33 protein-coding genes are annotated in these 44,187 nt (G+C 72.9%); 19 read left to right on the forward strand and 14 right to left on the reverse strand.

Features of this window, described 5'->3' with window-relative positions:
* Positions 1-154: 154 nt before the first annotated feature.
* The 3 genes from ACFZB9_RS24745 to ACFZB9_RS24755 form a co-directional block, all read right to left on the reverse strand.
* Positions 155-1,264, reverse strand: a complete 1,110-nt coding sequence (locus ACFZB9_RS24745; protein ID WP_391450516.1) for a hypothetical protein — start codon at positions 1,262-1,264, stop codon at positions 155-157.
* A 107-nt stretch (positions 1,265-1,371) separates the two neighbouring features.
* Positions 1,372-2,202: an alpha/beta fold hydrolase gene (locus ACFZB9_RS24750; RefSeq protein WP_391450518.1), complete on the reverse strand. Its 831-nt coding sequence runs from the start codon at positions 2,200-2,202 to the stop codon at positions 1,372-1,374.
* A 92-nt stretch (positions 2,203-2,294) separates the two neighbouring features.
* Positions 2,295-2,756, reverse strand: a complete 462-nt coding sequence (locus ACFZB9_RS24755) for a cupin domain-containing protein (protein ID WP_391450519.1) — start codon at positions 2,754-2,756, stop codon at positions 2,295-2,297.
* Positions 2,757-2,857: 101 nt separating this feature from the next.
* Between ACFZB9_RS24755 and ACFZB9_RS24760 the strand changes: the two genes are divergently transcribed.
* The 6 genes from ACFZB9_RS24760 (at position 2,858) to ACFZB9_RS24785 (ending at position 11,832) form a co-directional block, all read left to right on the forward strand.
* Entirely contained in the window at positions 2,858-3,637 is a 780-nt protein-coding gene (locus ACFZB9_RS24760; RefSeq protein WP_391450521.1) for a TetR/AcrR family transcriptional regulator, read from the forward strand.
* An 18-nt stretch (positions 3,638-3,655) separates the two neighbouring features.
* The gene (locus ACFZB9_RS24765; protein WP_391450523.1) at positions 3,656-4,363 is read left to right on the forward strand and encodes a hypothetical protein; all 708 of its coding nucleotides are present in this window, start codon (positions 3,656-3,658) and stop codon (positions 4,361-4,363) included.
* Between the two features lie 155 nt (positions 4,364-4,518).
* On the forward strand, positions 4,519-8,535 hold the full coding sequence (locus ACFZB9_RS24770) for an AAA domain-containing protein (RefSeq protein WP_391450524.1): 4,017 nt from the start codon (positions 4,519-4,521) through the stop codon (positions 8,533-8,535).
* A gap of 245 nt (positions 8,536-8,780) precedes the next feature.
* Positions 8,781-9,734, forward strand: coding sequence for a cupin-like domain-containing protein (locus tag ACFZB9_RS24775; protein WP_391450525.1), 954 nt, complete (start codon positions 8,781-8,783; stop codon positions 9,732-9,734).
* 137 nt (positions 9,735-9,871) lie between these two features.
* Positions 9,872-10,729 (forward strand): SDR family NAD(P)-dependent oxidoreductase, encoded by an 858-nt coding sequence (locus tag ACFZB9_RS24780; protein ID WP_391450527.1) that lies wholly within the window; start codon positions 9,872-9,874, stop codon positions 10,727-10,729.
* Positions 10,726-11,832, forward strand: coding sequence for an amidinotransferase (locus ACFZB9_RS24785; RefSeq protein WP_391450529.1), 1,107 nt, complete (start codon positions 10,726-10,728; stop codon positions 11,830-11,832). Before ACFZB9_RS24780 ends, ACFZB9_RS24785 begins: the two co-directional genes overlap by 4 nt.
* A gap of 43 nt (positions 11,833-11,875) precedes the next feature.
* Here ACFZB9_RS24785 and ACFZB9_RS24790 read toward each other — a convergent pair whose 3' ends face one another.
* Positions 11,876-13,957 carry a radical SAM protein gene (locus ACFZB9_RS24790; protein ID WP_391450530.1) on the reverse strand — a complete coding sequence of 694 codons (2,082 nt, stop codon included), beginning with the start codon at positions 13,955-13,957 and terminating at the stop codon, positions 11,876-11,878.
* A gap of 258 nt (positions 13,958-14,215) precedes the next feature.
* Here ACFZB9_RS24790 and ACFZB9_RS24795 point away from each other — a divergent pair, with 258 nt between their 5' ends.
* From ACFZB9_RS24795 to ACFZB9_RS24815, 5 genes are read left to right on the forward strand one after another with little or no spacing between them, the layout of a single operon-like run.
* Positions 14,216-15,358, forward strand: coding sequence for an amidohydrolase family protein (locus tag ACFZB9_RS24795; RefSeq protein WP_391450532.1), 1,143 nt, complete (start codon positions 14,216-14,218; stop codon positions 15,356-15,358).
* 28 nt (positions 15,359-15,386) lie between these two features.
* Positions 15,387-16,646, forward strand: coding sequence for a hypothetical protein (locus ACFZB9_RS24800; protein ID WP_391450534.1), 1,260 nt, complete (start codon positions 15,387-15,389; stop codon positions 16,644-16,646).
* Positions 16,647-16,669: 23 nt separating this feature from the next.
* Positions 16,670-17,527, forward strand: a complete 858-nt coding sequence (locus ACFZB9_RS24805) for a hypothetical protein (protein ID WP_391450535.1) — start codon at positions 16,670-16,672, stop codon at positions 17,525-17,527.
* Between the two features lie 35 nt (positions 17,528-17,562).
* The gene (locus ACFZB9_RS24810) at positions 17,563-18,534 is read left to right on the forward strand and encodes a TauD/TfdA dioxygenase family protein (protein ID WP_391450537.1); all 972 of its coding nucleotides are present in this window, start codon (positions 17,563-17,565) and stop codon (positions 18,532-18,534) included.
* Positions 18,535-18,553: 19 nt separating this feature from the next.
* Positions 18,554-19,393: a hypothetical protein gene (locus ACFZB9_RS24815; protein ID WP_391450539.1), complete on the forward strand. Its 840-nt coding sequence runs from the start codon at positions 18,554-18,556 to the stop codon at positions 19,391-19,393.
* Here the strand turns inward: ACFZB9_RS24815 and ACFZB9_RS24820 are convergent.
* Positions 19,366-19,983 (reverse strand): methyltransferase domain-containing protein, encoded by a 618-nt coding sequence (locus ACFZB9_RS24820; RefSeq protein ID WP_391450540.1) that lies wholly within the window; start codon positions 19,981-19,983, stop codon positions 19,366-19,368. The two genes, ACFZB9_RS24815 and ACFZB9_RS24820, sit on opposite strands and share 28 nt — an antisense overlap.
* On the opposite strand from ACFZB9_RS24820, the gene ACFZB9_RS24825 reads away from it, so the two are divergent.
* Both ACFZB9_RS24825 and ACFZB9_RS24830 read left to right on the forward strand, forming a co-directional pair.
* Positions 19,982-20,965 (forward strand): hypothetical protein, encoded by a 984-nt coding sequence (locus ACFZB9_RS24825; RefSeq protein WP_391450542.1) that lies wholly within the window; start codon positions 19,982-19,984, stop codon positions 20,963-20,965. The genes ACFZB9_RS24820 and ACFZB9_RS24825 overlap by 2 nt on opposite strands.
* 94 nt (positions 20,966-21,059) lie before the next feature.
* Positions 21,060-21,392, forward strand: coding sequence for a hypothetical protein (locus ACFZB9_RS24830; protein ID WP_391450543.1), 333 nt, complete (start codon positions 21,060-21,062; stop codon positions 21,390-21,392).
* Positions 21,393-21,432: 40 nt separating this feature from the next.
* Here ACFZB9_RS24830 and ACFZB9_RS24835 read toward each other — a convergent pair whose 3' ends face one another.
* Positions 21,433-22,140 (reverse strand): SDR family NAD(P)-dependent oxidoreductase, encoded by a 708-nt coding sequence (locus ACFZB9_RS24835; RefSeq protein WP_391450544.1) that lies wholly within the window; start codon positions 22,138-22,140, stop codon positions 21,433-21,435.
* A 101-nt stretch (positions 22,141-22,241) separates the two neighbouring features.
* Here ACFZB9_RS24835 and ACFZB9_RS24840 point away from each other — a divergent pair, with 101 nt between their 5' ends.
* Positions 22,242-23,090, forward strand: coding sequence for a helix-turn-helix transcriptional regulator (locus ACFZB9_RS24840; protein ID WP_391450546.1), 849 nt, complete (start codon positions 22,242-22,244; stop codon positions 23,088-23,090).
* On the opposite strand, the gene ACFZB9_RS24845 is transcribed toward ACFZB9_RS24840, so the two are convergent.
* The gene (locus ACFZB9_RS24845) at positions 23,074-24,252 is read right to left on the reverse strand and encodes an FAD-dependent oxidoreductase (protein ID WP_391450548.1); all 1,179 of its coding nucleotides are present in this window, start codon (positions 24,250-24,252) and stop codon (positions 23,074-23,076) included. The two genes, ACFZB9_RS24840 and ACFZB9_RS24845, sit on opposite strands and share 17 nt — an antisense overlap.
* Positions 24,253-24,439: 187 nt before the next feature.
* On the opposite strand from ACFZB9_RS24845, the gene ACFZB9_RS24850 reads away from it, so the two are divergent.
* Positions 24,440-25,204, forward strand: coding sequence for a TetR/AcrR family transcriptional regulator C-terminal domain-containing protein (locus tag ACFZB9_RS24850; RefSeq protein ID WP_391450550.1), 765 nt, complete (start codon positions 24,440-24,442; stop codon positions 25,202-25,204).
* A gap of 114 nt (positions 25,205-25,318) precedes the next feature.
* On the opposite strand, the gene ACFZB9_RS24855 is transcribed toward ACFZB9_RS24850, so the two are convergent.
* Complete coding sequence (locus tag ACFZB9_RS24855; RefSeq protein ID WP_391450552.1) at positions 25,319-26,704, reverse strand: uracil-xanthine permease family protein; 1,386 nt, start codon at positions 26,702-26,704, stop codon at positions 25,319-25,321.
* A 343-nt stretch (positions 26,705-27,047) separates the two neighbouring features.
* On the opposite strand from ACFZB9_RS24855, the gene ACFZB9_RS24860 reads away from it, so the two are divergent.
* Positions 27,048-28,259, forward strand: coding sequence for a metallophosphoesterase (locus ACFZB9_RS24860; protein WP_391450575.1), 1,212 nt, complete (start codon positions 27,048-27,050; stop codon positions 28,257-28,259).
* Positions 28,260-28,411: 152 nt separating this feature from the next.
* Positions 28,412-28,939, forward strand: coding sequence for a flavodoxin family protein (locus tag ACFZB9_RS24865; protein WP_391450554.1), 528 nt, complete (start codon positions 28,412-28,414; stop codon positions 28,937-28,939).
* Between the two features lie 73 nt (positions 28,940-29,012).
* On the opposite strand, the gene ACFZB9_RS24870 is transcribed toward ACFZB9_RS24865, so the two are convergent.
* The 3 genes from ACFZB9_RS24870 to ACFZB9_RS24880 form a co-directional block, all read right to left on the reverse strand.
* Complete coding sequence (locus tag ACFZB9_RS24870) at positions 29,013-31,154, reverse strand: transglycosylase domain-containing protein (protein WP_391450556.1); 2,142 nt, start codon at positions 31,152-31,154, stop codon at positions 29,013-29,015.
* Between the two features lie 123 nt (positions 31,155-31,277).
* The gene (locus tag ACFZB9_RS24875; RefSeq protein WP_391450558.1) at positions 31,278-32,492 is read right to left on the reverse strand and encodes a cytochrome P450; all 1,215 of its coding nucleotides are present in this window, start codon (positions 32,490-32,492) and stop codon (positions 31,278-31,280) included.
* Positions 32,493-32,703: 211 nt separating this feature from the next.
* A complete protein-coding gene (locus ACFZB9_RS24880; RefSeq protein WP_391450560.1) occupies positions 32,704-33,843 on the reverse strand; it encodes a serine hydrolase domain-containing protein in 1,140 nt (379 codons plus the stop codon).
* A gap of 497 nt (positions 33,844-34,340) precedes the next feature.
* Here ACFZB9_RS24880 and ACFZB9_RS24885 point away from each other — a divergent pair, with 497 nt between their 5' ends.
* Positions 34,341-35,120: a hypothetical protein gene (locus tag ACFZB9_RS24885; protein ID WP_391450562.1), complete on the forward strand. Its 780-nt coding sequence runs from the start codon at positions 34,341-34,343 to the stop codon at positions 35,118-35,120.
* Between the two features lie 40 nt (positions 35,121-35,160).
* Here the strand turns inward: ACFZB9_RS24885 and ACFZB9_RS24890 are convergent, their stop codons facing one another.
* Complete coding sequence (locus ACFZB9_RS24890; protein WP_391450563.1) at positions 35,161-35,586, reverse strand: hypothetical protein; 426 nt, start codon at positions 35,584-35,586, stop codon at positions 35,161-35,163.
* A 34-nt stretch (positions 35,587-35,620) separates the two neighbouring features.
* Between ACFZB9_RS24890 and ACFZB9_RS24895 the strand changes: the two genes are divergently transcribed.
* On the forward strand, positions 35,621-35,980 hold the full coding sequence (locus ACFZB9_RS24895) for a hypothetical protein (RefSeq protein ID WP_391450565.1): 360 nt from the start codon (positions 35,621-35,623) through the stop codon (positions 35,978-35,980).
* A 141-nt stretch (positions 35,981-36,121) separates the two neighbouring features.
* Here the strand turns inward: ACFZB9_RS24895 and ACFZB9_RS24900 are convergent, their stop codons facing one another.
* Together ACFZB9_RS24900 and ACFZB9_RS24905 are read right to left on the reverse strand one after the other, a co-directional pair.
* On the reverse strand, positions 36,122-39,652 hold the full coding sequence (locus ACFZB9_RS24900) for a type I polyketide synthase (RefSeq protein ID WP_391450566.1): 3,531 nt from the start codon (positions 39,650-39,652) through the stop codon (positions 36,122-36,124).
* Between the two features lie 69 nt (positions 39,653-39,721).
* A partial coding sequence (locus ACFZB9_RS24905; RefSeq protein WP_391450568.1) for an SDR family NAD(P)-dependent oxidoreductase occupies positions 39,722-44,187 on the reverse strand: 4,466 nt, incomplete at its 5' end.

Here is a 44,187-nt window from a genome sequence, read left to right on the forward strand (position 1 = left end):
GCTGGGTTGCTCGCGGGGCTAATACCCCCGTGGTCGCTGGTAAAAATCCTGTCCCCGCTACGCTGGAGGTGGGCCCGGCACACTGTGCCGGGCCCACGTCGTTTCCTGGTCCGATCAGTCGGTCAATCGATCAGTCACTCAGTCGATCAGTCGCTCAGTGCAGGATGTCCAACTGGTTGGTCGCGTCGTCGACGAAGTACACCGCATCCCCGTCCAGGTCCACCGCGAGGCCGAACAGTGCACCGGCGCCGGGCGGGTTGCCGCTGGAGTCGAGTTGGCGAACCACCACCTGGTCACCGCCCGTGGTGGTCTCCACGAGGTTGCCGTCTCCGGAGTTCGCCGTGAGGATCGTGCCGCAGGGCGAGACGGCGAGCCCGAGCGGGCCGTTGAGGCTGCCACCGGAGCTGACGACCCGTCCGGTGCCCGCGTCGGTGTCACGCTTCACCGCGTCCGGGATCGCGGTGATCCGGTTGGCGAGGGTGTCGGCCACGAAGAGCGTGCCGTCCTGGCCGAGCCCGACGCCCGTGGGGCCGATGACCAGGGCGGAGGGGTCCGTCCGCTGACCGAAGCCCGAGCCGATGACCTTGGTCGCCACCCGTCGCGGCGGCTCGTCACCGTGGCGGCGCAGCGTGATCCGCAGCACGGTGCCCCGGTCCACCTCCGCGCCGCCGGCGGCGACCGTCCCGTTGAGCACGTTGGTCACGAACAGCTCGGTCCGGTCGCCGGAGCTGACCGCGGTCATGTCCCAAGGCCCGTTGATGCCGTCACCGGCGATCGTCTCGCGCACCGTGCCGTGACTGTCCAGCACCAGCAGGCAGCCGGCCTTCGCGGTGGCCGCGGTGCCGTCCGTGGTGGGCAGGCTGCCGACCACGACCCAGCCGTCCGGCAGGATCGACAGCGCCGTCGTGAGCCCGATGCCGCCGGGGCACGGCCCGGGAAGGTGCGCCGGGTCGATCTGCGCGAACAGGCTGACCGTGCCACCCGGGCTCACCTGGACCAGGGTGGTGCCGGTGCCCTGCTGGTTCTGCCCGTTGTTGAAGTTGCTGATCAGCACGCTGCCCCGGTGCAGATCACCGACGCTGCGGCGGACCACGGCCGTGCCGTAGGGGTTCTGGTCCCCGTTGGCGGGCACGGTGGAGGCCACCGTCGTGACCGTGTTCAACGGCCCGAGGAACGACCCGTCGGCGGCGGCCGAGGCCGAGGCCGAGACACCGAACAGCAGCGCGGCCACCGAGGTCAGGCCGGCCCGGAGCAGGACTCTCACCCGGGGACCCACCGCCCCATGAAGTAACTCAGAGTTATGTCTCATAGCGCCAAGTTAGGTCCGAGCCGGGCAACCTCGCGCGCCGAGTCCGCCAAAGGGAGGCCGGATCAGTTGCCCGCGGGCTTGACCTCGCCGGCGACGAAGTCGCCGATGGCCTCGAAGACCGCGCCCGGCTGCTCAACGTGGGGGAAGTGCCCGGCCTCGGCGATCGGACGGAAGGTCGCGCGGGGGAAGGAGTCGGCCAGCGCGCGCTCGTAGGCGAGGGGGGCGATGCCGTCCTGCTCGCCGGCGAGCACCAGGACCGGGACGGTGACGCGGTGCAGGCGGCCGCGCAGCTTCGGGTCGTGGCAGAACGGATCGCCGGCGTAGACGGCCAGGGTGCGCTGGTTGGCGGCGAAGGCGGCCTTCTGCTCGTCGCTGAGCGCGGCGGGGTCGAGGCGCAGGGCGGGGTTGTGGAAGGCGAGTTCGCCGGTGCGGACCGGGCCGATCTCGGCAGGGTTGGCAATGACCAGCGGGGGCTCGGGAGTGATGCCGGTGGAACCGAGCAGGACCAGGCAGGCGATCCGGTTGCGGGTGTCGCGCAGGCCCATCTCGGCGGCGATCCAGCCGCCGACCGAGTTGCCGGCCACCATCACCCCGTGCAGTCCGAGTTCGTCGAGCAGGTCGAGGTAGGAGCTGGCCAGGTCCGCGACCGTGTCGGCCTCCTCGGGCCGGGGCGTGCCGTCGAAGCCGGGGTGGGTGGGGACGACGACGTAGGCGTGCTGGGACATACCGGCGGCGAAGCCGGCCATCGAGCGCGGTCCGGCGCCGCCGTGCAGCATCAGCACGCCGGTGCCGTCCGTGTTCTCGCCGAACTCCTGGACCGTGACGCTCAGGCCGTGGCGCAGGGCGATGGTGCGGGTGGTGGGGCTGGAGGCGGTGGGGCTGGAGGCGGTCATGTGAATTGACTTCCTGCTCTTGGGAGATGGTTCTCGGTTGGCAGTTCTCGGGGCAGTACTTGGGGGCAGTTCTCGGGGCGGGGCCGGGGCGATCAGTCGGTGTCGGTGACCGGCGTGGTCGCGTAGCGGCCCATCACCTCGGTGATGTGAGGCGGGGTCATGGTGCCGCCACCGGTGATCATGTCGCGCAGGTCCCGGAAGTACTGGACGTACAGGTCCGGGGTGAAGGTGTTGATCATGACCAGCGGCTGGTCCCCCGGGTTGGCGAAGGTGTGCGGGGCGCCCGGGGGGACCATGACCAGCGTCCCGGCCGGCGCCTCGTGCAGTTCGTGGCCGACGGTGAACCGGGCGGTGCCGGAGACCACGTAGAAGCCCTCGTCGTGCTGGGCGTGGCGGTGCTGGGGCGGTCCGGCGGTGTACGGCGGGATGGTGATCTCGGCGACGCCCAGGCGGTGCGCGGTCGTACTGCCGTCCTCCAGGATGCGGATCCGGGCCTGCCCGAGGTCGATCACCTCGCCACCACTGGGCTTGGTGACGGAGACGTTTGCCGTCATGGCTACTCCTTCGTGAGAGCTGACTTTCATGACTGTAGTTCGCTGGCGCGAGTTCATGCAAGTGCCCTCTCATCATTGGGGTCAGCTTGTACAGTGAGAGCATGCAGGAGACGGAAGCGAGCACGCCCTCGGGCACGACCGGTCGCAGCACGAACGGTCGTGCCAACCAGAAGCTGCGCACCCGCGCGGCGATCGTCTCGGCCGCGGCAGAACTGATGCGCACCGGGCGCGAGGTGACCATGCCCGGGGTCGCCAGGGCCGCCCTGGTCTCCGAGGCCACCGCCTACCGCTACTTCCCCGACCTGGCCGGCCTGCTCCAGGAGGCCATGGCCGGTGAATGGCCGGCCCCGGAAGAGGCGCTCCGCGCGGTCGCCGACTCGACCGACCCCGTGCAGCGCGTCGCCGCCGCGACCGAGCACCTGATGCGCCTGGTCCTCGCCTGCCAGGGAGCCACCCGCGCCATGATCGCGGCCACCATCACCCGCCCCGCGGCAGCGGCCGGCCGCCCCGCGCTGCGCATCGGGCTCATCGACCACGCCCTCGAACCACTCGCCGCTTCACTCGGCGCCACCGACCCCGCAGCCCTGCGCCAGCTGAAGCGCGACCTGGCCGTCGTCCTGAGCGCCGAAGCCCTCTTCGTGCTGACCGACCTGCTCCGCCTCGACCCCGAGGCGGCCGTCGCCAGCGCCGTCCACACCGCCACCACTCTGACCCGCGCGGCCGTCACGCCCGTCACGCCCCTCGCAACCGTCACGGCCGTCACGGCCGTCACGCCAGGAGCGGAGTCGAGCCCATGCAGCGGGCCGCGACACATCGATGACACCGCGCTTCGCCGGATCACGGGCCACCGCACCGGAGAATCGATCAACAGCCATCGTTGATCTCGTGGAAGGAACCTCGTGGAAGGACCAGAGAAGTCCGGGGGCCTGCCCCGCCGTCTCCACCTCCTGCTCCTCGCGCTCCTGTTCGCTCTGCTGGCGGTGCCCGGGTGGGGAGTTGGCACCGCGGCCGCCACGCCCCTCTCCCGCACGACCTCGATCGCCGCTGCCCGCGGTCTGCCGCTCGGGACGGTGGTCTCTGTCGAGGGCTCGGTCACCACTCCCTCCGGAGCCTTCGAGTCGAGCTTCTTCGACAAGGGCTTCGGCCTCCAGGACAGGACCGCCGGGATCTACGTCAGCCCGCCGACCGACCCGCATGCGATCCCGTACCAGCGCGCGCGGGTCACCGGCACGCTTCAGGACCGCGCCGGACTGCTCACCATCGTGCCGGCCGATCGGTCCGGGGTGGAGCTCGGCGTCCAGGGTCATCCGGTGCGCCCGCAGCGGGTCCGCACCGGCGAGGTCGGCGAGGCCACCGAGGGGCGACTCATCAGGGTCGCCGGCACCATCACCCAAGCGCCGACCAGTGACCTCCCGTACGGCTACAAGCTCTCCGTCGACGACGGTTCGGGCGTGGTGCTGATCTTCGTCAACGTACCGACGGGCATCGACGTCTCGCGCCTGGCGCTGGGCGATGCGGTGCGTGTGACCGGCTTCAGCAGCCGGTTCGGCACCCACGACGAAATCGATCCGCGGTGGCCGCACGACATCGAGGTTGTCAGGAAGTAGCGTGCCGGGCCAGGGCGCACCGTACCCGACCAGGTCTCGATGTGCCCGGCCCGCCTGAGCGCGAGTCATCCCCCTGTGCGGTCCGGTAGATTCTGCGGGCAGCTGATCGGCACACGAAGCGGCCCCGGGCCGCGCGTTCGACACGGGGGCAGTGAGTGCGGAGCGGACACGCGCGGGACCATCGCCGGGAGGCTCTGCTGGAGTGCTGGCGGGCCATCGAGCTGTTCAGCCCGCCGACCATCCCGGCGCTGCCACGCCGGCGCCGCGCCGCACGGTCCGGTCCCGCGGACGAGTACGTCGTCGACCTGACGCCGGTTCCGGGCCAGGCGCGGCCGCGGCTGCCGTGGGAGCCGGACCATCCGGAGACCGCCGCGCGCCGTGCGCCGTACGGGAGGATGTGGCGCCACGAGGTCTACGGCGGGCTCTTCGACCTGGAGTTGCTGCGTAAGGCGATGATCGCGGTGCTGCCCGCGGGGACCGACCCCGACCCGGGGGTGCCGCAGGCGGAGCTGGAACTGTCGGGGCAGAGCGCGATGTTCGCCCTCGTCCTGGACGACGAGGGGCGGCCGATCGAGGACACCTCCGTGATCTCCGCGTGTGCGTGGGCGACGGGGCGGCTCTTCGACCCGGGTCCGTCCACTCCCGGGTGGCTGGACGGCTTCGAGGAGCTGAACGACGCGTTCGGCGCGGCGATCGGCGAGCTGACCGCCACCGCCATCCCCTACACGCGCGTCCAGGAGGCCCCCGGATCCGCGCCGGGCGCTGCCCGCCCGCACAGCGCGGAAGAGCCACCCTCCAGCACCCGGGGCTGGCAGCTGCTGCTGGCCGAGATCCTGGGCGGCGCGGCGGTGGGCGCGGTGCGGGCGCTGTTCGGCGAGGTCGCCGGTGCCGCGGTGCAGGGCGCGGCGGAACCGCTGATGCGACGCGCCGCCGACTGGGCCGCCGCCCGACGCCCCGCCCAGGACGACGCCGACGACGGCCTGCCACCCGAGAGCGCGGACGGGCCCGCGGGTACGGACAGGCCCGCGGGTACGGACAGGCCCGCAGACACGGACGGGCCCCCGGGCGGTGGGACCGGTGCCGGCCTGCGGGCGGTCGGCCTCGCCGATCTCGTCGCCCTCACCGCGCAGATCGCCGATCTGTGCGGGGTCCAGCAGCACCTGCGGCCACAGGTGATCCGGGTGCGCAGCCGGCTGGTCCACCGCCCGCCCGATCCGAAGACGAAGGTCACCGCCGCGCAGCCGTTCCTGAACAGCCTGCTTCCCCCCGACCTCGCCCGGGTGCGCGCGGCGGTCGGTCAGGGCATCGGGCCCGCGCTGGAGGCGTACCTGACCGAGCGTGATGCGGTCGAGGTGTGGGCGCGGACGGACGTGCGGCAGGACCGCGAGGTTGTCCTGGCGGGGGTCGCCCCGGAGCTGGTGCCGGCAGGTCGGTGGCCCGCACCGGCGCGGTTCCCGCTCGCGCTGAGCCAGCAGTTCGCGGTCGACCGCATGCTCGCCGACCGTGCGGAGACCGAGGGCGGCCTCTTCTCGGTCAACGGTCCGCCCGGGACGGGCAAGACCACCATGCTGCGCGACCTGGTCGCCGCCCTCGTGGTCGAACGCGCTGCGGTGCTGGCCACGTTCGAGCGGCCCGGACAGGCGTTCACCGGCCAGGCGTGGCAGGGCAGGGACCGCCAGGGCCGCCACGCGCGGTACGTGTCCCGGCTCGACCCGCGGTTGACCGGGTTCGAGATCGTGGTCACCTCCTCCAACAACGGTGCGGTGGAGAACATCACCGCCGAACTGCCCGGCCGCGACGCGCTCGACGAGCACTGGCACGGCGGACCGGACCACTTCTCCGACCTCGCCTCCGCGCTGCTCGGGGGTGCACCGGCGTGGGGGCTGGTCGCGGCCGTGCTCGGCAACAAGGCCAACCGCAGGGAGTTCGGGGAGCGGTTCTGGTGGGGCCGGCTGCCCGAGAAGGAGGCCGGCACCCGCGCCGCCGCCGGGCTGCCACCCCTGCGCGGCATGCAGGCCATCCTCGGCGACTGGATTCCACCCCGCGCTCCGGCGGCACGCGCCCGACGCCCGGTCGGCCCGGCGGACACCGCCCCGCCTGCCGGTCCGGCCGGCCCGGCCCGCCCCGTGCCGTCGTGGGCCGAGGCGGTCGCCGCGTTCCGCGCCGCGCAGGCCGAGGTCGAGCGCCTGCGTCAGCAGCGCACCCGGCTGGCCGCCGCCCTGGTGGCCGTCGAGTCACCGCAGGCCGGGCAGCGGATCGAGGCCCTGGAGGGCGCCATCCACCGGGCCGACGAGCAGGTGGGTGCCGCCGCGGCCCGGCTCGACGCGGCCGCCGCCGTCACGGCTGTCGCCCGGGCCGCCACCGCGGCGGCCGAGGCCGGTCACCGTGCGGCCGGCGAAGGCGTCCCGAGGGCTCGCCAGGAGCTGGCCACCGCCCGCGCCGACCTGTCCGTCGCCCGGGAGTTGGCCGCGCACCACCGCGCGTACGTGGCCGCGCTGACCTCCCGCCACGACGCGCCCGCGACCGCCGAACGCGGCGTGCGCGGCGGGCTGCGCCGGCTGCTGCAGAGCGCCGCCGACCGGCAGGCCGTCGAACAGCAGCGCGAGCGCTCCCAGGCCGAGATCCTGCACCTGCTCGTCCAGCAACGCACCGCCCTCGACAGCGCGATGAGCCAGGTGGCCGCCGCCGTGCGCACCGAGGCCCTGGCCGCCGACCTCGACGCCCACTCCGGCACCGCGGTCGCCGACGCCGCCACCACCCTCGCCGCCGCCCGGGAGCGCGAGCACGCCGCCCTCACCCAGGAGAGCGCGGCCGACGCCGCACTCCGGCGGGCCCGCCGCGCCGCCGAGGCGGCCCGGCGCGAACTGGACGCCGCCGTCGCCGACCTCGACGCCCGCCACCACCAGCTACGGCAGGCCGCTGCCACGCTGCCCTCCCTGCCGCTCGGCTGGCTCCACCTCGACGAAGGCGAGCAGGAACTCGGTGCGCCGTGGTCCGACGAGGCCTGGTCCACCGCGCGCAGCGACCTGTTCCTGCGCGCTCTCGACCTGCACCGCGCCCTCGTCGCCGGGGCCGCGAAGAAGGTCCGCGGCAACCTCCAGGTCCTGATGGAACTGATGGCCGGCACCAACGGCCCGGTCCCCGACGAGGAGGTCGAGCGTGCCTGGCAGACCCTCTTCCTGCTGGTGCCGGTCGTCTCCAGCACCTTCTCCTCCGTCGGCAGCATGTTCGCCCGCCTCGGTCAGGGCTCCATCGGCTGGGTCCTGGTCGACGAGGCCGGCCAGGCCACCCCACAGGCCGCCGTCGGAGCGCTGTGGCGGGCCCGCCGTGCCGTTCTCGTCGGCGACCCCCTCCAGCTCGAACCCGTCGTCACCATGCCCGGCGCCCTGCAGCGCCGGCTGCTGCGGGCCTACGGCGTCGACGAGCAGTGGCTGCCCTCGGCGACGTCCGCCCAGGCCGTCGCGGACCGGACCAACCGCTACGGCACCTACCTGCCGGCCCCCGACGGCGACGAGGAGTACGTCTGGGTCGGCTCGCCCCTGCGCGTGCACCGGCGCTGCGAGGAGCCGATGTTCACCGTCAGCAACGAGGTCGCGTACGGCGGCCTGATGGTCTACGGCACCCCGGGCAAGCCGTTCCCCGACGCCGACCGCGACGGCCTGCTGCCCAGCCGCTGGCTCAACACCGACGACCCCAACCGCCCGCCCGACGCTCCCTGGGGCGAACGTGACCGTCGCGCCTTCGAGTTCGTCCTCGACCGCCTCGACCAGCACGGCATCGACCTCGACCGGCTGCGCATCATCGCCCCGTTCCGCGCCCTCGTCGCCGAATGCCAGAAGATCTGCCGCGACCGCCCCGGCTGGACCCTCGACCTCCTCGACGAACGCTGCGCCACCGTGCACCGGGCCCAGGGCAAGGAGGCCGACGTCGTCATCCTCGTCCTCGGCGGCGGCCGACCCGGCGCCCGCGACTGGGCCGCCCGCACCCCGCACCTGCTCAACGTCGCCGCCAGCCGCGCCAAGCGCCGTCTCTACGTCATCGGCGAACGCAACCTCTGGGCCCCGCTCCCCCACTTCGACGTCCTCGCCGCCGAGGTCGAGGAGTTCGAGCACCGCCGCGACCGCGATGTCTGGCCGCCGAGGAGCGGACGGCCGGCGGCCGGAGGGCGGTGAAGCCGCCGGGCGCCACCGGCACCGGTGTTCCGTCACTGCCACCCCACAGCTGACGCACCGTCACCGAAGCGCAACTCCTGGCCAAAAAGCGGAGGTTCGGACGCGATCTCGGCGTGATCCGGTCTATGCACAGCCTCGGATCGCCCGGACAGTGGGGTGTCATGACCTCAATCAAACGCTCTGGAGCGGGGCGGTCATCGGCTGGGCATGAGCCGGCGGGCACCCTGCCAGGGGCGCAGAGCGAGGTGGCATCGATCCTGCGGGCCGCCGGGCTGACGGTCCGTCCGGTCGAACGGGCGGGCGCGGCCGATGTGGGCGCCCTGCGGCGGAGGGTTGCCGCGCGCTCCGGTCCGCTGGTCTGTGCCGGCCTGCTGGAGGCCTGGCCGGCGCGGGCCGGCTGGAACCCGGCGGACCTCGCGGAACGGCACGGCGAGCGCAGGGTGACGGCCCTGATGGACCTCCCGGCCACCCACGTGCTCTTTCCCCAGGACCAGCGGCACTACGAACGGGAGTTGGCCTTCGGCGAGTTCCTCGACCGGATGACCGCCACCGGGCCCACCGCCCCCTGCTACCTCGCCTACCAGCGCGCCGATGAGATCTTCGATCCGGCCGACTGCGACTTCGCCTCCCTGCTGCCGCCCGACGGGCACGGCACCGACACCCGGGTGTGGATCGGCTCCGCCGGGACGCGCTCCATGCTGCACTCCGACCTCAAGGACAACCTCTTCTGCCAGCTCTGGGGCGAGAAGAGCGTCATCCTGCTGTCCTGGCGCGACAGCCGGGCCGCCTACCCGTTCCCGGGCAACCTGGTGAACAGTCGGATCGACCTCGCCGAACCGGACCTGACGCGCTTCCCACGGCTGCGGAAGGCCGTCCTGCACCAGGTGCGCATGCGGCCCGGCGACCTGCTGTACATCCCGCGCGGCTGGTGGCACGACATCCGGGCCCACACCCCGTCGGTCTCGGTCAACCACTGGTTCGGCGAACCGCTGGGCCTGCCGGACTACCTGCGCCTGCTCGGCGTCCTCGGGCCCGCGTACTGGCGGGCCACCACCCGCGACTTCGTGGCGCACGGGCTGCTGCGCCGCGAGGAGTCGACCCGCTTCTTCTTCAGCCCGGCGTCCACCGGACGGCGCCTCTACGACGCGCTGCGCACCGGCGACTTCTCCCACAGCAACGATCCGAGCGCGGACGCGTGACAGCCCGCAGACACCTGACGGCGCACAGACACCTGACGGCGCACAGACACCTGACGGCGCACAACCCCCCTGACGGCGCACAGACACCTGACAGTGCAGACATCTGACAGTGCCGACACCTGACAGAGAGAAGGCGCATGCCGAACGTGCCGACACCGCCCGCAGGACCGGACCCCCGACGACCACGCCGCGTCCTGGTCACCGGCGGCGCCTCGGGGATCGGCGCCGCGATCGCGCGGCGCTTCCTGGCCGGCGGGGCCCGGGTGGCCGTGCTGGACCGGGACCGCGACGCGCTGGCGCGCTTCGCGAAGGAGGTACCGCAGGCGGGGCTGCTGCTGGCCGCGGACGTCGGGGACGAGGCCGGGCTGCGCGCGGCCTTCGCCGAGACCGACGACGCCTGGGGCGGACTGGACGTGGTCTGCAACAACGCCGGGATCAGCATCCGGAGCCCCTTCCTGGAGACCTCGCTCGCGGACTGGGAGCAGACGCTGCGGGTGAATCTCACCGGGGCCTTCCTGGTGGCCCGGGAGGCGGCCCGCCGGATGACGGCGGGCGACGGCGGCGTGATCGTCAACACCGCCTCGGTCAGCGGGATGGTGGGCATGCCCGACTATGCCGCGTACAACGTCAGCAAGGCGGGCCTGATCGAGCTGACCCGGACGATGGCGCTGGAACTGGCCCCGCGGATCCGGGTGAACGCAGTCTGCCCGGGCTACGTCCTCACCCCGATGCAGCGGGCCGAGTACACCGAGCAGCAACTCGCGGACCAGGAGCGCTCGTTGCCACTGGGCCGACTCGGCTCCCCGGAGGAGATCGCCGCCCTGGTGGCCTACTTGGCCTCGGCGGAGGCCGCGTTCGTGACCGGGCAGTCGTTCGTGATCGACGGCGGCGAGACGGCGGGCGGGCTGGCCAGCGCACCGCGGCCCACCGGCGCCGGAACGGAGCACACACCGGGGGCAGTCGGCCCTGGCCGGAACGAGGACGGGGGAGCATGACGAACGAGGTATCACCGCGCGCCGAGGACGGGAAGCGGACGTCGGCCGGACCGGCGGTCAACTCGTACACCGAGTGGGACCCGTTGCGCGAGGTCGTGGTCGGGAGTCTGCTGGGCGCGGTCTTCCCCTCCTGGCAGGAGTCGATGAAGTACACCATGCCCGAGTCCGCCTGGCCGGTTCTCCAGGAGCTCGGCGGCTCCCCGCTGCCGGAGCGCCATCTCAAGGCCGCCGAGGCCGAACTCGACGGCCTGGCCGATGTGTTGGAATCCGAAGGCGTCCGGGTGCTGCGCCCGGACGCCGCCCCGCACCAGCAGCCGTTCCGCACCCCGCACTGGGCCTCGGCCGGCGGCCTCTACGCGGCGATGCCCAGGGACCTGCTGCTGGTGGTCGGCGACGCGATCATCGAGGCGCCGATGTCCTGGCGCTGCCGCCACCACGAGGTCGATGCCTTCCGGCCGCTGATCAAGTCGTACTTCCGGCGCGGTGCCCGCTGGTTGCCGGCGCCGCGTCCGCAGCTGACACCCGAGCTGTACCAGGGCGCGGACGGCGCCGGACACTGGGCCGTCACGGAGTTCGAACCGGTCTTCGACGCCGCCGACTTCCTGCGGTTCGGCCAGGACCTGATCGTGCAACGCAGCCATGTCACCAACGAGTTCGGCATCGACTGGCTGCGCAGTGCGCTCGGCCCGGAGTTCTCCGTCTCCGTCGTGGAGACCGACGACGCCCACGCCATGCACATCGACGCCACCGTCACCGCGCTCGCCCCGGGCAAGCTGCTGGTCAACCCCGAACGCTATGTGCACAGCGAGCTGTTCGAGGGCTGGGAGATCCTGCCGGCCCCGTCGCCGACGCTGCCCGCGGACTGGCCGATGTACTTCTGCAGCCCGTGGGTGAGCATGAACGTGCTCTCCATCGATCCGCAGACGGTGGTGGTGGAACGCCAGGAGCGGCCCCTGATCGAGGCGTTGACGGCGTGGGGCTTCCGGTGCGTGCCGGTGGACTTCCGGCATGTCTACAGCTTCGGCGGCTCCTTCCACTGCGTCACGCTGGACACCGTGCGCGAGGGCGGCCCGGGCCGCTACCTGTCGGTGCCCGGCCGCTGAGCGGTGTGCGGCCGGGCGCGGTGCCCGGCCGCACAGCGGTGGTTCAGGCGGTGAACAGCACGCGCGTGTAGTCCGGCCGCAGCACCACGTTGTTGTCGTACAGGCAGTAGCGCACGGCCAGCAGCGGCACCGCCGGATCGCCCGGGTGGGCCGCCGCGCGCGCCGCGGCGAGGACCTCCTCGACGCGGGTGAAGCGGGCAGCCAGCGCGGCGCACACCTGGTAGGCGGTGCGCCCGGCCCGGTCGTCCCAGTAGCCGGGCAGGCCGATGGCCGTCAGCACCTCGCGCACACCGGGAAGCCCGGCGGCGACGACCAGCTCGACCAGGGTCCGGGCGAGTGCGTCGAGCCCCTCGGGCTCCGGCGCCGCCGTGGGGTCCAGCAGGCGTTTGACGAGCGCGGTGCCGCCGTCCGCCGCGAGCTCCGCCCGGATGGCCCGCACCTCCGCGCTCGTATCCCCCTCCTCGCTCGTCAGGCGCCCGCACCAGCCGGCCAGTTCGGCCGCCTCGGTGTGCCGGACCAGGAACGCCCGCCAGTCCAGGCGGGCCCGGTAGGCGCGGGAGAGGTAGGTCGCCTCCACGTGGGCGAAGAACTCGTCCACCGCCCGGGCGTCGCCGAGCGCCGCGACCAGCGCGGGCGGGTAGCTGAAGGTGGGGTACAGCAGATCGACGGTGTCGAGCCGCCCCTGCGGGCCGACCGAGTAGACGGCGTCGCCCGGCTCGCCGATGAGGCCCTCGCCCAGGTCGAACACCCGGGTGGCGCGGGTGACCAGCGAGTCGTCGAAGCGCTCGGCCAGGCGCAGGTCGCTGACGGTGCGCAGGGTGGCCGCGACGGTCCCGGGGGTGGCGTAGGAGTTGCCGAGGAACATGTCCAGCCGCCGCTGCGGCAACGGCAGGCCGCGCGCCCGCAGGAACGCCTGCTCCTCCTCCAGCCAGGAGACCTGGGCCAGCACCGCGTGCCGGGCCCGGTAGGGCACCCGGGTGCGCTTGAGGTTCTCGTCGTCGTACGAGCCGAACTGGTTCCAGCTGGGCTCGAAGTACGACTCCAGCAGCAGCCGGATCTCCGCGCGCTCCAGCTCCGGGTTGGGCAGCAGGTAGCAGGTCCAGTGCACCGGGCGGGCCCGGCCGCGGTTGAGCCGGCGCATCCGGGCCGCCAGCTCGAACAGCAGCTCGTTGCGCCCGATGTTGATCTCGGAGCAGACCAGCCAGATCCGGGTGACGCCCCGATCGGCCAGGAACCGGATGTCGGCCATGACGACGTCCAGGTCCCGGACCCGGTGCTGGCGGCCCTTGACCATGGGCTCGGTGCAGAAGTAGCAGCGGTAGGGGCAGCCGCGCTGGACCTCCACCGGCACGTGGACCTCCGGCCGCGGGCCCAGGACGCGTTCGCTGCCGTAGAACTCCAGCAGGTCGCGCAGGATGTCCTCGGTGTATTCGGGGCGGTCGGCCGGCGGCAGGAAGACCCGGGGGTTGACCGTGAAGCCGTCGCCGCGGCGGTGGGCGAGGTTGGCGATCCCGTCCAGGCCGTGCCCGTCCAGGCCGTGCCCGTCCAGGCCGTGCCCGTCCGGTCCGTTCCCGTCCGGTCCGTTCCCGTCCGGTCCGCCCCCGTCCGGTCCGCCCCCGGCCAGCACCTCGTCCAGGCGGGCCAGCACCTGGTCCGGCTCGCCGACCACCCCGAAGTCCGGCCGCAGCCGCTCCAGCAGGGCAACGGCCTGGCTGGTGAAGCCGAAACCGCCCACCATGATCGGACGCTCCGTCAGTTCACGCAGCATGACGATGAGTTGCTCTGTCTCATGAACCGGCCAGTAGCTGTTGCGGCGCACCGCCGGGGCACCGGGCAGATCCGTTTCGGCATAGTTCCAGATGAAGATGGAGTCCAGCTGCCGCAGGTGGATGCCGATCAGGCGGGGGTCGGTGCGCTCCAGCGCCGCGGCCAGCACCGGGCGCCACTCCCCCTTGGGCGTGTGCAACAGGTCCAGGCGGGCGGTGGTCAGGCCGTGGCGCGCGGCCAGCGCCGAGACCTGGACGAAGGCGTAGGGATAGATGGGCAGTGCCGGGTAGTTCGAGGCGCTGAGCAGCAGCAGGTCCACGCCCTGCCGCCCCGGGGTCTGCGAGGATGCGTCCGACATGATGGGGATGGTGACACACCGTCAGTTCGCCGCACCACCATGCGGATCCACCCGAGGTGTCCGGATCGTCACGTACAGCGGCATGCCCCCTTGACCGGAGCATGCACGGCGCAACAATGGAAACACGCTGCCGCCCTCTCTCCAACCCCATGGGCGGCCCCACCCGTTCGCGTTCCACGCCGCCTCGCAGTCGCCCCGTGTGCCACCTCGTGCCCAGGTCGGCCGCGCCGGCTCAGTCCCGCTGGAAGGAACGAATTCGTGATCGTCCCCGTGCTCTCGGCCGACTCGCACGTCGTCGAACCCGTGCGACTGTGGGCCGAGGGGCTGCAACGCAGCTACCGCGACCGCGCGCCCCGGGTCTCCTGGGACGCCGAGCGGCGCGGCTGGTACTTCACCTGCGACGACCTCAGGCCCGCCCTGGTCAACAGCCTCTACGCCACCGACGCCAGCCCCGAGCAGTTCGCCGACGACGCCGCGACCGTGCTGGAGGCGGCCCGCGCGGGCGGCAGCGACCCGGCCGCGCGCCTGAAGGACATGGCCCTGGACGGCGTCGCCGGCGAGGTGCTCTACCCCAGCCTGGCCCTGCACCTGTTCTGGCTGGCGGACGGCGACTTCCAGCGCGCCTGCTTCCGGGTCTACAACGACTGGCTCGCCGCCTACGTGCGCCACTCGCCCGAGCGGCTGGTCGGCCTCGGCCTGATCTCGCTGTGGGACACCGAGGAGGCGGTGCGGGAGCTGCGCCGCTGCCGCGAGCTGGGCCTGCGGGGCGCGGCCGTCTGGGCCTCCGCCCCCACCGAGCGGGACTTCGGCGGCGAGACCAACGACCCGTTCTGGCGCGAGGCCCAGGAGTTGGGCATGCCGGTGTCGATGCACTGCCTCAGCGGCTTCCGGGACAGCCCCCGGCTCTTCGACTACACCACTCCGCTGGGCCGCATCCGGCGCAACATGGCCTACCCGGAGGAGCTCCAGCACACGCTCACCGACCTGATCTTCTCCGGCGTCCTGCAGCGCTTCCCAGGGCTGCGGATCGTCATCGCGGAGAACGACATCGGCTGGATCGCCTACCACCTGCTGCACGCCGACCGCATCTACGACAAGCTCGGCCCGGCCCTGCGCACCGATCTCACCATGGCGCCCAGCGCCTACTTCCGGCGCCAGGTGCACGCCACCTTCACCGAGGACGAGGTGGGCGTGCTCAGCACCCGTCTGCTCGGCGGCGGCAACTTCCTGTGGGGCAGCGACTACCCGCACTACGAGGGCAGTTGGCCGAACTCCCGGGAGGTCCTGGACCGCTGCCTGCGCACCGCCGAGCCGCGGGCCCGACGGCAGGTGGTCGCCGACAACTGCGCCCGGCTGTACGGCTTCGACCTCACCACCCTCGCCGCCGAGACGGCCGAGTGACCCAACCGCCCACCGCAGAGGAGCCCGCATGGCGGAGCAGACCGCGAGCCCTTGGTACCGCTTCATCGACGACGACATCGAACGCAGGACCCGGACGAGCGTCGGCTTCACCAACCTGATCTCCGAGCGCCCCTACCCGCTGGACGACGAGACCCTCCGGGGTTTCGTCGACCGCAACGCCCTCATCCGCGAGTACCAGCGGATCACCCGCGACCTGTTCCTGGCCAGCGTGCGCGGCGAGGCCGATCCGGCGATCGCCGACACCCTGCTGGCCGGCCAGCCCCCGGAGCGGGACCACGCGTTCCACAAGGGCCTGACGGAGCGTCAACTCGCCCTCCCCCGGTACTTCCGCACCGACGAGCCGGCCCCCGGCCAGATCGCCGAGGTGCAGTGCCCGGCCTCCGGCTGGGAGATCGCCGACCAGGTGCACTCCCTCTACCAGGCGTTCCCCGCCGACTTCGGCATCCCGGCGCGGCAGCTCGGTGCGCCGATCGACGGCCTCGCCGCCTCGCTGCGCGCCCGCTTCGGCGACGAGCTGGTCGTGCACCACCTCAGCGGCAACGCCTCGCGGCCGCACGGCGTCCAGTACACGGTGCAGCGGCTGCGCGAGCACGGCATCCGGCACTTCGGCTTCGACCGGGTGCACTGGAAGGAGTGCGGGCTGGTGCGCGGCCACGAGTTCTACGACCTGCGCTACAACGGCTTCTTCGACCAGTGGATGGCGGCCTGCGAGCGCGGCGAGCTCCACTTCGACCACCCGCCCACCCCGCTCTACGACGCCAAGGTGACCATGGCCTGGCCGTTCTGGGAGAAGACCCGGGAGCACTACCCGGACGCGATCCGCGGGATCTTCCCGCACACCGAGATGATCACGCCCGACGGCTTCCACCTGCCCGACGGCCGCTGGATCGGCCTGGACGAGTACTGCGAGCTGGGGCAGGGCAAACGCCGCCACTACATCAAGTTCGGCCACCATCACCCGACCCTGAACTGGGGCAGCCGCGCGGTCTACCACGCGGGCAGCTTCTCCGGCGCGGCGCTTCGCGCGCTCTTCGGCCGGGTGCTGGCCGACACCGCGGCCGGCCACCTGTGGATCGCCCAGGAGGCCCGGATGCTGCCCGAACCGGCCTGCGGGATCACCCGGGACGGCGAGCCGGTGTCCTTCGACGCCTACACCAAGCTCAGCGGCTTCTACACCCCGGAGGGCCTGAGCGGCGTGCTGGCCATGCAGGAGCACGCCCACAAGGTGCACGGCTCCCCACAGACCGTGGTGAGCGTCGCGTACTGACCGCCCCAGCCGAGGGAGGACCAATGACCGAGCCGAGCCCCGCCACACCCCTGCCGGACCACCGGCAGGACGCCGGGTACTTCCGCTTCCTGGAGCGGACGGGTGTCGACTGGGACGCGTGGTGGGAGGTGCTGTGCGGGCGCGTCGCCGGCGCCATCTTCCGCGGGGCGCTGACGCCGGAGGTCTGCGAGCGCACCTGCCGCAGGTTCTGGAGCAGCCCTCTGCTCAGCAGTCCCAACACCACCCGCGGCACCGAACGCGCCGTCGGACCGCTCCTGTTGGCCTCCGACACCCTCGACGGCTACCTGACCGAGTCCGAGCGCACCCGCACCGGTCTCGCCGAGATCTGCGGCGGCCCCGGCCGCACCCTGCCCGCCCTGCTCGACGAGTGGCAGACCTACCTGGCCGACCGCGGCGTCGGGCTGCGCCTCGCCGAGCACGAGGGCCGGACGGCCGGCTCCTTCAAGATCCGCTCCCGTGCGGACAGCGAGTCCTTCGGGCTGCTGCCCCACGACGACGCCATGCACAACTGGGGGCTTCCGCACCTGCTCGACTTCGAGATCCAGGGGGTCAAGCACGTCTGCAACACACTGCTCTGCCTGGAGAACGGTCCCGGCGGCGAACTCGTCTACTGGAACGCCGCGTTCGGCCCCGAGGACCGCCGGGCGCTGGGGATGCGGCCGGACAGCTACGGCTACCCGCTGGAGGCGCTGAGCGGGGTGGAGCGGATCACGCTGCCGATCCACGCCGGGGACATGTACATGTTCGACGGCGGCAACGTGCACGCCGTCGCGGCCAGCGGGACCGCGGACGTGCACCGCACCATGGCCCTGTGGATCACCGGCCAACTCGACGACGGGACCATCCTGCAGTGGGCCTGACCGGCCACCGGCCGGAGAAACCGAGGGGGAACCGCATGACGTCCGCGACGCGGCACCGCACCGGGATCGAGGTACGACCGATCGCCGGTCACATCGGCGCCGAGATCAACGGGGTGGACCTCGCCTCGCCACTGCCGGACGCCGTCCTGGCAGCCGTGCGCGCGGCCCTGCTGCGCCACAAGGTGGTCTTCTTCCGCGGCCAGCGGCTCGGCCACGCCGAGCACGTCGCCTTCGGACGGCGCCTGGGCCTGCTGACCCGGCGTCCGGGCCGCAAGCACGGCGGGCACCCGGACGGGTACCCCGAGATCCTCACCGTCGACCCGGAGGTCGCCGACACCCGCTTCGGGCGCCGCTTCGAGGAACGGATGCGGCCCAAGGAGCTGCGTCCCGACTCCGGCTGGCACGTCGACCTGGCCGCGGCCGTCAATCCGCCGGCCATCTCGGTCCTGCGGGCCGAGACGGTCCCCCCGTACGGCGGCGACACCCAGTGGACCAACCTGGTCCGCGCCTACCACGGCCTCTCCGAGCCGCTGCGCTCGCTCGCCGACGGCCTGCGCGCCGAACACACCCTGTACGCCGCCAGCCGGCTCCTGCTCTCCGACCAGGAGGACGTGGAGGTGCTGCGCCGCCTGACCGACGACACCCTGCTCTCCGTCCACCCGGTCGTGCGCGTCCACCCCGAGACCGGCGAGCGGGCCCTGTTCGTGCCGCCCGCCTCGGTCACCCACCTGGTCGGGCTGCTGCCCTGGGAGAGCCACCAGCTGCTGGAGCTGTTCCACGGGCACATCGGCCGGCCCGAGCACACCGTCCGCTGGCGCTGGGCAGCCGGCGACGTCGCCGTCTGGGACAACCGCGCCGTCGCCCACCTGCAGCCCTCCGACCTGGACCACACCGACCACCGCCGCACCCTCTACCGGGTGACCGTCCTCGGCGAGCGCCCGGTCGGCCCGGACGGCTTCAGCTCCGAGGCCGTGCGCGGCGAACCGCTCACCGCCTACCACCACTGACCGGAGAGAGCGAGAGCACATGCCCGCCACCCGCGGGGTCTACTTCGTGGCCAACGACCGCGTGTTCGACCTGGCCACCGTGTTCCTCACCAGTTTCCGCCGCCACAACCCGGACATCGCGTTGCGCCTCATCCCCTTCGACGCCGAGCACCACCGGCTCGCCGCACTGGGCGAGCGCTACGGCTTCACCCTCTGGGCGGACCAGGAGCTGCTGAGCCGCTGCGACGAGATCAGCCTCGCCTTCCACGAGCACCCGAAAGGGCATTTCCGGAAACTTGCCGCCTGGGCCGGGGAGTTCAACGAGTTCCTCTACATCGACAGTGACACGGCCGTCCTGCGGAACATCGACTTCGTGTTCGACCGGCTCTCCGGCCATGGATTCCTGACCGCCACGTCCCATCTTCCCGGACGCGCCTGGAAGGACGGCATCGAGGAATCCGGGAAACTCACGCCGGAACAGTACGGATACCGGGCGAACACCGGATTCGTCGCCTCCCGCAAGGGCGCGCTCACCTTCGCCGGAATCACCGCCGCGCTGCCGGCGGCGCGCGAACTGGCCCCGCACATGAAACTCGGCTACGAACAACCGCTGCTGAACTACCTGATGGTGACCTCCGGCCACCGCTACACCAGCCTGCACCGGCTGCGCACCACCACCGGCGACCGGTCCATCCCGGCCGAGGTCTTCGCCTGGACGCCCGACGTCGAGGCGAAGGACGGCGGGATCGTGCATCCCGCCGTCCCCCCGACCCTGCTGGTGCACTGGACGGAACCGGTGAAACCCACCCAGCAGGACCCGCGGACCGTCCCGCTGTACGACCTGTGGTGCTACTACCGGGACCTGCACGCAGTGACGTAGAGCGACTGATCGTCGTCGCGGCGGGGCGGGAACTCCGGGTGCGCGGCAAGCAGTTCGGCCTCCTTCACCTGCTCGACCCGGCCGAACCCGGCCCGGCCGAGCGCCCAGGCGAGCAGCTCGAAGTCGAAGAGGTTGCGATGCCGGCCACGCGCCTGGAAGAGGTCGTTGACGAACTGCTGCACCGGGGCCCCGTCCAGGGAGTAGTCCGGGTAGCGGCGGCAGCGGTCGTCCTTCAACGCCCGGCCACGGTCCGCCAGATAGCCGGCGCAGACCTTGGCCAGGTCGGGGCAGGAGAGCCACAGCACCGCGTCCGCCGTGCACACCCGGTCCAGCTCACGCAGCAGCGGGATCAGCTGCCCGTGCAACTCCAGGTGCTCGACGACGTGCTGCATCACCACGACCTCGACCGAGCGGTCGCGGAACGGCAGCCGGCCGGCCGCCAGGTCCACGTCCAGCTCCGAGCCGGAGACATCGCAATTGAGCCACCCCAGAACCCGCCGACCGCCGCAGCCGAGATGCAGCCGGCGGGATTCCGGGACACCGCCGCCGAAACCCGCACGGCGCAACCGCATCCCCTTGGAGGCACGCATGCGAGCGGTGGTCCTGACCGGCCCCGGACAGTGCGAGATCGTCGAGCGGGACGAGCCGCCGGGCGGCCCCGGACAGGTCGTGGTGGACCTGAGCGTGAGCGTGATCAGCCCCGGCACCGAACGCGCCATCCTGCTGGACCTGCCGACCGCCGGCGCCCGCTACCCCGAACACCCCGGCTATCAGGGCGCCGGAACCGTACGCGGCGGATCCGCCCTCCCGGCCGGCACCCGGGTCGCCGTGCGCCGGGCCCGGCACGCCGAGGTCGCCGTCGTCCCCGAGCGCTGCGTCCGGGCGGTGTCCGAACGGGTCCCACTGGCCGACGCCGCCGTGTGGCAGCTCGCCCTCACCGCCCTGCACGGCCTGGAGAGCGGCGGGCAGCGCCCGGGCGAACCGGTGACCGTGGTCGGCGGCGGCCTGCTCGGCGTCATCACCCGCCGCCTGGCCGCGGCTAGCGGCGCGGCCCAGGTGCGGGCCATCGCCGCCTCGGCCGCCAAGGCCTGGGCCACCCGCGCCGAACCGGCCACCGTCCGCCACCAGCCCGGCGGGCCAAAGGACGGCACCCCGCTGGTGGTGGACGTCACCGACAGCGGCCCCGGCCTGGCCGTCGCCACGGCCGCCGCCGCGCCCGGCGGGCGGGTCGTCCTGCTCGGCTCACCCCGCACCGAACGCGCCGAGGTGCCGCTCCAACTGCTCCACGAGCGCGGCCTCGACCTGCGCGGGGCCCACGTCGGCGGGCTCACCGAGGCGGACGAGGACCGGCTGAGCGACCTCTTCTTCACCCTCCTGGAACAGCGCCGCTTCACCGTGCGCGACGTCCTGTCCGACTACCCGGCCCACAAGGCCCCCCCAGGTCTACCGGCGGCTCGCCACCGACCGCACCTCCGTCAGCGCCGCCCTGCGCTGGGACGCGCCCCGCCCGGCCGCCGGCCGCCGCGCCGCAGCCGCGCGCCCGCTGCGCTTCGGCCTGATCGGCTGCGGTGACATCGGCATCGAGGACGCCAAGGCCCTGGCCGCAGCCGACGAGGCCGCGGCCGTCACCGCCCGGAGCGCCGCCGCCGCGGCGGGCGGGTCGACGGTGCTGGTCCCGGCGGACGGCACGCTGGCCCGGCTGGTCCGGCTCGCGCTCCCGGGCGCCGAACCCGCCGGCCACGAGGCACCCACCGTGGTCGTCGAGACGACCGGCACCGGAGCCGGCATCCTCGACGCCCTGGCCGCCGCCCGCCCCGGCGGCTGCGTGCTGCTCGCCGTCCGCCCCCTGCACCGCACCACGAGCCTGCCCAGCTACCACGCCATCCACCGCCCGGAACTGCGCGTCCTGCCGGTCCCCTGGGCCGACCCCACGACAAAGGCCCCGGAACAGCTGATCGCCCGGGCCCTGGCCCAGCTCGCCCCCGCACGCCTGCGATAGCGGATCCGACGGCGCCACACACGCCCTCACCCGCGACGAGTCACCAGGGCAGCCGGCCGGCGGCGTTGCTGAAGGTGCCGGTGGGGCCGTCGGCGCCGATCCGCGCCATCCGCACGATGACCTCGGCGCCCTGCTCCACGGTCTGGGTGCCGGCGTGGTGGTTCAGATCGGTGGCGGTGAAGCCCGGGTCGACGGCGTTGATCCGGATGTCGCCGAACGCCTTCGCGTACTGGACGGTGAGCATGTTCAGCGCGGCCTTGGAGGACGGGTAGGCGAGGTCCGGGTAGAAGTGCTCCGGCGCCGCCGGGTCGGCCAGCGCCGCGGTGGCGGACAGCCCGCTGCTGACGTTGACCACGACCGGGTTCGCCGAGCGGCGCAGCAGCGGCAGGAAGGCGTGCAGGACCCGGACCGTGCCGAGGACGTTCGTCTCGAACACGGTCCGCACCGTGTCGGCGGTGACCTCCGCGGGGTCGAGGAACCCGCCGTCGGGGCGGCGCGGCTCGATGGCGGCGTTGTTCACCAGCACGTCCAGGCCGCCCGCCGCCCCGATCGTCTCGACGGCGGCGGCGACACAGGCGTCGTCGGTGACGTCGATGCGCACGAAGTGCGCGCCGAGCTCCTCGGCGGCGCGACGGCCGCGCTCGGGGTCGCGGGCCCCGAGGTGGACGGTGTGCCCCGCGGCGATCAGCCGGCGGGCGGTCTCGTGGCCGAGACCCTTGTTGGCTCCGGTGATGAGTGTGTTCGTCATGACTTCAGCGTTCTCCGGGCGGGCGGGACCAGCCAGAGGACGCGTTTTCCTGGGAACAGCGGTACCAGGAAAGCCCGCTCGGCGCGCGGCACACTGTCCCCATGGCCACGGCGGAGTTCGGACAGGCGATCCATCGTTGGCGGGACCGGGTCTCGCCTTCCGACGTCGGCCTGCCTGCGGGGGGCCGCAGGCGGGCCTCGGGGCTGCGGCGCGAGGAGCTGGCGCAGCTGGCCGGGATCTCGGTGGACTATGTCGTGCGGCTGGAACAGGGCCGCGCCACGAACCCCTCGTCGCAGGTCGTCGAGGCGCTGGCCCGCGCACTGCGCCTGTCGGCGGCCGAACGCGAGCACCTGTACCTGCTGGCCGGACTCGCCCCGCCCGGCCCGACGACCGTGCCGGCCTTCATCCCGCCCAGCGTCCAGCGCCTGCTCGACCGGCTGGCCGGCACCCCCGTCGTGGTCCACGATGCCGCCTGGACACTGCTGGTGGCCAACGCGCCGTACGCGGCGCTGATCGGCGACTCCTCCCGGTGGCGCGGCCGGGAGCTGAACGGCGTCTGGCGCCACTTCCTCGGCGGCGGCACCCCCGGCGTCCACTACACGCCCCAAGCGCTGCGGGCCTTCGAGACCGCCCTGGTCGCCGACCTGCGGGCCGCCGCCGAGCGCTACCCGGCCGACCACCGGCTGCGCGGCCTGATCACGGAGCTCCGGCAGCACAGCGACCGCTTCGCCGAGCTGTGGGACAGCGTCGTGGTCGGCGCCCACGACGCGGCCCGCAAGACCGTCGACCACCCGCTGGTCGGGCCCGTGACGCTCGACTGCGACGTGCTCTCGGTGGCCGGCAGCGATCTGCGGATCATGGTCTACACCGCCGAACCCGGCACCGAGGACGCCGAACGCCTCGCGCTGCTGATGGTCGTCGGAACCCAGGAGATCAGCGCGAGCCCGTGAGGCCGCCGGTCGCTCCGAGGGCGGGAGCCGGGGGCTGCTCGTCGCCGGTGAACAGGCCGATCAGGCCCTGCGGCGCGTCCTCGTCGAGGCAGCAGAGCCGGAAGATCTCGACGGCATCGTGGGCGGCCGCGGTGCTGCGCGGGAACAGGGCCTGCTCGTACGCACGCAGCGCGGCCTCGACGTCATCGGGGTGCGCGGCGATGGCCGTGCCGAGTTCGGCGCCGTCCAGCATGGCCAGGTTGGCGCCTTCCCCGGACGGGGGCATCAGGTGGGCGGCGTCGCCGAGCAGGGTCACGCCGGGCACGCGCTCCCACCGGTGCCCGGTGGGCAGGGAGTGGATGGGGCGCAGGACCGGTGCGGTCCCACCGTCGGTGATCAGCGCCGTGAGCTCCGGCGCCCAGCCGTCGAACTCCTGCGCGATCCGCGCGGCGGCCACGGCGGCATCGGTGAAGTCGATACCCGCGAACCACTCCTGCGGCCTGGTGAGCGCGGTGTAGGTGTGGAGGGTCCCGCCGCTCTCCCGGTGGGCCGAGATCGACTTCCCCCACGCCGGCACGAACAGCGATCCGCTGCCGACCGCCTTGGCACTGGCGGGGTGCCCGGCGTCGCTGTCGAACAGGTAGGTCTCGATGAACGACGTGCCGACGTACTCGGGTGCGGCGTCGGAGAGCAGCGGCCGGACGCGTGACCACGCGCCGTCCGCGCCGACCAGCAGGCCCGTGACGACGGTGCCGCCGTCGGCGAAGGTCACCTCGTGGCGGCTGCCGCCGAGGGCACGGACGCCGCTGACCTTGCGGCCCCATCGGACGGTGCCTTCCGGCAGTGCGTCGAGCAGGAGCCGTCGCAGCTCACCGCGCTGCACCTCGGGGCGGCCGCGCGAGCCGTCGTCGGGTTCGTCGAACAGCACGGTCCCGTCCCGGTCGAGGACCCGCGTCGCCTCGCGGCCCTCCAGGACGAGGCCGCGGAACCCGTCGATCAGGCCTGCCGCCCGCAGAGCCGGCTGGCCGGTGTCCGCGTGGATGTCGAGCATGCCGCCCTGCGCGCGGGCGGTCGGCGAGGCCTCCGCCTCGTAGACCGTCGCCGGGATGCCGTGGACGTGCAGGACGCGGGCGAGGGTCAGTCCGCCCAGGCCGGCGCCGATGATCGTGACGTGGGTGGTCATGGTGGCTCCTCAGGTGTCTGCCGCACGCCTGCCGGGCGGGCACCCGCACGGCGTCTCTGGCGTCTTTGGCATCTCTGGCGTCTCTGGCATCTGGAATGGCGTTCCAGTCCTTCCACTGCCAGCCTGGAGCGGCGTTCCAGAGATGTCAAGCTGGAACGTTGTTCCAGGTCTGTGTCAGGATGGCGGCATGGCCACCAGGACACGTCGTCCAGAGCGACGCGAGGAACCGCTCTCCCGCGAGCGCATCGTCGAGGCCGCCGTCGAGCTGCTCGACGGCGCCGGCGAGGGCGGGCTGACCTTCCGGGCGCTGACCGAGCGCCTCGCCACCGGGCCCGGGGCGATCTACTGGCACGTGGCGAACAAGGGCGAGCTGCTCGTCGCCGCGACCGACGCCGTGGTCGCCGCCGCGCTGGCCGCCGGGCCCGCAGAGGCCGCCGATGCCGCCGAGTCCCCGGATTCGCCGGATTCGCCGCACTCGCCGCACTCGCCGCACTCGCCGCAGGAGAAGATCGACTCCATCGCGCTCGGCCTGTTCGACGCGATCGACGAACACCCGTGGCTCGCCACGCAGTTGGCCACACAGCTCGCCCGCGGCCCCCGGCAGTCGGTGACCCTGCGGATCTTCGAGAGCATCGGCCGGCAGGTCCGCGCGCTGGGCGTGCCCGAGGGCAGCCAGTTCACGGCGACCTCCGCCCTGGTGCACTACATCCTCGGCGCCGCCGGCCAGAACGCGGCGAACTCCGCGAACGCCCGCACCTTCGGGCCCGAGGTGACCCGCGCCGAGTACCTCGCCGCCGCGTCGCAGGCATGGAAGGAGCTCGACCCCGACGACTACCCGTTCACCCGGGCCGTCGCGGACCAGCTGCGCGACCATGACGATCAGGCGGAGTTCCTCGCCGGGATCGCCCTCATCCTGGCCGGCATCACCGCGGTCCACCCGGCCACCAGGTAGCCGCTCCGGTCTCACCGACCCAAGGACGTGAAATCCGTCACGGCACCTGACAATGCCATTGCCGTGCCGTTCGCGGGCGACTCCCTCCGCACGGATTCTGACAATTCCACCAGGTCAGCGCTCCGGGGCACCGCTGTCGTAATCGCTGGTCCCCGCATCCAGCAGTGGGGACTGCTGCTGCTTCATGTGGGCCGGGGCCATCAGGCGCAGCACGTGGTAGCCGATCAGGACGACCAGGGTGCCCAGCGCGATGCCGCTGAGCGAGAAGTTGTCGGTGAACTTCAGGGACACGTTGCCGATGCCGATGATGACACCGGCCGCCACCGGGACGAGGTGGAGCGGGTTGGTCAGGTCCACCCGGTTGTGCACCCAGATCTGGGCGCCGAGCAGGCCGATCATGCCGTACAGGACGACGGTGATCCCGCCGAGCACGCCGCCCGGGATCGCGGCGATCACCGCGCCGAACTTCGGGCAGAGGCCGAAGAGGATCGCGAACCCGGCGGCGCACCAGTACGCGGCGGTGGAGTAGACCCGGGTCGCGGCCATCACACCGATGTTCTCGGCGTAGGTGGTGGTGGCCGGGCCGCCGACGCTGGTGGCGATCATGGTGGCGGCGCCGTCCGCCATGATCGCCAGGCCCATCCGGTCGTCCAGCGGATCACCCGTCATCTCACCGACGGCCTTGACGTGTCCGGCGTTCTCGGCGATCAGTGCGACCACGACGGGCAGCGCCACCAGAATGGCGGAGGCGGAGAAGCTCGGGGCGTGCAGGGTGGGCGCGCCGAGCCACTCGGCCTTGCCCACGCCGGAGAGGTCGAGCCGCCAGTGGTCCGTCACCACCCCGGCCCCGTTGACCGCGTGGATCCTTCCGAAGATCCGGTCGAAGACCCAGGAGATCACGTACCCGAAGACCAGGCCGAGGAAGATCGCGATCCGCGACCAGAAGCCGCGCAGCACCACCAGGGCGAGGCCGGTGAAGACCATGGTGAGCAGTGCGGTCCACTGGTCCTGCGGCCAGTACGTCCCGGCGGTCACCGGGGCCAGGTTGAAGCCGATCAGCATCACCACGGCGCCGGTCACGACCGGCGGCAGCACCGTGTGGATCACCCGCGCGCCCGCCGCCTGGATCGCCGCACCGCAGGCCGCGAGCACCGCCCCGACCACCAGCAGGGCGCCCGTCAGTGTCGCGGCGTCACCGCCCTGGGCCTTGATCACCGCGGCCACGCCGACGAAGGAGAGGCTGCTGCCGAGGTAGCTGGGGATGCGCCCGCCGGTGACCAGCAGGAAGAAGATGGTCGCGACACCGGAGACCATCACGGCCAGGTTGGGGTTGAGTCCCATCAGGACCGGTGCCACGAAGGTCGCACCGAACATCGCCACCACGTGCTGGGCGCCGAGCCCGATGGTGCGACCCCAGCTCAGCCGCTCGTCCGGCTTGACGACTGCACCGGGCGCCGGGCTCCTTCCGTCGCCGTGCAGCTTCCAGCCGAAGGCGGCCATGGGTCACTCTCCTTGTTGGTCATGCTCACGCGGGCAGTTGGGGCCATCAGCCGACCACACGACGCGCGCCGCCGCAAAGACCCCGCCGCCGGACGAGTGGACGTCCTACTCAAGGGTTCGTCAGCCGAGCCGCTGGTAGAGCGGGACAAGCGGCGGCCGGCGACAGGCGACAGGCGGCAGGCGGCCGGCGACAGGCGGACCCCGTTCAGGTGGCGACCCCGCATGCCGGATGATGGGAATCGGCCGGACCATGGACGTGAGGGGCAGCACAGTGACAGACCACGAATCCCACTGGTCGGAGCCGGTCGCGGCGTCCACGCGCGGCCAGGGACCGGATACCGTCGTGCTCGGATCCTCGTCCGGGGCCGACGGATCGGTCGACGCCGGGTCGACGCCGGCACGGAAGGGCGCAGGCGCCGTTCGGACCCTGCGCCGGCTCTCCATCCTCGTCTGCGTACTCGTCTGCCTGTTCTTCCTGCCCTGGTGGACGCTGTTCTCCGCCCACACCGACTGGCCCTTCCCGGTGGCCCTGGCCGGTACGGTCCTCTTCGTCGCCGCCGTGCCCGCCCTGCCGGTGCTGATGGTCATGGGGCACGGGCGCAGGCGCTCGGACCGGGCGGCACGCATCGCCGACACCACCCTCGGGGTGGTCTGGGTCCTGTTCGCCTGGTCGGCGCTGAGCGGCCTGCTGCGGCTCGCCCTGATCGTGCTCGGCGTCGGCGACCAAGCTCGCTCCAGAATCGTGGCCCTCGCCGTCGCGGTGATCGCGGCCGCGCTGCTGGCCTGGGGACACCGCGAGGCCATGCGCCTGCCCCGGATCGAGCGCCTGGACATCACCGTCCCGCGGCTGGGACGCGGCCTGGACGGGACACGGATCGTCGTGCTGGCCGACACCCACTACGGACCGATCGACCGGGCCGGATGGTCCGCGCGGGTCGCCGAGGCGGTCAACGAACTGGACGCCGACGTCGTCTGCCACGCGGGCGACATCGCCGACGGCACCCCGCACCAACGCCGGGAGCAGGCCGCCCCGCTGGGGACGGTGCGGTCACGACTGGCGAAGGTGTACGTCACCGGGAACCACGAGTACTCCAGCGAAGCCCAGGGGTGGCTCGACCGCATGGCGGAGCTGGGGTGGGAGCCGCTGCACAACCGCCACCTCGTCGTCGAGCGGGGCGGGGACAGTCTGGTGCTCGCGGGTGTGGACGACATGACCGCCGCCTCCTCCGGCCTGCCCGGGCACCGCGCGAACCTAGCCGACGCACTCGCCGGGGCGGACCCGGACCTGCCGGTCCTGCTCCTCGCCCACCAGCCCAAATACGTCAGCCAGGCCGCAAGCGCCGGGATCGACCTGCAGATCTCCGGCCACACCCACGGCGGACAGATCTGGCCGTTCAACTACCTCGTCCGGATCGATCAGCCCGTGGTGCACGGCCTGAGCCGGCACGGCGAGCGGACCCAGCTCTACACCAGCCGCGGCACCGGCTTCTGGGGCCCACCCTTCCGGATCTTCGCCCCCAGCGAGATCACCCTGCTCACCCTGCGCTCGGCGTAGCCCGGCTCCGGTGACGGCCGACAGCGCGGACGCCCGAAGCGTGGCCCAGCCCCCGGGGTGACGGGCGTCACACGCGACGATGTCACGTCCTTCGGCCGTGCCCTGTCCACTGCTCAGGTGCGAAAGAGTCCTGCGGTGGAAGGGGAATCATCATGAAGGCCATCATCGTGTGCGCCTCCGTGTCTCACGGCAACACGAAAAGGATCGCCGACGTCATGGGCCAGGTCCTGTCGGCCCCGGTCGTGGAGCCCGAGCAAGTCGATCCGGCCGAACTCTCCACCTATGACCTGGTGGGATTCGGCTCGGGCATCTTCTCGGGGAAGTTCCACCCACGGCTGCGCCAGTTCGTCCGCTCGCTCCCGCAGGGCGACGAGCTGCCGCAGGGGGGCTCACTCCCGCAGGGGGACTCACTCCCGCGGGGGGAACGACGCAAGGCGTTCGTCCTCGCCACCAGCGGACTGCCCGAACCGCGGTTGCGGCCCTTCACCCGTCCCCTGGTGCGGCTTCTTGAGCAGAAGGGCTTCGAGGTGGGTGACGCCTTCTCGTGCCGCGGCTTCGACACCTGGCTCCCCTTCAGGCTCGTCGGCGGTATCAACAAGGCGCGGCCCGATGCCGGCGACCTGGCCACCGCTCACGCGTTCGCCGAAGAGCTACGGGCACGGATCGGTGCGGTGTCCTGACCAGTTCGCGGTGAGCCCCCCGGCCGAGGCCAGGGGGCTCACCGCAGCACGGCGGCGGTGCCGCTCCGCTGCCTCACTGGCCGGGGCTGGCCCCGTCGGTCGGGGAGGCTCCGTCGGTCGGGTCACCGGGGTTGTTCTGCTGGTTGTTCTGCGGGGGTGCGCTGGGCAGCTGGATGTCGGGGAAGGAGTTGACCGGGGTGCCGGCCACGATGGCCTGCATCGCCTCGTGCCAGACCGGGCCCGCCACCTGGGCGCCGAAGGCGGACTCGATCGGGCCGCTGCCGAAGTCCTGCCCCTGCAGCGGCTCCTGGTTGCCGGTGTCGCTGACCACGGTGGCGCCCACGACGTCCGGGGTGTAACCGATGAACCAGGCCTGCTTGCCGTCGTTGGTGGTACCGGTCTTACCGGCGGACTGGCGGTCGGTCAGGCCCTGGCCGCTGGCGGTGCCGCCGTCCTGCACCACGCCCTGCAGCATCGCGCTGATCGTGTCAGCCGTGTTCGGCGAGACGACCTGGGAGCAGTTGGCCGACGGGACGGCCACGTTCTTGCCGTCCGGGCCGGTCACCGAGCTGATCGCGATCGGCGTGCAGAAGACGCCGTGGGCGGCGAAGGTGGCGTACACGCCGGCCATCTGCAGCGGCGTCAGGGCGTTGACGCCCAGCGTCATCGAGGGGACCACCTGGAGCTTGTCGCCGCCGGACTGCTGGGTGATGCCGAGCCTGTTGGCCATCTGGTCCACCGTGCAGAGGCCGACCTGCCCCTCCAGCATGGCGAAGTAGGTGTTGATCGAGGCGGCCAGGGCCTGCGGCATCCCCATGTTCCCGGCCTCCGAGGTGGAGTCGTTGTGGACCTCACCGCTCTGCTTGTACGTGCCGCCCTGGCAGTCCTTCATCGCGGGCCAGGGCATGCTGTACGGCACGTTGAAGTCCGTGTCCGCGCCCAGACCGTTCTCCAGCGCCGCGGCCGCCACGATCGGCTTGAACGTCGAACCCGTCGGGAACCCCTGGCCGCCTCCCATCGCCTTGTTGACGTTCAGATTGATCGTGGTCTGGTCGCTGCCCAGACCGTAGGGCCGGCTCTGCCCCATCGCCAGGATCCTGCCGGTACCCGGCTGCACCACGCTCATCACGGCCGCGGGCTTGTCGGAGGCGTTCGCGTTGTCCGCCATCGAGGTGCTCACCGCGTTCTGCGCCTTCGGGTCGATGGTGGTGTGGATCTGCAGCCCACCCCGGCTCCACACCGCCTGCCGGTCCGCGGTGCTAGCACCGAACGCCGGGTCGGAGAGCATGATCTTCTTCACGTAGTCGCAGAAGAAGCCCTCGCCCGCCTTGGCCGTGATGCACCCCTGCTGCGGCGAGGTCACGTGCAGCTGGATCGGCGTGGCGATCGCCTGTGCGGCCGCGGCCTGGGTGATGGTCCCGTACTGGGCCATCTTCTTCAGCACCGTGTCGCGCCGTGCCTTCGCATTGTCCAGGTGCACGATCGGGTCGTAGTTGGTGGGCGACTGCTCGATGCCGGCCAGCAGCGCGGCCTCCGGCAGCGTCAGGTCCTTCGCGTCGGTGCTGAAGTACCGCTGGGCCGCTGCCTGGACCCCGTAGGCGTTCTCGCCGAAGAACGTGATGTTGAGGTAGTTGGTGAGGATCTGGTCCTTGGTCAGGGTCTGTTCGACGCTGATCGCGTACTTCATCTCCTGGATCTTGCGGCCCAGGGTCTGGCGCTGTGCCTGCTGCACGGCCGCCGCGTTGTTGCCGGCCTCGTCGACGAAGACGTTCTTGACGTACTGCTGGGTCAGCGTGGACGCACCCTGGGTGCCGCCACCGCTCGCGTTGCTGTCCAGCGCCCGCGCCAGGCCCTTCGGGTCGATGGCACCGTGCTGGTAGAAGCGGTTGTCCTCGATGTCGACCAGCGCCGCCTTCACCAGCGGGGATATCTGGTCGCTCGGCACCACCGTGCGGTCCCGGTCGTAGACGGTGGCGATCACCCCGCCGCTCGCGTCGTAGATCGTGGAGGCCTGCGAGAGCGGCGGCGTCTTGAAGTCGCTCGGCAGACTGTTGAAACTGTCGACCGAGGCCTTCGCGCCCAGGCCCACTCCGCCCACGAACGGAAGAACCATACCGGCCAACAGGACACCGCCCAGACCGCTCGCACCGATCAGGCGGACACCTGAGGAGAGCAGCACCAGTGGACGGGAAGCGCGGGAGGGGGACTTCGACATGGCGTCGACCGTACGGTCCTACACTGGGAAAACGGTAAGAGTATTTTCTATAGCTTGTAACAGTACCGTCACAGTGCTGCTTTGATCCTTCCTCAGGCAGCCGTCCTGGAGTTCGGCCATGCCTCACCAGGCCAGGGGCAGCTCGGCGAGGGCGTGGAAGACGGGGTGCTCACGGAAGCGGAGTTGGGACGCCTCGCAGGCCAGGCGGAGGGTCGGGAGCCTGGTGAAGAGGGAGTCGAGGGCGAGGGTCACCTCCAGTCGGCCCAGCGAGGCACCGAGGCAGAAGTGGGCGCCGCGGCCCCACAGGAGGTGGCCGGAGGCATCGCGGTGGATGTCGAGGCGTTCGGGGTCGGGGAAAGCGGCGGGGTCGTGGTTGGCGGCGAGCAGGCTGATCATCACCGACTCGCCCTGCCTGACCAGGGTTTCACCGATCCGCAGGTCCTCGGTGGCCTGGCGCACCACGCCGTCCTGGACGATCGACCAGAAGCGCATCGACTCCTCCACGAAATTCGGCAGGAGTGCCCCGCTGTCGGCCAGGACCTCGGTGCGCAGCGCGTCATCGGTCAGCAGGCTCAGCGTGCTGACCGCGATCTGGGTGGCGGTCGACTCGTGGCCGGCGACGAGCAGCAGTTTGAGGATGTCCAGGAGGTCGGCGCGGTCGAGTTCACCGGTGGCCAGGTGGTTGTGGACCAGGCGGCTGACCAGGTCGTCACCCGGGTCGTGCTCCTTGGCGCGCGCGTGCTCGTCGAGGAAGGCGATGATCCGGTGGTGCGCGGCCAGGGAGAGCTCCGGTTCGCCGTCGGTGAGCATGATCTGGGTCTGCTCCAGGAAGAACGCGGTGTGCTCGTCCGGGATCCCCAGCAGCCGGGCGATCACCAGTGCCGATACCTTGCCGGCGAAGTCCTGCACCAGGTCGGCGGGTTGCGGGCCGGCTGCCAGCTCGTCGGCCACCTGGTCGGTCAGCTCCCGGACGCGGGGGCGCAGCGCGCGCACCCGGCGCACGGTGAACTCCGGGGCGACCGTCCTGCGCAGCCGGCCGTGGTCCGGGTCGTCCATGCGCAGGAAGCCGCTCGGCCGGCTGTCGGCGGCCACCGGGAAGCGCAGCGGAAAACCGGGCCGGATCTCGTCCGCGCTCAGCCTGGGGTCCTTGAGCGCGGCCTTCACGTCCTCGTAACGGGTGATCAACCAGACCAGCTGTTCCTCGCCGACACCTGCCGGCAGCCGCACCAGCGTCGGCAGGCCGTCACGAGCGACACCGAGGGCCGGCGGCGGCGACATCGGACAGGCACGGGCCGGCGGCCAGTCGAGCACGCTGGAGCTGGAGAACGTACCAGGCATGATCCTCCCCGTTCATCGTGTACGAAGACCTGCGCCGCCCGGCTCGTCCGGTGGCGGATGCCCCGACCGGGCCACCCAACCACCCGCCCCTGACGCCCCGTTGACCCAGCGCTGACCGCCGGAAGTGGCCGGCACCGCTTCCGCTTCACCGCGGTATGAGAGGTCCCGCCCCTGGTGGGGGCGGGGATCTCCCGGTACGCGGCGGCCCGGGTCAGAGCGCGCAGTAGGCGTTGGCCAGGGCGGTGCCGGTGTCGCTCTGGCCGGCGGTGCCCGAGAGCAGGTGGAACTCGTTGTTGGCGTGTGCGACCTGCTTGGTGCCGTCGTCGCTGCTCAACCAGGTGCTGAAGTAGCCGAGTACGGCACCGTTGTGTCCCCAGGCCCACTGGCCGCAGGGCAGTTGGACGTGCTCGATGCCGAGGCCGTAGCCCGTGGTCGCGCTGCCGTCCACGGGCACCGTGGTCTTGAGCTCGGCCTCCTGGGCGGGCGGCAGCAGCTTGCCGGTCAGCAACGCCTTGCCGAAGGCGGTCAGGTCGTCCAGGGTCGACACCATCGCCCCCGCCGAGCCGAACATCTGGACGTCGGAGACCGTGACGTCGTTGGTGTAGAAGGTCACGGGGTGCACGTAGCCGTGCAGGTAGTTGCCGTACAGGTTCGGGTCGCTGGTCGGGAACGTGGTGTTGGTCAGGTGCAGGGGCGCGATGATCCGGTTCTGGATCTCGGTGGCCGGGCTGTTGCCGGTGACGGCAGTGATCACCATGCCCGCCAGCACATAGTTGGTGTTGGCATAGCTCCAGGTCTGGCCCGGCGCGGTGGTCGGCTTGCGCGAGGCCAGGGCGATGTCCACCAGCGTCTGCGGCGCCCAGGCCTGGTTCGGGTTGAGGTCGAGGGCGTAGGGGCCGGAGACCTGCACGCTGCCGAAGTAGTCGGGCAGTCCGGAGGTGTGGTTGAGCAGCTCGCGGATGGTGATCTTCGTGCCGTCGTAGCCGTTCGCGGCGATCGCCCCCGGCAGCCACTTGGCGACCGTGTCGTCCAGCGAGAGCCGGTGCTCGGCCTCCAGCTGGAGCAGCACGGTGGAGGTGAACGCCTTGGTGTTGCTGCCGATCCGGAACTGCGCCTTCGGGTCGGCGGGGGCGCCGGTGGCGAGGTTGCCCGTGCCCGCCTGCACGTACTGGGTGGTGTCGCCCTGGCGGACCAGGCCGATCACGCCCGGGTAGCCGTCGGCGACGCCCTTCTGGGCGCCGGTCTGCAGGATGCCGGCCGCGGTCGGCGTGTCCGCGCTCGCCGTGCCGACGCCGGCCAGGGCGGCGAGCAGGAGCGTCGTGCTGACAGCGGTCACACGTAGGGACTTCATCGGACTCCTTCGTCCACGGGGGTCGTCCACAGGGAGTTGTCCGCGGGGGTTCGTCCGCGGGGGTTCGTCCACGGGGGTTCGTCCACGGGGGTTCGTCCACGGGGGGCGGTGGCCCTCCTGGGGGCACGGGTGCTCATGCGCCCTGTGCGGTGCGGGTTGACGCGGCGTCGGGCGCCGCTGACCAGGCACTTCGATCCTGGTGTCCGGGCCGGGCGGCGGACAGGCCATGGCACCGGCCATCCATGGCCGGTCGTCAGGAGGTCCGGGGCGGGAGCGGGCCGGGGCGGGGGTGTGGGCAGGGGCGGGGAGCGGGCTCGCCGCGGCCGGCTGTCCGCCGTTCGGGGGAAGGCCGGCGGTGGGTCGGCGGCTGCCGGGTGTCGGGCACCGGCAGCCGCCCGGGGTGCGGGGGATGATCGGACGGCCCGTGGCCGGCGCGCCGGGTCGACCGGAGGTTCCGTTCGCGCCAGGTCCGCCGGCCCGATCGGAGGAAGACCCCGATGAGCGAGTGGCTCGCGCTGGTCGTCGCCATGCTGGCCACCTGCATGGTGGTCATCCTGGTCGCGATCGTCCGGCAGCGCCGCAGGTCCGGCGGCGAGGCGGAGACGCCCGACGTCATCGAGTACATGAGCATGATGATCGGCGTGATCTACGCCGTGGTGCTCGGGCTCGCGATCGCCGGCAGCTGGGAGACGCGCTCGGCCGCCAAGGAGGCGGTGCGGGTCGAGGCCCAGTCGATGCACGAGGCCGGCGAGCGGGCAGCGGTGTATCCGACCACGGCCCGGGACCGGGTCCTGGGTGACATCGACACCTACATCGCCTTCGTGGTGCACCAGGACTGGCCGCAGATGGAGCACCACCGCGACCTCTCCCCCACCGGCGAGCAGTTGCTGGGCCAGGTCCGCTCGGACGTCACCCCCAGCTCGCCGAACGACCTGCCCGGGGCGGCCGCCGCCGAACCGGTGCTCGACGCCGTCGCCACCGCGGACGACGCCCGCAGCACCCGGGCCGCGATCGCCACCAGCGAGATGCCGGTGGTGGTCTGGATCGGCCTGTTCACCGGCGCGCTGATCACGGTGGCGCTGATCTTCCTGCTGGAGATCCGCAGCACCTTCCGCGAACTGCTGCTGGGCGGGCTGTTCAGCGCCCTGGTGGTCTTCCTGCTCTTCGTGGTCTGGGACTTCCAGTCGCCCTTCGGCCACAGCTTCGGGATCACCCCCGAGGCCTTCACCCAGCTCTTCCCCGCGGCCGCGCACGCGAGCGGCGGCGGCACGGGCTGAGCAACAGCCGAGCGGGCGGCGGAGACGAACTGGCCAGGCATCAGAGGCGTCTGGCGGCCCGGCGCTCGGAGCGGGATCTCGGGTGCAGCAGCACGGCGGCGACCACGGCGGGCACCGTGATCAGCAGGAGGTAGCTGACGGTGGAGGTGCGCCGGGCCGCGGCGAGGTGGCGCCGGGCGAGCGGGCGCCACGCGGCGAGGGTGGCGCCGGGCGTGGGGGTGGAAGTGGGGGTGGAGGTGGGGGTGACGCTCGGCGCCGGGGTGTGGGCGGGGCTGGGCGGGGTGGCGGAGGTCACCACGGCGGCGTCGTCGGACGGCCGCTCCGGAGCCGGCGGCGGGGGCGGGGCGGGGGCGGGGGCCTCGGCAGGGACGACAGCGGGGGCGACGGGCGGCGCAGGCGGGGGCAGGGGCGGCGCGGCCGGGAGTGCGGCGGGCGCGGCGAGCGCGGCGGCCACGGGAACGGCCACCGGGACGGCCGCCGCGGTGCCCGGGGCGGGCGGTGTGGGCGGGGCGACCGACGGGGACGGCGCCGGGCTGCCGCTCGCGGGCGGACTGCTCGTCGGCGGAGCGCTCGGCGAGGGGCTGGGCGTCGGCGACGGCGTCGGGGTGGGCGTCGGGGTGGGCGTCGGGGTGGGCGTCGGGGTCGGGGTCGGGGTCGGCGTCGGGCTGGGCGTCGGCGTGGGGCTGGGCGTCGGCGTGGGGCTGGGCGAGACCGTCGGCGGCGGGCTCTCGCACGGCACCGACGGATCGCCCGAACCGCCCGACGGCGAGGCCGCCCCGACTCCCCCGGCGACCACAGCCGCCACCGCGACGGCCAGGAGCAGCCGACGGACCGTCAGCTCAGTACCTCTCATGGCCTAATAGTCTCGTCCGATGTCCGGCTGAGCATCGGAACGCCCCCTCGGCTGCCGTAGTCCCCCCGGTTGGCTCAGCATCAGGAGCCCCGGCACCGGGGGACTCGGGCGCCGGGCGGGCGCCGGGCGGGCGCCGGCAGCGGGCGGGTCAGGCGAGGCTGTCGTCGATGAAGGCGAACAGCTCCTCGTCCGAGGCCGTGTCGAGGCCGTCGATCTCCGCGAGGTCGGCGTCGGCCGCGGCAGCATCCGCCGCGGGCTGCTGGGACTCGCCCAGCCGGGCCGCCAGCGCGTTCAGACGCATCTGCAGCCGGGCCCGGGTGACACCGTCGGGGGTGCCGGCGGCCAACGCGGCCTCCAGGCGGTCGAGTCCCTCGGTCACCGAGCCCGCCGAGCCAGTGCTGTCGGGGAACAGCTCCTGGTGCAGGTGGGTGGCGAGCAGCGCCGGGGTCGGCTGGTCGAAGACCAGTGAGGCGGGCAGCGACAGGCCGGTCTGCTCGGCCAGACCGTCGCGCAGCAGGACCGCCATCAGCGAGTCCACCCCGAGGTCCCGGAACGCCTGTCCCGGTTCGATCTCCTCCGGTCCCGCATAGCCGAGGATGAACGCCGCCTCGGTCCGCACCAGGGCGAGCAGCGCGTTCTGCCGCTCGAACCCGGCCATCGCCGCCAGGCGGACGGCCAGGGTGGCCTCGGTGTGCTCCTGTTCCGCCGCGGTGTGCTCCGCTGCGGGGCGCTCGGCCGGGGCGGGCGCCGCCGGGGGCCGGCCATCGCTGTGCGTCCGGAGCCAGGACGCCATCGCGGGCAGCGCCGCGCTGAGCGAGCGGTCACCGTCCAGGCCCAGGGTCGCGAGCAGCCCGTCCAGGTCCTCGCGCCGCACGGCGGACCAGAACCGCTCGTCCACGGCGGCCGCGGGCGCCACCGGCTCGTCCTCGGCCGCCGCCGGCCAGAAGCGGCGCCGCTGGAAGGCGTAGGTGGGCAGGTCGAGCCGGCGGGAGCCCGCCGCGCCGAAGAAGGCCGCCCAGTCGACGGTGACGCCGTGGGCGTGCGCCTGGGCCAGGGCACCGATCGCCGTCCGGACCTCGGGGCGGTCACGGCGCAGCACGGGGGCGAAGACGGCGGCGGTGCCGACGCAGCCCCGCCCGAGGGCGCTGAGGGTGCCGTCCGGGCCCAACTCGACGAAGGTGCGCACGCCCTCGCGTTCCAGCGTCGCGACGGCGTCGGCGAACCGGACCGCCTCGCGGACGTGGCGCACCCAGTAGGCGGGGGTGGTGAGGTCTGCGGAGCGGTCGAGCGTGGAGACGATCGGGATATTCGGGGCGTTGAAGGTGAGCTCCGAGGCGATCGCGCGGAACTCGGCGAGCATCGGCTCCATCAGCGCGGAGTGGAACGCGTGGCTGACGGTCAGGCGCTTGGTCCGGTGTCCCTCGGCGGCCAGCTTCTCGGCGACCTCCAGCACGGCCTGCTCGGCGCCCGAAAGCACGACGGAGACCGGCCCGTTGACGGCGGCGATGCCTGCCTCCGAGCGGTCGGCGAGCAGCGGCAGCACCGCGTCCTCGGCGGCCTCGACGGCCACCATCGCGCCACCGGCGGGGAGTTGTTGCATCAGCCGGCCGCGGGCGGCGACCAGCCGGGCGGCGTCGGGGAGCGAGAGGATGCCCGCGACGTGCGCGGCGGCCAGCTCGCCGATCGAGTGCCCGGCCAGGAAGTCCGGTCGCAGGCCCCAGGATTCGACGAGGCGGAACAACGCCACCTCGATGGCGAAGAGCGCGGGCTGGGTGTAGGCCGTCCGGTCGAGCAGCGCGTCGGCGTCCCGCAGCGGCGTCTGCAGGTACTGGTCCAGCGCGGCGCGGACCGCGTCGTAGGCCTCGGCGAACACCGGGAAGGCGGCGTACAGTTCGGCCCCCATGCCGGCGCGCTGGCTGCCCTGGCCGGTGAAGAGGAGGGCCAGCTTGCCCTCGACCACGGTGCCCTTGACCAGCGGCGCGGCGGGTATCCCGAGGGCCAGCGCGTCGAGCCCGGCGCGCAGTTCGTCCTGGTCGGCGGCGACGATCGCGGCGCGGCGGTCCAGTGCCGCCCTGGTGGTCGCCAGCGCCCGCGCGACCTCGGGCACCGTGACATCCGGCTCGGTGTCCAGCCAGTCGCGCAGCCGGTCGGCCTGGTCACGCAGGGCGGCCTCGTTCTTGCCGGAGAGCACCACCGGCAGCACGGCGGACGGCAACCCGGCGGACGGCAACCCGGCAGCGGCGGGGCCCTCGGCAGGCTCCTCGGCAGGCGGCTCCTCGGTGGGGACCTCCTCGGCGGGGGCCTGCTCCAGCACGGTGTGGGCGTTGGTGCCACTGATGCCGAAGGAGGAGATCGCGGCCCGGCGCGGACGGCCGGTCTCCGGCCAGGGCCGGTTCTCGGCCAGCAGCTCGACCGCGCCGGCCGACCAGTCGACGTGCGGGGTCGGCTCGTCCACGTGCAGGGTACGCGGCAGTACCCCGTGCCGCATCGCCATCACCATCTTGATCACGCCCGCGACACCGGCCGCCGCCTGGGTGTGGCCGATGTTCGACTTCACCGAGCCCAGCCACACCGGCCGGTCCTCGGGGCGGCCCCGGCCGTAGGTGGCCAGCAGCGCCTGGGCCTCGATCGGGTCGCCCAGCCTGGTGCCGGTGCCGTGGCCCTCGACCACGTCGATCTGGTCGGCCGTCAGCCGGGCGTTGGCCAGCGCCTGCTTGATCACCCGCTGCTGGGAGGGGCCGTTGGGCGCGGTCAGACCGTTGCTGGCACCGTCCTGATTGACCGCGCTGCCCTGGACCACGGCGAGCACCCGGTGCCCGTTGCGGCGCGCGTCCGAGAGCCGCTCGACCAGCAGCAGGCCCACGCCCTCGGCCATGTTGGTGCCGTCGGCGGCCCCGGCGAAGGACTTGCACCGGCCGTCGGCCGCCAGCCCGCGCTGACGGCTGAACTCGATGATGGTGCCCGGGTTCGGCATCACCGTGATGCCGCCGGCCAGCGCGAGCGTGCACTCGCCGGTGCGCAGCGCCTGCACCGCCAGGTGCAGCGAGACCAGCGAGGCCGAGCAGGCGGTGTCGACGGTGACCGCCGGGCCCTCCAGCCCGTAGGTGTAGGAGAGCCGCCCGGACATCACACTCGCGGTGTTGCCGGTGCCGAGGTGGCCCTCGAAGTTCTCGGCCGAGCGCATCAGCACCGGGACGTAGTCCTGCCCGTTGGTGCCGACGAAGACACCGGTGCGGCTGCCGCGCAGGGTCGCCGGGTCGATGCCCGCCCGCTCGAACAGCTCCCAGGAGGTCTCCAGGAGCAGGCGCTGCTGCGGGTCCATGGCCAGTGCCTCGCGCGGCGTGATGCCGAACAGGGCGGCGTCGAACTGGTCCACGGCGGCCAGGAAGCCGCCCTCCTTGGTGTAAGAGGCACCCTGGGCGTCCGGGTCCGGGTCGTAGAGCCCGTCGAGGTCCCAGTCGCGGTCGGTCGGGAAACCGGAGATCGCGTCACCACCGGTCGCGACCAGCTGCCAGAGCTGCTCGGGGCTCTGCACACCGCCGGGGAACCGGCAGCTCATCGCGACGATCGCGATCGGCTCGCGGGCCTTCTCGTCGAGGTCGCGCAGCTGGGTGTGGGCCTCGTCGAGGTCCTTCAGTACGCGCTTGAGGTATTCGCGGAGCTTGTCTTCATTGGCCATCGGAGCGCTGCCCATCCGGATCGTCGGGGTAGGGGGTGACGGGGGTGCGGAACACGGCGGGCACGCCGCTCAGCCCCTGCCGAACTTCTTGTCGATGTAGTCGAAGAGGTCGTCGTCGCTCGCCTCGTCGATCGCCGCCGCGCCCGCGCCTTCCCCGGTGCCTCGGGCGGCGTTCCAGCTCGCCAGCAGGGTCTGCAGGCGAACCGCGATCCGCGCGTGGGCGGCGTCGTCGGGGGCGACAGCGCCGTGCTCCTCGGCGCCGAGCGAGGCGATCGCCACCTCCAGACGGTCGAGCTCCTCAAGGAGCCCCGGAGCGGCCGGCCCGCTGTCGGGAGCCAGCTCGGCCAGCAGGAACTCGGCCAGCAGGGCAGGCGTCGGGTGGTCGAAGATCAGGGTCGCGGGCAGCCGGATCCCGGTGGCCTCGGTCAGCCGGTTCCGCAGCTCGACGGCGGTCAGCGAGTCGAAGCCCAGCTCGCGGAAGGCCTGCCCGGCCCCGACCAGGTCCACCGAGGTGTAGCCGAGCACGGCCACCACATGGCCGCGCACCAGGTCGAGCAGCGAACCGCGCTGCTCGGCCGCGGGGCGACCGGCCAACTGCCGGGCCAGGCCGGCCGTGTCGGGCTCGGCGGCCGCCGCCGCGACAGCCGTGCGGCGGGCCGGCGGCCGCACCAGGCCGTGGAAGGGCGCGGGCAGCGCGCCGGGCACGGTGGCCAGCGCCCGCAGCACGTTCAGGTCCAGCTGCATCGGGACCAGGACCGGCTCGCCGAGGACCGCCAGGGCCGCGTCGAAGAGCGCCAGCCCCTGGTCGGCGGTCATCGGCAGCACCCCGCCGCGCGCCGACCTGGCGAGGTCCACCTCGCTCAGCCGGCCCGCCATGCCGCGCTTCTCCGCCCACATGCCCCAGACCAGCGAGACCGCGGACAGGCCGTGGTCGTGGCGGTGGCGGGCCAGGGCGTCCAGGAAGACGTTGGCCGCACCGTAGCTGCCGAGGCCCGCACCGCCCAGGGTGCCGGCGGCGGCCGAGAAGAGCACGAAGGCGTCCAGGTCCAGCCCGGCGGTGAGCTCGTGCAGGTGGAGCGCCGCGTCCACCTTGGGACGCAGCACCCGGTCGACCCGCTCGGGGGTGAGCGCCCCGATCACGCCGTCGTCCAGCACGGCGGCCGTGTGCACCACGGCCGTCAGCGGGTGCGCTGCCGGCACGCCGGCCAGCAGCGCGGCCAGCTGCGCACGGTCGGCCGCGTCACAGGACGCCATCGCGACGGTGGCGCCCAACTCGGTCAGCTCGGCGACCAGTTCGGCCGCACCCGGGGCGTCCGGGCCGCGCCGGCTGGTCAGCAGCAGGTGACGGACGCCGCGTTCGGCCACCAGGTGGCGGGCGAGCAGCGCCCCGAGGCCGCCGGCGGCGCCGGTGATCAGCACGGTGCCCTCGGGGTTCAACTCGCGGGCGGGATCGGTCCGTTCGCCAGTCTGTGCGTCGAGCCGGGAAAGACGGGCCAGCCGGGGCACCCGCACGGTGCCCGCGCGCAGGGCGAACTCCTGCTCACCGCAGGCGATCGCGAGCGGCAGCAGGCGCCGGGACTCCTCGTCGTCGTCCAGGTCCGCCAGCACGAAGCGGTCCCGGTTCTCGATCCGGGCCGCCCGCACCAGGCCCCAGAGCGGGGCGTGGACCAGATCGACCGGACCGTCGCCGGAGCCGGCGGCCACCGCGCCACTGGTCACCAGGACCAGGCGGGCGGCGGCGAGGCCGTCGTCGGCGAGCAGGCCCTGCACCAGGGCGAGGGCGCGGTGCGTGGCCGCGTGGACCTCGGCCGCCAGGTGACTGCCACCCGGCTGGTCCGCGCAGGTCACCACGACGGTGTCGGGAGCCGGCCTGCCGGCCGCGACGGCAGCCCGCAGCTCGGCCAGGTCGGCGTAGAACTCGGGCTTCTCACCGGCCAGTTCGAGGGAGGCGCCGATCTTGAGCCGGTCGGCGCCGAGCATCGCCCAGCGCGCCTCGGGACGCGCCTCGGGCGCCGGGGCCTGCGGCGGCAGCGGCAGCGGCAGCGGCAGCGGCAGCGGCGTCCAGTCGACGCGGAACAGCGCGTCGGGCCGCCCCGCCCGCGAGCCCGCACCGAGCTGCTCGGCGGTGAGGGGACGCGGCGCCAGGGCTGCCACCGAGGCCACGGGCGCACCCGAGCCGTCCGTCACGTCCAGCGACACTTCGGCCGGCCCGGTCGGGGTGAGTCGCACCCGCAGCTCCGTGGCGCCGCCGGCGTGCAGGGTGAAGCCGCGCCAGGCGAAGGGGCTGCGGCTGCGCGGCTGCCCGTCGTTGCCGTCGGTGCCGTCGGCGTGGGCACCGTCGGCGCTGTCGGATCCCGGGCGGAGGGAGAGCGCCTGCAGGGCGGCGTCCAGCAGGGCCGGGTGCAGGCCGTAGGCCCCCGCCTGCGACCACAGCTCCTGCGGCAGCTCCACGGCCGCATGGATCGTGTCCCCGTGCTGCCAGGCCTTGCGCAGGCCCTGGAACGCGGGCCCGTACCACCGGCCGGCCAGCGCCTGCCGCTCGTAGTGGCCCTCGACCGGCAGCTCAACGGCGCCAGGCGGCGGCCAGGCGGCCGGGTCCAGCGGTGCCACGGCGGTCAGCGCGGACGGAGCGGTGGCGGCCAGGGTGCCGCTCGCGTGCCGGGTCCACGGCTCGGCCGACGCCTGGCGCTCGGGCCGCCCGTAGAGGGTCAGCGAGCGCCGGCCGGAGTCTTCCTCCGGCCCGGTGACCACCAGGTGCAGCTGGACGGCGCCCTCCTCGGGCAGCACCAGCGGCACCTCCACGGTCAGCTCCTCCACCAGGTCGCACCCGACCTGGTCGCCGGCCCGGACGGCGAGTTCGACAACCGCCGTCTCCGGCAGCAGCACGGTGTCCCCCACCGCGTGGTCGGCAAGCCAGGGGTGCGTGCGCAGCGCGAGCCGCCCGGTGAACAGGAACCCGTCGGAGCCCGGCAGTTCGACGGCCGCGCCCAGCAGCGGGTGCTCGGCGGAGGCGAGACCGGCCGCGGCCACGTCGGTCGCGGCGGGCAGGCCGGACGGCTGCACCCAGTAGCGTTCGCGTTGGAAGGCGTAGGTGGGCAGGTCGACCCGGCGGGCGCCGGTGTGGGCGAAGTAGGCGGCCCAGTCGACGGCGGCGCCGTTCGCGTGGACCCGGGCGAGCGCGGTGGTCAGCGTCCGGGCCTCGGAGCGGTCGGCGCGCAGGGTCGGCACGAAATGCGCGTCCTCGGCACTGACGGTGTCCTGGGCGAGCGTGGTGAGGGTGGCGTCGGGGCCCAGCTCGACGAAGGTGCGCACACCTTCGCGCTCCAGGATCTCGATGGCGTCGGCGAAGCGGACGGCCTCGCGGACATGGCGCACCCAGTAGTCGGCGGTGGTGAGGTCCGCGGACCGGTCGAGCGTGGAGACGATCGGGATGGTGGGAGCGTGGAAGGTCAACTGCTGCGCGATGGCACGGAACTCGGCGAGCATCGGGTCCATCAGCGGCGAGTGGAACGCGTGACTGACGGCCAGGCGCTTCGTCTTGCAGCCCAGCTGTTCCGCGATCGCCAGGACCGCCTGCTCGGCACCCGAAAGCACCACCGACGAAGGCCCGTTGACGGCAGCGATACCGACATCGGAGCGGCCTGCCAGCAGCGGCAGCACGTCCGCCTCGCTCGCCTGGACGGCCACCATCGCGCCACCCGACGGCAGCGCCTGCATCAGGCGACCACGCGCGGCCACCAGCCGGGCGGCATCGGCGAGGGAGAGAACGCCCGCGACATGCGCGGCCGCCAGCTCACCGATCGAGTGCCCGACCAGGAAGTCCGGCCGGACACCCCAGGATTCGACCAGGCGGAACAACGCCACCTCGATCGCGAAGAGGGCGGGTTGGGTGTAGGCCGTCCGGTCGAGCAGTGCGTCGGCGCCCTTGAGCGGGATGTCGAGGTGCTGATCCAGCTCGGCGCAGACCGCGTCATAGGCGGCCGCGAACGCCGGGTAGGCGTCGTACAGTTCGACGCCCATCCCACGGCGCTGGCTGCCCTGGCCGGTGAAGAGGAAGGCAAGCCTGCCGCCCGTGGCCGAGCCCCGGTGCACGGCCGCGCCGGGGTTTCCCGAGGCCAACTCCGAAAGGCCGCCGAGAAGTTCCCGGCCGCCGCTGCCCACCACGACGGCCCGGTGCTCCAGCGCGGCCCGGCCGGTCGCCAGCGAGTAGGCCAGGTCCAGCAGCTCGGCCTGGCCGGGCTCGGTGCCGGCCCGGGAGAGCAGCCGCTCCGCCTGACCGCGCAGCGCCTGCTCGGTGCGCGCGGAGAGCAGCAGCGGGAGAACCGCCGCCGGAGCGGCGGACACCGGCGCGGCCTCGGCCACAGCGGGTGCCTGCTCCAGGATGACGTGCGCGTTGGTACCGCTCAGCCCGAAGGACGAGACACCCGACCGACGCGGCCACCCCGTCCGCGGCCACACCCGCTCCTCCACCAACAACTCCACCGCACCCGCCGACCAATCCACATGCGGCGACGGCTCATCGACATGCAACGTCC

The sequence above is a fragment of the Kitasatospora sp. NPDC008050 genome (assembly GCF_042957465.1).
In the GTDB taxonomy this organism is placed as follows: domain Bacteria; phylum Actinomycetota; class Actinomycetes; order Streptomycetales; family Streptomycetaceae; genus Kitasatospora.

Coding starts and splice junctions, on each gene's coding strand:
- ACFZB9_RS24825 (WP_391450542.1), top strand. CDS start 19,982: ATGCGAGCGGTGGTCCTGACCGGCCCCGGACAGTGCGAGATCGTCGAG.
- ACFZB9_RS24870 (WP_391450556.1), bottom strand. CDS start 31,154: ATGTCGAAGTCCCCCTCCCGCGCTTCCCGTCCACTGGTGCTGCTCTCC.
- ACFZB9_RS24805 (WP_391450535.1), top strand. CDS start 16,670: ATGACCGAGCCGAGCCCCGCCACACCCCTGCCGGACCACCGGCAGGAC.
- ACFZB9_RS24755 (WP_391450519.1), bottom strand. CDS start 2,756: ATGACGGCAAACGTCTCCGTCACCAAGCCCAGTGGTGGCGAGGTGATC.
- ACFZB9_RS24815 (WP_391450539.1), top strand. CDS start 18,554: ATGCCCGCCACCCGCGGGGTCTACTTCGTGGCCAACGACCGCGTGTTC.
- ACFZB9_RS24785 (WP_391450529.1), top strand. CDS start 10,726: ATGACGAACGAGGTATCACCGCGCGCCGAGGACGGGAAGCGGACGTCG.
- ACFZB9_RS24840 (WP_391450546.1), top strand. CDS start 22,242: ATGGCCACGGCGGAGTTCGGACAGGCGATCCATCGTTGGCGGGACCGG.
- ACFZB9_RS24865 (WP_391450554.1), top strand. CDS start 28,412: ATGAAGGCCATCATCGTGTGCGCCTCCGTGTCTCACGGCAACACGAAA.
- ACFZB9_RS24880 (WP_391450560.1), bottom strand. CDS start 33,843: ATGAAGTCCCTACGTGTGACCGCTGTCAGCACGACGCTCCTGCTCGCC.
- ACFZB9_RS24790 (WP_391450530.1), bottom strand. CDS start 13,957: ATGTCGGACGCATCCTCGCAGACCCCGGGGCGGCAGGGCGTGGACCTG.
- ACFZB9_RS24850 (WP_391450550.1), top strand. CDS start 24,440: ATGGCCACCAGGACACGTCGTCCAGAGCGACGCGAGGAACCGCTCTCC.
- ACFZB9_RS24835 (WP_391450544.1), bottom strand. CDS start 22,140: ATGACGAACACACTCATCACCGGAGCCAACAAGGGTCTCGGCCACGAG.
- ACFZB9_RS24875 (WP_391450558.1), bottom strand. CDS start 32,492: ATGCCTGGTACGTTCTCCAGCTCCAGCGTGCTCGACTGGCCGCCGGCC.
- ACFZB9_RS24820 (WP_391450540.1), bottom strand. CDS start 19,983: ATGCGTGCCTCCAAGGGGATGCGGTTGCGCCGTGCGGGTTTCGGCGGC.
- ACFZB9_RS24750 (WP_391450518.1), bottom strand. CDS start 2,202: ATGACCGCCTCCAGCCCCACCGCCTCCAGCCCCACCACCCGCACCATC.
- ACFZB9_RS24845 (WP_391450548.1), bottom strand. CDS start 24,252: ATGACCACCCACGTCACGATCATCGGCGCCGGCCTGGGCGGACTGACC.
- ACFZB9_RS24760 (WP_391450521.1), top strand. CDS start 2,858: ATGCAGGAGACGGAAGCGAGCACGCCCTCGGGCACGACCGGTCGCAGC.
- ACFZB9_RS24885 (WP_391450562.1), top strand. CDS start 34,341: ATGAGCGAGTGGCTCGCGCTGGTCGTCGCCATGCTGGCCACCTGCATG.
- ACFZB9_RS24780 (WP_391450527.1), top strand. CDS start 9,872: ATGCCGAACGTGCCGACACCGCCCGCAGGACCGGACCCCCGACGACCA.
- ACFZB9_RS24800 (WP_391450534.1), top strand. CDS start 15,387: ATGGCGGAGCAGACCGCGAGCCCTTGGTACCGCTTCATCGACGACGAC.
- ACFZB9_RS24900 (WP_391450566.1), bottom strand. CDS start 39,652: ATGGCCAATGAAGACAAGCTCCGCGAATACCTCAAGCGCGTACTGAAG.
- ACFZB9_RS24810 (WP_391450537.1), top strand. CDS start 17,563: ATGACGTCCGCGACGCGGCACCGCACCGGGATCGAGGTACGACCGATC.
- ACFZB9_RS24855 (WP_391450552.1), bottom strand. CDS start 26,704: ATGGCCGCCTTCGGCTGGAAGCTGCACGGCGACGGAAGGAGCCCGGCG.